Origin of the sequence: Streptomyces diacarni (assembly GCF_003323715.1) — a bacterium.
GTDB classification, from domain to species: domain Bacteria; phylum Actinomycetota; class Actinomycetes; order Streptomycetales; family Streptomycetaceae; genus Streptomyces; species Streptomyces diacarni.
On the sequence record NZ_QOIN01000048.1, the window covers coordinates 284,749 to 340,548 of the forward strand.

General features: G+C 70.0%; 55 protein-coding genes, 1 tRNA gene and 1 pseudogene (1 of these 57 only partly in view). 33 read left to right on the forward strand and 24 right to left on the reverse strand.

Going from position 1 to position 55,800, the window contains the following annotated elements; all coding sequences use genetic code 11:
* Nucleotides 1-90: 90 nt before the first annotated feature.
* A complete protein-coding gene (locus DTL70_RS23110; protein ID WP_114023889.1) occupies nt 91-885 on the reverse strand; it encodes a response regulator transcription factor in 795 nt (264 codons plus the stop codon).
* Nucleotides 886-953: 68 nt separating this feature from the next.
* A complete protein-coding gene (locus tag DTL70_RS23115) occupies nt 954-1,667 on the reverse strand; it encodes a spermidine synthase family protein (protein WP_114023890.1) in 714 nt (237 codons plus the stop codon).
* 143 nt (nt 1,668-1,810) lie between these two features.
* On the opposite strand from DTL70_RS23115, the gene lon reads away from it, so the two are divergent.
* Nucleotides 1,811-4,294 (forward strand): endopeptidase La, encoded by a 2,484-nt coding sequence (gene lon, locus DTL70_RS23120; protein ID WP_114023891.1) that lies wholly within the window; start codon nt 1,811-1,813, stop codon nt 4,292-4,294.
* Nucleotides 4,295-4,505: 211 nt separating this feature from the next.
* On the opposite strand, the gene DTL70_RS23125 is transcribed toward lon, so the two are convergent.
* Nucleotides 4,506-5,441, reverse strand: coding sequence for a lysozyme (locus DTL70_RS23125; RefSeq protein ID WP_181861043.1), 936 nt, complete (start codon nt 5,439-5,441; stop codon nt 4,506-4,508).
* A gap of 238 nt (nt 5,442-5,679) precedes the next feature.
* Here DTL70_RS23125 and DTL70_RS23130 point away from each other — a divergent pair, with 238 nt between their 5' ends.
* A complete protein-coding gene (locus DTL70_RS23130; protein WP_245979569.1) occupies nt 5,680-6,216 on the forward strand; it encodes a MarR family winged helix-turn-helix transcriptional regulator in 537 nt (178 codons plus the stop codon).
* 49 nt (nt 6,217-6,265) lie between these two features.
* Here DTL70_RS23130 and DTL70_RS35165 read toward each other — a convergent pair whose 3' ends face one another.
* Both DTL70_RS35165 and DTL70_RS23145 read right to left on the reverse strand, forming a co-directional pair.
* A complete protein-coding gene (locus DTL70_RS35165) occupies nt 6,266-6,919 on the reverse strand; it encodes a roadblock/LC7 domain-containing protein (protein WP_245979570.1) in 654 nt (217 codons plus the stop codon).
* The gene (locus tag DTL70_RS23145) at nt 6,916-9,783 is read right to left on the reverse strand and encodes a sensor histidine kinase (protein WP_147266806.1); all 2,868 of its coding nucleotides are present in this window, start codon (nt 9,781-9,783) and stop codon (nt 6,916-6,918) included. The genes DTL70_RS35165 and DTL70_RS23145 overlap by 4 nt, the downstream gene beginning before the upstream one ends.
* Before the next feature lie 486 nt (nt 9,784-10,269).
* On the opposite strand from DTL70_RS23145, the gene DTL70_RS23150 reads away from it, so the two are divergent.
* Nucleotides 10,270-11,097, forward strand: a complete 828-nt coding sequence (locus tag DTL70_RS23150) for a protein phosphatase 2C domain-containing protein (RefSeq protein WP_114023894.1) — start codon at nt 10,270-10,272, stop codon at nt 11,095-11,097.
* Nucleotides 11,098-11,144: 47 nt separating this feature from the next.
* On the opposite strand, the gene DTL70_RS23155 is transcribed toward DTL70_RS23150, so the two are convergent.
* From DTL70_RS23155 to DTL70_RS23180, 6 genes are all read right to left on the reverse strand, one after another.
* The gene (locus tag DTL70_RS23155; RefSeq protein ID WP_245979571.1) at nt 11,145-12,269 is read right to left on the reverse strand and encodes a C40 family peptidase; all 1,125 of its coding nucleotides are present in this window, start codon (nt 12,267-12,269) and stop codon (nt 11,145-11,147) included.
* A gap of 540 nt (nt 12,270-12,809) precedes the next feature.
* Entirely contained in the window at nt 12,810-13,712 is a 903-nt protein-coding gene (locus DTL70_RS23160; RefSeq protein WP_181861044.1) for a protein kinase domain-containing protein, read from the reverse strand.
* Between the two features lie 187 nt (nt 13,713-13,899).
* On the reverse strand, nt 13,900-14,175 hold the full coding sequence (locus tag DTL70_RS23165) for a hypothetical protein (protein ID WP_114023896.1): 276 nt from the start codon (nt 14,173-14,175) through the stop codon (nt 13,900-13,902).
* A gap of 3 nt (nt 14,176-14,178) precedes the next feature.
* Nucleotides 14,179-14,724 (reverse strand): redox-sensitive transcriptional activator SoxR, encoded by a 546-nt coding sequence (soxR, locus tag DTL70_RS23170; protein WP_114023897.1) that lies wholly within the window; start codon nt 14,722-14,724, stop codon nt 14,179-14,181.
* A 143-nt stretch (nt 14,725-14,867) separates the two neighbouring features.
* Complete coding sequence (locus DTL70_RS23175; RefSeq protein ID WP_114023898.1) at nt 14,868-15,605, reverse strand: TetR/AcrR family transcriptional regulator; 738 nt, start codon at nt 15,603-15,605, stop codon at nt 14,868-14,870.
* 94 nt (nt 15,606-15,699) lie between these two features.
* Nucleotides 15,700-16,647, reverse strand: a complete 948-nt coding sequence (locus tag DTL70_RS23180; protein ID WP_114023899.1) for an AurF N-oxygenase family protein — start codon at nt 16,645-16,647, stop codon at nt 15,700-15,702.
* A gap of 209 nt (nt 16,648-16,856) precedes the next feature.
* Here DTL70_RS23180 and DTL70_RS23185 point away from each other — a divergent pair, with 209 nt between their 5' ends.
* Together DTL70_RS23185 and DTL70_RS33665 are read left to right on the forward strand one after the other, a co-directional pair.
* Complete coding sequence (locus DTL70_RS23185) at nt 16,857-17,972, forward strand: ferritin-like domain-containing protein (protein WP_114023900.1); 1,116 nt, start codon at nt 16,857-16,859, stop codon at nt 17,970-17,972.
* 62 nt (nt 17,973-18,034) lie between these two features.
* Nucleotides 18,035-18,181 carry a hypothetical protein gene (locus DTL70_RS33665; RefSeq protein ID WP_181861045.1) on the forward strand — a complete coding sequence of 49 codons (147 nt, stop codon included), beginning with the start codon at nt 18,035-18,037 and terminating at the stop codon, nt 18,179-18,181.
* A gap of 286 nt (nt 18,182-18,467) precedes the next feature.
* On the opposite strand, the gene DTL70_RS23190 is transcribed toward DTL70_RS33665, so the two are convergent.
* A complete protein-coding gene (locus tag DTL70_RS23190; protein WP_220183646.1) occupies nt 18,468-18,983 on the reverse strand; it encodes a MarR family winged helix-turn-helix transcriptional regulator in 516 nt (171 codons plus the stop codon).
* 27 nt (nt 18,984-19,010) lie between these two features.
* Between DTL70_RS23190 and DTL70_RS23195 the strand changes: the two genes are divergently transcribed.
* Nucleotides 19,011-19,583, forward strand: coding sequence for a carboxymuconolactone decarboxylase family protein (locus DTL70_RS23195; RefSeq protein ID WP_425470397.1), 573 nt, complete (start codon nt 19,011-19,013; stop codon nt 19,581-19,583).
* 303 nt (nt 19,584-19,886) lie between these two features.
* Here DTL70_RS23195 and DTL70_RS23200 read toward each other — a convergent pair whose 3' ends face one another.
* Entirely contained in the window at nt 19,887-20,387 is a 501-nt protein-coding gene (locus DTL70_RS23200) for a DUF5949 family protein (RefSeq protein WP_114023903.1), read from the reverse strand.
* A 279-nt stretch (nt 20,388-20,666) separates the two neighbouring features.
* On the opposite strand from DTL70_RS23200, the gene DTL70_RS23205 reads away from it, so the two are divergent.
* Nucleotides 20,667-21,119 carry a hypothetical protein gene (locus DTL70_RS23205; RefSeq protein ID WP_114023904.1) on the forward strand — a complete coding sequence of 151 codons (453 nt, stop codon included), beginning with the start codon at nt 20,667-20,669 and terminating at the stop codon, nt 21,117-21,119.
* Nucleotides 21,120-21,208: 89 nt separating this feature from the next.
* Here DTL70_RS23205 and DTL70_RS23210 read toward each other — a convergent pair whose 3' ends face one another.
* From DTL70_RS23210 to DTL70_RS23230, 5 genes are all read right to left on the reverse strand, one after another.
* On the reverse strand, nt 21,209-21,619 hold the full coding sequence (locus DTL70_RS23210; protein ID WP_114023905.1) for a rodlin: 411 nt from the start codon (nt 21,617-21,619) through the stop codon (nt 21,209-21,211).
* 137 nt (nt 21,620-21,756) lie between these two features.
* Nucleotides 21,757-22,035 (reverse strand): hypothetical protein, encoded by a 279-nt coding sequence (locus DTL70_RS23215; RefSeq protein WP_114023906.1) that lies wholly within the window; start codon nt 22,033-22,035, stop codon nt 21,757-21,759.
* Between the two features lie 521 nt (nt 22,036-22,556).
* Nucleotides 22,557-23,147 (reverse strand): chaplin, encoded by a 591-nt coding sequence (locus DTL70_RS23220; RefSeq protein WP_114023907.1) that lies wholly within the window; start codon nt 23,145-23,147, stop codon nt 22,557-22,559.
* A 172-nt stretch (nt 23,148-23,319) separates the two neighbouring features.
* Nucleotides 23,320-23,556, reverse strand: a complete 237-nt coding sequence (locus DTL70_RS23225) for a chaplin (RefSeq protein WP_027735637.1) — start codon at nt 23,554-23,556, stop codon at nt 23,320-23,322.
* 336 nt (nt 23,557-23,892) lie between these two features.
* Nucleotides 23,893-24,294: a rodlin gene (locus tag DTL70_RS23230; protein ID WP_114023908.1), complete on the reverse strand. Its 402-nt coding sequence runs from the start codon at nt 24,292-24,294 to the stop codon at nt 23,893-23,895.
* Between the two features lie 263 nt (nt 24,295-24,557).
* Here DTL70_RS23230 and DTL70_RS23235 point away from each other — a divergent pair, with 263 nt between their 5' ends.
* The 4 genes and pseudogenes from DTL70_RS23235 (at nt 24,558) to DTL70_RS34815 (ending at nt 26,810) form a co-directional block, all read left to right on the forward strand.
* A complete protein-coding gene (locus DTL70_RS23235; protein WP_114023909.1) occupies nt 24,558-24,797 on the forward strand; it encodes a chaplin in 240 nt (79 codons plus the stop codon).
* Between the two features lie 263 nt (nt 24,798-25,060).
* Nucleotides 25,061-25,927 (forward strand): annotated as a pseudogene (locus DTL70_RS23240) (universal stress protein); the annotation flags it as partial.
* A 352-nt stretch (nt 25,928-26,279) separates the two neighbouring features.
* Nucleotides 26,280-26,507, forward strand: a complete 228-nt coding sequence (locus DTL70_RS23245) for a hypothetical protein (RefSeq protein WP_114023911.1) — start codon at nt 26,280-26,282, stop codon at nt 26,505-26,507.
* 168 nt (nt 26,508-26,675) lie between these two features.
* Nucleotides 26,676-26,810 carry a hypothetical protein gene (locus tag DTL70_RS34815; RefSeq protein WP_281278719.1) on the forward strand — a complete coding sequence of 45 codons (135 nt, stop codon included), beginning with the start codon at nt 26,676-26,678 and terminating at the stop codon, nt 26,808-26,810.
* A gap of 1,492 nt (nt 26,811-28,302) precedes the next feature.
* Here DTL70_RS34815 and DTL70_RS33670 read toward each other — a convergent pair.
* The gene (locus tag DTL70_RS33670; RefSeq protein ID WP_181861046.1) at nt 28,303-28,548 is read right to left on the reverse strand and encodes a hypothetical protein; all 246 of its coding nucleotides are present in this window, start codon (nt 28,546-28,548) and stop codon (nt 28,303-28,305) included.
* A 357-nt stretch (nt 28,549-28,905) separates the two neighbouring features.
* Between DTL70_RS33670 and DTL70_RS23260 the strand changes: the two genes are divergently transcribed.
* Nucleotides 28,906-29,841, forward strand: a complete 936-nt coding sequence (locus tag DTL70_RS23260) for a phosphotransferase (RefSeq protein ID WP_114024263.1) — start codon at nt 28,906-28,908, stop codon at nt 29,839-29,841.
* Here the strand turns inward: DTL70_RS23260 and DTL70_RS23265 are convergent, their stop codons facing one another.
* Nucleotides 29,842-31,239, reverse strand: a complete 1,398-nt coding sequence (locus DTL70_RS23265) for a helix-turn-helix domain-containing protein (RefSeq protein WP_114023913.1) — start codon at nt 31,237-31,239, stop codon at nt 29,842-29,844.
* A 257-nt stretch (nt 31,240-31,496) separates the two neighbouring features.
* Between DTL70_RS23265 and DTL70_RS23270 the strand changes: the two genes are divergently transcribed.
* From DTL70_RS23270 to DTL70_RS23280, 3 genes are read left to right on the forward strand one after another with little or no spacing between them, the layout of a single operon-like run.
* On the forward strand, nt 31,497-32,036 hold the full coding sequence (locus DTL70_RS23270; RefSeq protein WP_245979652.1) for a bifunctional DNA primase/polymerase: 540 nt from the start codon (nt 31,497-31,499) through the stop codon (nt 32,034-32,036).
* Complete coding sequence (locus DTL70_RS23275; RefSeq protein ID WP_099884226.1) at nt 32,026-32,328, forward strand: hypothetical protein; 303 nt, start codon at nt 32,026-32,028, stop codon at nt 32,326-32,328. Before DTL70_RS23270 ends, DTL70_RS23275 begins: the two co-directional genes overlap by 11 nt.
* A 23-nt stretch (nt 32,329-32,351) precedes the next feature.
* Nucleotides 32,352-32,675, forward strand: a complete 324-nt coding sequence (locus DTL70_RS23280) for a hypothetical protein (protein ID WP_245979573.1) — start codon at nt 32,352-32,354, stop codon at nt 32,673-32,675.
* A gap of 535 nt (nt 32,676-33,210) precedes the next feature.
* Here the strand turns inward: DTL70_RS23280 and DTL70_RS33280 are convergent.
* The 3 genes from DTL70_RS33280 to DTL70_RS23290 all read right to left on the reverse strand — a co-directional run bounded on the left by DTL70_RS33280 (nt 33,211) and on the right by DTL70_RS23290 (nt 36,400).
* On the reverse strand, nt 33,211-33,936 hold the full coding sequence (locus DTL70_RS33280; RefSeq protein WP_181861048.1) for a hypothetical protein: 726 nt from the start codon (nt 33,934-33,936) through the stop codon (nt 33,211-33,213).
* Between the two features lie 235 nt (nt 33,937-34,171).
* Nucleotides 34,172-34,795, reverse strand: a complete 624-nt coding sequence (locus DTL70_RS33675) for a Shedu immune nuclease family protein (RefSeq protein WP_181861049.1) — start codon at nt 34,793-34,795, stop codon at nt 34,172-34,174.
* 849 nt (nt 34,796-35,644) lie between these two features.
* Complete coding sequence (locus tag DTL70_RS23290; protein WP_114023917.1) at nt 35,645-36,400, reverse strand: GntR family transcriptional regulator; 756 nt, start codon at nt 36,398-36,400, stop codon at nt 35,645-35,647.
* 171 nt (nt 36,401-36,571) lie between these two features.
* Between DTL70_RS23290 and DTL70_RS23295 the strand changes: the two genes are divergently transcribed.
* From DTL70_RS23295 to DTL70_RS23325, 7 genes are read left to right on the forward strand one after another with little or no spacing between them, the layout of a single operon-like run.
* Nucleotides 36,572-36,949 (forward strand): SCO3933 family regulatory protein, encoded by a 378-nt coding sequence (locus DTL70_RS23295; RefSeq protein WP_114023918.1) that lies wholly within the window; start codon nt 36,572-36,574, stop codon nt 36,947-36,949.
* On the forward strand, nt 36,946-38,331 hold the full coding sequence (locus DTL70_RS23300) for an FtsK/SpoIIIE domain-containing protein (RefSeq protein WP_114023919.1): 1,386 nt from the start codon (nt 36,946-36,948) through the stop codon (nt 38,329-38,331). Before DTL70_RS23295 ends, DTL70_RS23300 begins: the two co-directional genes overlap by 4 nt.
* 18 nt (nt 38,332-38,349) lie before the next feature.
* A complete protein-coding gene (locus DTL70_RS23305; RefSeq protein ID WP_114023920.1) occupies nt 38,350-38,541 on the forward strand; it encodes a hypothetical protein in 192 nt (63 codons plus the stop codon).
* Between the two features lie 17 nt (nt 38,542-38,558).
* Nucleotides 38,559-38,915, forward strand: coding sequence for a hypothetical protein (locus tag DTL70_RS23310; protein WP_245979574.1), 357 nt, complete (start codon nt 38,559-38,561; stop codon nt 38,913-38,915).
* Nucleotides 38,912-40,270 (forward strand): replication initiator, encoded by a 1,359-nt coding sequence (locus tag DTL70_RS23315; RefSeq protein ID WP_114023922.1) that lies wholly within the window; start codon nt 38,912-38,914, stop codon nt 40,268-40,270. The genes DTL70_RS23310 and DTL70_RS23315 overlap by 4 nt, the downstream gene beginning before the upstream one ends.
* Nucleotides 40,260-40,457 (forward strand): helix-turn-helix transcriptional regulator, encoded by a 198-nt coding sequence (locus DTL70_RS23320; RefSeq protein ID WP_114024264.1) that lies wholly within the window; start codon nt 40,260-40,262, stop codon nt 40,455-40,457. Before DTL70_RS23315 ends, DTL70_RS23320 begins: the two co-directional genes overlap by 11 nt.
* A complete protein-coding gene (locus tag DTL70_RS23325) occupies nt 40,454-41,845 on the forward strand; it encodes a tyrosine-type recombinase/integrase (RefSeq protein WP_114023923.1) in 1,392 nt (463 codons plus the stop codon). The genes DTL70_RS23320 and DTL70_RS23325 overlap by 4 nt, the downstream gene beginning before the upstream one ends.
* 255 nt (nt 41,846-42,100) lie before the next feature.
* Here DTL70_RS23325 and DTL70_RS23330 read toward each other — a convergent pair.
* A tRNA-Arg gene (locus DTL70_RS23330) sits at nt 42,101-42,172 on the reverse strand.
* Between the two features lie 141 nt (nt 42,173-42,313).
* Between DTL70_RS23330 and DTL70_RS23335 the strand changes: the two genes are divergently transcribed.
* From DTL70_RS23335 to prmC, 11 genes are all read left to right on the forward strand, one after another.
* Complete coding sequence (locus tag DTL70_RS23335) at nt 42,314-42,760, forward strand: response regulator (protein ID WP_425470398.1); 447 nt, start codon at nt 42,314-42,316, stop codon at nt 42,758-42,760.
* 176 nt (nt 42,761-42,936) lie between these two features.
* Complete coding sequence (locus tag DTL70_RS23340) at nt 42,937-43,824, forward strand: DALR anticodon-binding domain-containing protein (RefSeq protein ID WP_114023925.1); 888 nt, start codon at nt 42,937-42,939, stop codon at nt 43,822-43,824.
* 30 nt (nt 43,825-43,854) lie between these two features.
* Complete coding sequence (lysA, locus tag DTL70_RS23345; RefSeq protein ID WP_114023926.1) at nt 43,855-45,246, forward strand: diaminopimelate decarboxylase; 1,392 nt, start codon at nt 43,855-43,857, stop codon at nt 45,244-45,246.
* A gap of 142 nt (nt 45,247-45,388) precedes the next feature.
* Nucleotides 45,389-46,687, forward strand: coding sequence for a homoserine dehydrogenase (locus tag DTL70_RS23350; RefSeq protein WP_114024265.1), 1,299 nt, complete (start codon nt 45,389-45,391; stop codon nt 46,685-46,687).
* Between the two features lie 176 nt (nt 46,688-46,863).
* Complete coding sequence (gene thrC, locus DTL70_RS23355; RefSeq protein ID WP_114024266.1) at nt 46,864-47,970, forward strand: threonine synthase; 1,107 nt, start codon at nt 46,864-46,866, stop codon at nt 47,968-47,970.
* A gap of 649 nt (nt 47,971-48,619) precedes the next feature.
* Complete coding sequence (gene thrB / locus DTL70_RS23360) at nt 48,620-49,660, forward strand: homoserine kinase (RefSeq protein ID WP_114023927.1); 1,041 nt, start codon at nt 48,620-48,622, stop codon at nt 49,658-49,660.
* A gap of 403 nt (nt 49,661-50,063) precedes the next feature.
* Nucleotides 50,064-52,154, forward strand: coding sequence for a transcription termination factor Rho (rho, locus tag DTL70_RS23365; protein ID WP_114023928.1), 2,091 nt, complete (start codon nt 50,064-50,066; stop codon nt 52,152-52,154).
* A 379-nt stretch (nt 52,155-52,533) separates the two neighbouring features.
* Nucleotides 52,534-53,709, forward strand: a complete 1,176-nt coding sequence (locus tag DTL70_RS23370) for an LCP family protein (protein WP_114023929.1) — start codon at nt 52,534-52,536, stop codon at nt 53,707-53,709.
* Between the two features lie 157 nt (nt 53,710-53,866).
* The gene (rpmE, locus tag DTL70_RS23375) at nt 53,867-54,091 is read left to right on the forward strand and encodes a 50S ribosomal protein L31 (protein ID WP_114024267.1); all 225 of its coding nucleotides are present in this window, start codon (nt 53,867-53,869) and stop codon (nt 54,089-54,091) included.
* A 190-nt stretch (nt 54,092-54,281) separates the two neighbouring features.
* Complete coding sequence (prfA, locus tag DTL70_RS23380) at nt 54,282-55,352, forward strand: peptide chain release factor 1 (RefSeq protein ID WP_114024268.1); 1,071 nt, start codon at nt 54,282-54,284, stop codon at nt 55,350-55,352.
* 75 nt (nt 55,353-55,427) lie between these two features.
* Nucleotides 55,428-55,800: the 5' portion of a peptide chain release factor N(5)-glutamine methyltransferase gene (gene prmC, locus DTL70_RS23385; protein WP_114023930.1), read on the forward strand. It continues 473 nt past the right edge of the window; 373 of the gene's 846 nt are visible here — the first part of the coding sequence; its start codon is at nt 55,428-55,430; its stop codon lies off the right edge, out of view.

Consider the following 55,800-nt stretch of genomic DNA (forward strand, 5'->3'; position numbering starts at 1 on the left):
GTGAGCCGGATGAGCCGTGCGAGCTGTGGGGGTCGGAGGGGTCGGAGGGGCTGGACACCGAAGCGAACACGCGCGCCGTCCCGCCGCCCGTCAGGAGCTCTCCGTCGCGGCGCCCGTCACCGGCGCGGGCGCGCCGTCGGGTCCCGGGGTCTCCAGTGCGTACCCCACCCCGTGCACCGTGCGGATGCGCTCGGCACCGATCTTGCGCCGCAGGGCCTTGATGTGGCTGTCCACGGTGCGGGTACCGGACGCGTCGGCCCAGTCCCACACCTCGGCCAGCAGCTGCTCGCGGGAGAGCACGGCGCGCGGGGAGTGCGCCAGGCACACCAGCAGGTCGAACTCCGTCGGCGTCAGGTGCACGTCCTCGCCGCCGACGCGGACGCGCCGCTGGGCGTGGTCGATCTCCAGTTCGCCGAGCCTGAGTATGCCGTTGCGCGGCGTGCTCGCCGCCTGCGTCGCCCGCTCGACCCGGCGCAGCAGCACGTGCACCCGCGCCGCGACCTCGCGCATCGAGAACGGCTTGGTCATGTAGTCGTCGGCGCCCACGCCGAGCCCCACCAGCATGTCCGTCTCGTCGTCCCGCGCGGTCAGCATCAGCACCGGAACCGGACGCTGCGCCTGCACGCGTCGGCAGACCTCCAGGCCGTCGAAGCCGGGCAGCATCACGTCCAGCACCAGCAGATCGGGCTGCCAGGCCTCGGCGGTGTCGACCGCGGCGGGCCCGTCACCGGCCGTCTGCACCTGGAAGCCCTCCGCGCGCAGCCGCCGCGCTATCGCGTCGACGATGGTCGGATCGTCCTCCACGACGAGAATGCGTCGCTGAGCACCGGGGGTGGTCGCGGCGACGGCTCCGCCAGCTGTCTGAGTGGTGTTCTTCTGGTCCATACGACCCCGCCCTGTGGCTCTTCCGGCTTTCTTGGAACAGCAGCGTAAGGGCCTGCTACACCGCTCGGCTACGCCGGTCGGGCTGCGAAGTGGACCACGTCGGGGACGCCTCGGACGACCGGGATCTCATCCGTCCGAACACGGCAGAACCCCGCATTCGCGAGTGATCGTTCGAATGCGGACGAGGGCTGGGCCGACCAGACGGCCAGGACGCCGCCCGGAGTGAGCGCCTCCCGGCAGGCCGCCAGGCCGGTCGGCGAGTAGAGGGAGGAGTTGTCGTCGGTGACGGTCCACTCCGGGCCGTTGTCGATGTCCAGGCACAGCGCGTCGAACCGCCCGCCGTCGGCCGCCGCCTCGCGCACGTACGCCACCAGGTCGGCCTCCACCAGCGCGGTCCGCGGATCGGCCAGGGCGTCGGCGGAGAGCCCGAAGAGCGGCCCTGTGCGGTGCCAGTCGAGGATCGCCGGCTCGCGCTCCACCACGGTGACACCGCCCCAGCGCGGCTCCGCCGCCGCCTCCGCGAGCGAGAAACCGACCCCCAGGCCGCCGATCAGGAGCCGCGGGTTCTCGCGGGCGTCGAGCTCCTCCAGCGCCGCGCGCACCAGCAGCCGCTCGGAGCGCCCGTCCGAGGTGTCCATCAGGAAGCAGCCGTTGGCGATGATCTCGTAGTGCGCGCCGCGCTGCCGCAGGACGACCTCGCCCCACGGGCCCTCGCGCCGTTCGAGGGCGACGGGGGTATCGGTGGCCGGGGAGCCCGGGAGAGGGGCGGCGGAATGCGACATGAGGGCAGCGTAGGCCGGAACCCCTCAGCTGGTGTCCGCGGTGATCGCTGAGAGCGAACGGTCGCTGGGGGCGCTGGGGGAACATCTGGGGCATCAAAAGCATTGAGTGGGTACTACTCAACTTGCCTGCCTAGGGAGAGATCATGGCTGCTGAGTCTGTTGAATCCACGGAGTCCCAGTCCGCACCGCTCGCCCTGCCCGTGCTGCCGATCGATGCCGAGGACGGCGTCGTGCTGCCCGGAATGGTGGTGCCGCTGGAGCTCTCGGACAACGATGTGCGGGCGGCGGTCGACGCCGCGAAGTCGGCCGCGTCCACGGCGTCCGCTTCCGAGAGCGCGTCGGCCGGGTCCGAGGGGGCGGCCCCGGCGGACAAGCCGCGCGTGCTGCTCGTCCCGCGGGTCGAGGGCACGTACACCGGCATCGGTGTCGAAGGGCGCGTGGAGCAGACCGGACGTCTCGCCGACGGCGACCCCGGCGCCCTCATCCGCGCCCTGCGCCGCGTCCGCGTGGGGACGGGCACGAGCGGTCCCGGCGCCGCCCTGTGGGTGCTGGGCACGCCCGTCGCCGAACCAGTGCCGGAACCCCTGCCGGGACAGGTCGTCGAACAGATGAAGGAATACAAGGCCCTCATCACCGACTGGCTGCGCAAGCGCGGCGCCTGGCAGGTCGTGGACCGGGTACAGCAGATCGACGACGTCGGCCAGCTCGCCGACAACGCCGGCTACTCCCCGTTCCTGACCACCGAGCAGAAGCTGAAGCTGCTCGAGACCACCGACCCCGTCGAACGGCTGCGGCTCGCCACCGCCGCACTCCGCGACCACCTGGCCGAACAGGACGTGGCCGAGTCCATCGCCAAGGACGTCCAGGAGGGCGTCGAGGCGCAGCAGCGCGAGTTCCTGCTCCGCCGCCAGCTGGAAGCCGTCCGCAAGGAACTGGCCGAGCTCAACGGCGACCCGGAGGGCGAGGGCGAGGACTACCGCGCCCGCGTCGAGGCCGCCGACCTGCCCGAAGAGGTCAGGAAGGCCGCCCTCAAGGAGGTCGACAAGCTGGAGCGCTCCAGCGACCAGTCGCCCGAGGGAAGCTGGATCCGCACCTGGCTGGACACGGTCCTGGAGATGCCGTGGAACGTCCGCACCGAGGACGCCTACGACATCACCGGTGCCCAGGCCGTCCTCGACGCCGATCACGCCGGGCTGCAGGACGTCAAGGAACGCATCACCGAGTACCTCGCCGTACGCAAGCGGCGCACCGAGCGCGGCCTCGGTGTCGTCGGCGGGCGGCGCGGGGGAGCGGTGCTGGCGCTGACGGGTCCCCCCGGCGTCGGCAAGACCTCGCTGGGCGAGTCCGTGGCCCGCGCGATGGGACGGAAGTTCGTCCGCGTGGCGCTCGGCGGCGTCCGCGACGAGGCCGAGGTCCGCGGTCACCGGCGCACGTACGTCGGTGCCCAGCCGGGACGCGTCGTCCGCGCCATCAAGGAGGCGGGGTCGATGAACCCGGTCGTCCTGCTGGACGAGGTCGACAAGGTCGGCTCCGACTTCCGCGGCGACCCGGCGGCGGCGCTGCTGGAGGTGCTGGACCCGGCGCAGAACCACACCTTCCGCGACCACTACCTGGAGGTCGAGCTCGACCTCTCGGACGTCGTCTTCCTGGCCACGGCCAACGTGCTGGAAGCCATCCCGCAGCCCCTGCTCGACCGCATGGAGGTCGTCGAACTCGACGGCTACACCGAGGACGAGAAGGTCACCATCGCCCGCGACCACCTGCTGCCCCGGCAACTGGAACGCGCCGGACTCGCCGAGGGCGAGGTCACCCTGGAGGAGCCGGCGCTGCGCAAGCTCGCCGCCGAGTACACCCGCGAGGCGGGCGTGCGCTCCCTGGAGCGGGCCGTGCAGCGGGTGCTGCGCAAGGTCGCGGCCCGGCAGCAGCTGGGCCAGGCCGAGCTGCCGTACACCGTCGGCGTGGACGAGCTGCGCACCCTCATCGGCCGCCCCCGGCACACGCCCGAGGCCGCCCAGGACCCGGCCGAGCGGCGCACCGCCGTCCCCGGCGTCGCGACCGGTCTGGCCGTCACCGGCTCAGGTGGTGACGTCCTCTTCGTCGAGGCGTCCCTGGCCGACCCCGAGACGGGTGCCTCCGGGCTGACCCTGACCGGACAGCTGGGCGAGGTGATGAAGGAGTCCGCGCACATCGCACTCTCCTACCTGCGCTCGCGCGGCGCGGAGCTGGAACTGCCCGTCGGCGACCTCAAGGAACGCGGCATCCACCTGCACGTGCCCGCGGGCGCCGTCCCCAAGGACGGACCCAGCGCGGGCGTCACCATGACGACGGCCCTCGCCTCGCTGCTGAGCGGACGCCAGGTGCGGCCCGAGGTCGCCATGACGGGAGAGGTCTCCTTGACGGGCCGGGTGCTGCCCATCGGCGGCGTCAAGCAGAAGCTCCTGGCGGCTCACCGCGCCGGTGTGACCACCGTGATCATCCCCAAACGGAACGAGCCCGACCTGGACGACGTGCCCGAAGAGGTGCTCGACGGCCTCGACGTCCACCCCGTCTCCGACGTCCGACAGGTCCTGGAGTTGGCCCTGACCCCCGCCCAGAGCCCCGCCCGGCAGACCCCGGTCGCGGCGTGACGGACGCGACCGGCACAAGAGTGGCCCCCGCCTCCGGGCGGGGGCCACTCACTGCCAGTCCCAGGTACGCGAACGGCTCAGCTGTTGTCGGCCAACACCTTCAACCGGTCTTCAGTCGTTGTCGGCCAATACCTTCAACCGGTCCATCGACCCGTTGCTGTGTCGTGTGGGGGATGACCCCCTACGCCCCCAGCCGGGGGAGGCGCGGTCTTCAGTCGTTGTTGGCCAACACCTTCAACCGGTCCATCGACCCGTTGAAGTAGTTGTGGTCGCCAACGGTCGGGCCGCTGGAGGTGTACTGCCAGAAGGTGTAGAAGCCCCAGCCGGCCGGGAGCGTGCCGGGGGAGGAGGCGTAGCGGGCGACCCAGAGGGGGTTGGAGTTGCCGAAGGCGCTGCTGTTGCCGGTGCACTGCGTCCACCAGTTGGTGGTGGTGTAGATGACCGCGTCCCGCCCGGTGCGCGCCTTGTACGTGCTGGTGAAGTCCTTGATCCAGTTCACCATCGCGCTCTTGCTCAGGCCGTAGCAGGTTGCGCCGTACGGGTTGTACTCGATGTCGAGCACGCCGGGCAGCGTCTTGCCGTCCTTGCTCCAGCCCCCGCCGTTGCCGGCGAAGTAGTTGGCCTGGGTGGCGCCGCTGGAGGTGTTGGGCGTCGCGAAGTGGTAGGCCCCGCGGATCATGCCCACGTTGTAGGAACCGTTGTACTGCTGCGTGAAGTACGGGTTCTTGTAGCTGGTCGACTCGGTGGCCTTGACGTAGGCGAAGCGCACACCGCTGTTCCATAGCGTCGACCACGCGACGTTGCCCTGATGGCTGCTGACGTCGACGCCGTGCACCGTCGCGGCCAGACCCGCACGCGCCCTGTCCGGTGCGGTGCCGTCGGTGTTGTCCGACTCGTGCATCCGCACACCGGCGCCCATCCAGGCGTCACCGCGCTCGGCGGGTGCCTTGGGGTTGCCGCGCAGTCCTTCCACGTCCGTGGCGGCCTGGTCCGACCTGGCCGCCTTCGTGTCTGCTTCCCCGTCGCCGGGAGCCGCCGACGCCGCGCCCGGAAGAGCCAAGACGAGCGCGAGCAGGGAGACGAACATCCCGATGACAGCCGCGAGTCCGCGTCTGTGACGGGTCGTACCGGATCTGAAGCTGGGCATCTCTGCCTCCGGAGCCTCGGTGGTGGGGGTCTGGTACGTGCGTAGTATTTACCGATGTGGGGGGTTTTACGCTGCGACGCGCGGAGTGACAGTCGCTCCACTGGAGTGGGCATGTCATATGTGAAGGTACGCGCGTAGACCGACCGGGCGGAAGATGCCCCACCGTCCGCCGTTGGTCTAATCCTGCGAAATACTGGCGGAGCTGGGACTATCGCGCTCGCTGGAGATAAGTTTCTTCATGGAAAACGCCGGAGACACCGCCCCCGCCGCTGGCACGCCCGGAAACACCCCTGCGGAGGCCTCGCCCGCCGCGGCCCACGCGGACCCCGCCGAGCTGTTCGGACCCGAATGCCTCGATGTGGAACGCGAGTTGGCGGTCTTCCTGCGGCGCGCCCGCTCCTCCTCAGGGGAGATGGCACGCCAGGTCCACCCCGACCTGGAGCCCGCCGCCTACGGTCTCCTCGTCCGCCTCGAGGACGCCGGCGAACAGCGGGCGACGGAACTGGCCGGCTACTTCGGAGTCGGCAAGGCGACGATAAGCCGTCAGCTGCACGCACTGGAGGCCCTCGGCCTCGTCGAGCGCCGGCCCGACCCGAAGGACCGCCGGGCCTCGCTGGTACTCCTCACCGACGAGGGGCGCAGGCGGTTCACCCGGGTGCGGGACGCGCGCCGGCTCTCCTACGCCCGCAAGCTCGCCGCCTGGGACCGCGGGGAGATCGCCGAGCTGGCCCGCCTCCTCCACCGCCTGAACTCCCTGGCCGACCAGGAGGAGTGAACAGCCCTCCACCCGTCCCCCGAAGGGGCCGCCCGCTCGCACGCAGGAGCTACCAGCTCGCGCTCATCGCCCCGCGCAACTCACTGCGCAGCTCCGGCGTCAGCACGTGCCCCGCACGGCCCACGAAGAGCCCCATCTGGTAGCCGACCGTCCCCATGTCGCAGTCCGCCGCAGCGTGCACCCCGAGCAGCGACCCGTCCCCGATCGCCATCACCATCAGGGCGCCCTCTTCCATGGCCACCATGGTCTGCCGCACGGCGCCGCCTTCCGTCAGCCTCGACGCCGCCGTCGTCAGCGAGGCGACCCCGGACACGATGGTCGCCAGGTCCCCGCTGGAGCCCCGGGGCCCGCGGCGCCGGCCTGCCGCACCACGCCGCCGCATCGGCGGAACACGGGGCTCGTCGGACGAGCCGCCGCCCTGCCGCGCCACCCCTCCTTCGTCCGCCCCCTCCGCGCTCTCCTCCGCCGTGCTTCCCTCCGCCGCGCCACTGACCGCGTCTTCCTTCGTGGAGGGGCCCGCGCCCTGACCCAACCGTCCGTGCTCGGGGCCCAGCGCGGGGTCCGAGGCGAGCAGCAGCAGTCCGTCGGACGAGACGACCGCCACGGACCGGATGCCCGGTACCTCGGCGACCAGGCCGTCCAGCAGCCAGCGCAGACTCTGTGCCTCCGCGCTGCCGGACGTACGCGTGGTGGGCACACTCACTTGCGGGCCTCCTCGGCGCTACCTCCGTCAGCCTGCGGACGCGCCGGCTCTGTCACCGCGCTGCCCTCGGGGCGCCCGTTCCCGTCCCCCGCGCGCTCCCGGCCACCCTCCGCCCCTTCGGAGCTCGCCGTGTCGCCTGCGCTCTCCTCGGCGACACGGGCGGCCGCTTCGCGCAGACCCTGGCGAGCACCCTGCTGGAAGCCGTCGAGCCTGCGCCGCAGCTGCTCGGGGTCGGCACCGCCCGAGCGCTGTCGCGGCGCCGCCGCCTCCTCTGCCGTCGCACCACGGACCCGCTTGGGCAGCCCGGTGTGTGTGACGGACCCGTCAGGTTCCGCCGCGCCGGCGGGGGTGCCGGCAGCCGCGCCCGTCGGCAGGCTCTGCCCAGGCTCACCCGCGGGCGACACCTGAGCAGGAGCCACAGCGGGACCTTCGGGCAGACCTGCGCTCCGGCCCCCGTCCTTGCCCTCGCTCTGCGGCACCTGGGTGGCTCGGGTGCCTTCGTCCTCCTGAGCGGACGGGCTCGTATCCACGGCTCGCGTCGGCGCCTGGTCGGCAGCCCTGGAGTGCTGCCCCTCCCCGGTGTCGTTCCCCTCGGGCGAGCCGGCGCCCCCGTCGCCGCCGTCGTCACCGGCGGCGTTGTGGCCTGCCGCTGCTGCGCCGGTCCGCCCGCTGCCGCCGGCCACACCGGCGCCGTCGGGCGTCCCGTTGAGCAGGAGCCTGCTCGCCACCGTCACCTGCGCCGCCGTGCCGCCGTCTTCGAGGGCGCTCAGCCGCACGCGTACCCCGTGCCTGGCTGCCAGCTTGGCGACGACGTGCAGCCCCAGCCCCCAGGGGGCGGAGGTTTCCCACGCGTCCGAGGACCGTGGCGCCGGCGTCGGCGCCGTCTGCGGCTCGGCCAGCCGCGCGTTCACCTGGGCGAGTACGGACTCCTCCATCCCGGCGCCCTCGTCCTCCACGGACACCAGCGCGTCACCGCCCTCGGTCGTCAGCGCGGTGAGCCGCACCTCGGACCCGGCGGGGGAGAAGGCGGCCGCGTTGTCCAGGAGTTCGGCGATCAGGTGACTCAGGTCGTCCGCCGCGACGCCCTCCACGTGTACGTCCTGCGGCACGTCACCGAGCGCCACGCGCTCGTACTGCGCTATCTCGCTGACGGCGGCCCGCGCCACGTCCAGCAGCGGTGCCGGCACCTGCTCCGCGGCGTCCTGACGCTCCGCGCGCGGGGAGTCCGCGAGAAGCAGCAGGTTCTCGCTGTGCCGCCGCATACGGGTGGCCAGGTGATCGAGCTTGAAGAGCGTGTCGAGCCGGTCCGGGTCGGCTTCCTTCTCCTCCAGCCCCTCGATGATGCCCAGCTGCCGCTCGACCAGGGTGAGACTGCGCGTCGCCAGGTCCGCGACCGCCTCCTGTTCAGTGGCCGACGAGGCCGTCACCGAGGGGGCCGTTTCCGACGTGACCGCCGCGGCCGCGGAAACCATGCCCTCGTCCCCGGCGCCACTCGCCCCGTTCAGGCCCCCGCTGTGCGCCACCGCGCCGCCCGACCGTTCTCTGGACTCCTCCAGCTCGGCCCTGAGGGCGGCGAAGTCCTCGGCCAGCAGCTGGTACTTCTCGGTCAGCTGGGCCTTCTCCACCGCCAGTTGATCCTGTTCACGTTCGGCGCACGTCGAGCGGCGCCGCAGCTGGGCGGTGGTGGCCCGCAGCGCGTTGAGCGCGCCGACGACATCGGCGAACTCGTCGTTGCGCCCGCGGAAGGTGATCGGCTCCTCGCCGACCGGATCCTTCGCCAGGCGTGTGGAGCCGCGCCTGAGCACGGAGAGCGGCCGCGTGAGCGAGCGTGCGGTCGCCACGCTGAGAGCGACGGCGAGCAGCAGGCAGAAGCCCACGAGCCCGGCCCGCAGCTGAAGCGCCGTCACGTCGTCGTCACGGAGGCCCTCCAGCCGCTTGACCTCGGCCGCGGCGAACGCGGACTGCACACCGCGCATGTGCGCGAGCCGGGCCGAGACGGAGGTGTCGAACCGTTCCTCGTCCACGGAGCGGGCCCCGGGGGTGAGGTACGGGCGCGCCGTGAGGCTGTTCAGGTACCGCTCCGCCGTGGAGACGTCGGGACCGTTGACGGTCGTGCTGTACCGCTCCCAGGCCTTCGTGCCGGCTGTCTCCTCGAAGTCGGCGAGCGCAGCCTTCTCCCGCAGCCGCGCCTGCCCGGCCTCCGCCATCACTTTGCGTTGGGTGCCCTGGCCCGCCAGCGCGGCCTCCAGCAGCCCCCGGGTGGCCGAGGCCTGGTCGGCGGCGCGCGCGAGGTCGGGCAGCGCGACGGCCGTGCGGTCCCGTGCTCGCGCCGGCAGGCCGCCGGCCACGTCGCGGGCGAGGTGACGGAGGGTCTGGATGACGCGGGAGTAGTCCTCGTACGACTCCAGCGCCCCCTTTTTGCCCGTCATGGCCTGCTGCCGGACGGCCGGCAGCTTCTTGAGGGCCTCGGCGACCGTGGTGGGGGAGCCGGACGGCACCGCGCTGCCGGAGGGCGCTGAGGAGGCGGCTGAGCGGACCTCTCGTGCCTGCCGGTCGACCCGGTCGCGCTGGGTGTCGCTGGCCCCTGTGCCCTGCCGGCTGCCACGCCCTGCGGCGAGCTGTTCGACTATGCCGTCCCGTTCGTCCTCGAGGGAGTGGGAGAGGGCGATGGCCTGCTGGTTGAGCCGGGCGAGGTCCACGAGTTCCTGCGCGGCCGCGGTGTCGCTGGAGCCTGCGACCAGACTCGGCGCACCGGCCGCGACGACAGCGAGGGCGCACACCGTGACCGACACCAGTAGCCGGTTGCGCACTCGGGCCCGTCGACGGGGGGCGGCCGCCACGTCCTGGGCCTGTGCGGGTGGCACTGGCGTCGCGTCACCGCTGCCGGTCGGTGTGGCCTGGGGAACGCCCGCTGTCCGACGCTGCTTCTTCCGCACCCGCACTCGCAATCTCGTCCCGCCTCTCCCGGAGGGCCCGGGATGCCCCGACTCGACGACCGACCATTGCAGTGCGCTCTTGAGGCGGGTGAGGATCCCCTGGTGGGCCACCCGAAGGAGTGAACAACACTCCTCGGCGGCGGAACAACTCGGCCCGAGCCGGGCGTGGTCGGCGATTCGGACCCTGGTTGGAAATCCTCCCGGCCTCCTGGCAGGATGCCGGACCCAGCTTTTCGGAAGGTCTCATTCCGGTCATTCCCGCGCGGGATGCCATCGCGCAGCCGGGCCGCAGGCCGGTACCTCCGCAGGGTCGCAACCGCCGCTGTCGCCCCCACCCGCGGCTCGGCGGGAGAGGGGGTGCCGCCACGGTCGCCGCCCACCGCTCCAAGATCCCCGGTCCTGCACACTGCTGCCATGCGTATCGACATGGTCACCGAGCCGGGAGATCCCCAACGCCCCAACGAGGACTACGCGTCGGCCGCGGTGCCGGCGACCGGTGCGGGTGGTGTACTCGTGGTCCTCGACGGGGTCACCCCGCCCGAGGGGGACGACGGCTGCCGCCACGGTGTGCCATGGTTCGTGGCCCGGCTGGGCGGCGCTCTCGCCGAACTGGCGGGCGCTCACCGGAACATGACACTGTCCGAATGTCTTGCGGCCGCGTTGACCCGCACAGCGGACACACACCGCGAAACGTGTGATCTTTCTCACCCCCGTACACCTCAGGCAACCGTGGTCGCGGCCCGGTGGGACCAGGAGCAGGTCGAATACCTGGTGCTCTCCGACTCCGCGCTGCTCGTGGAAGCCGCCGACGGCACAGTCGAACCCCTGCTCGACCGTCGGCTGACCGAACTGCCCGAGAGCGTGCGAACGCTGCGTGACCGGGTCCGCCGGACCGGCACGGAAGAAGACCGCGCGGCCTACGTGCGCGCTGTCGAGGGCCTGCGCAACGCGCCCGACGGCAGCGGGTTCTACACGGCCGCAGCAGACCCCGAGGTCGCTGCCCGCGCGGTGACCGGAACCCGGCCCCGCGCTGACATCCGCACTCTTCTTGCCCTCACGGACGGCGCCACACGCTGGACCGAGACCTTCCACCTCGGTGACTGGGCGGGTCTCTTCTCCCTCGTGCGCAAGGAAGGATCCCGCGCCCTTGTCAGCCGGGTCCGCACCGCGGAGGCGGAGTCGGTCCCTGCGCGGGGCAAGCAGCACGACGACGCGACGGTGCTCCTGGCGGAACTGAACTGAGGACTCAGACCTGGACGACGGATGCCTCCCGTGGGCCGGCAACCTGCTCATGTCCGGCGCTTGCCCGGTCGTACGGCGCCCAGCGGCGGGTCCGTGGCCAGGGGGGTCACCTGCACGTCGGCACCGGGCCGAGGCGCCTGCACCACACGTCCGGCACCCGCGTACATGCCCACGTGGGTCGCCCCGCTGCGGTAGATGACCAGATCGCCAGGGCGCAGCTCGTCCAGTGGCACCCGGGGCAGCCGCCGCCACTGTTCCTGACTGGTGCGGGGAATCGTCCGGCCGGCATGCCGCCACGCCTGCGAGGTGAGCCCCGAACAGTCGAAGGAGTCCGGGCCCTCGGCGCCCCACACGTACGGCTTGCCGACCTGGTCCATCGCCCAGTCGAGTGCCTTGCGCCCCTGGCCCGAGGAGCGTGGCACCGCGCCGCTCGGGTCGAGTGCGCCCGATGACACCAGCTTCTGCTGTGCCGCGTCCGTACGGTCATGCTCCAGCGTGTCCAGCTGGGCGAGCTGATCCCCGGTCAGCGAGGAGAGCAGCCTCTCGACGTTCCGCAGCCGCTTGCGCACCTTGTCGCGCTGCTTCTTCTTGCGCTCCGCCAGCCCCTCCTGTCGTTTCACCGCGGTGCGAGCGCGCTGCGCCGCGGTGGCGTGCCGCTGTCGGCCGTCGGTCACCCTGCGTACCGTCTCCGCCTGCGTTCCCGCGGCTCGCCGCAGGAAGTGGCCGTGCTCCAGCAGCCGCTCCGGGTTCGGGCTCAACAACATCTCGACGGCGGGCGGCAGCCCGACGCTCTCACCCCGGTACTGCTGACGGGCCAGCTCGCCCGCCCGGATCCTTTCCCGCTCCAGCGCCGTACGGGCCCGGGCCAGCCGTGACTGCGCCTTCCGGGAGGACGCGCGCTGCTTCTTGAGCTTCTCGGCCGTTTGGTTGTAGGCCTCCGAGGCCTCCTCCGTCCGCTGATACAGCACACTCAGCTCGCCCAGCAGCTCGCCCACCGATTCCCGCCCCATCCCCGGCGGTCCTGGTTCGGGGCCGGGCGCCGGCGTGCCGGGCGCCGGCGTGCCGGGCGCCCGTACGCCTGCCTCCGGTACCGCTCCGAAGACCGGCGGAGCCACCAGCCCCAGGGCCACCAGCATCGGCACCACCACCGCCGCCGACGCCAGCGCCGACACCTGCGTCGTACCGCCGCGAGCCGTACCGTTGCGCCTCGCACCGCCGTGCGTCGTACCGTCACGCCTGGCGGCCCGGCTCCGCCCATGCTCGCGGACCGCCCGCGTCCTCCGTGCCCTCAACAACACCGCGCACCTCGCTTCCGAGCGGCATTCCCCGTTTCCAGGCCGCTCCGCCGCGATCGTGGCACGAGTGGGGGCACCGGCTCAGGACGAGCTGAGCGGGAGAGCGGACGTCCCTCACTCGATCGAGATGACACCGGGGTTCGGCGCCGACACGGCAGCCCGTGCCGAGGCACCACCAGAGCGGCGCCACGTGACAGTGGCCTGGCGCCGCCCCCGGGCCCTTCGTGACGACTTCACGCTGGTCCGGCTTGCCGAGGGGTGGGGGTGGGGCCGCTGACGGGAGGCCACACACGCCTGGAGCAGACGAAAAAGCGCCTCCCTACCCCCGGCGCCCCGTTCCGTCCAGCACTTGAACCACGGCCGTCTTCACTCGCACGGGTGACGGCAGGGGCTGAGCCGGAGCTGAGGGCCCCGGGCTCAGCGCCGCCAGGCTCCTCTGCCCACGAGCTTCCGTGCCTCCTCGGCGCGGCCGTCGATCTCGTGGAGGTAGGCGTCGGGAAGCCATTCCCTCGCCGGGCGGACCGCAGCACCGGAGAGGTCCAGCGCACGGGCCAGGGCTTCCGGATGAGGGCGGGACTCGGGAGTCTTGTGCAGGCAGGCGAGCAGCGGTGCACGGAGGGCGTCGGGCACTCCCGTCAGGTCCGGGCTCTCCCGAGTGGTGGGCAGCGCGCTCCCAGCGAACGGGTGCCGTGCGCTCGCGGCCAGGACCAGCACCGTGGCCAGCGAGAAGACGTCCTCGGCCCGCCGCGTCAGCGGTCCGCGGACGGCTTCCTCGCCGTGGCCTGTGCCGTCAGCGAACGCGGCGGGACGCCCGAGAGCCGCGCCCTGGTCCACCACGCGGGGCCCGTCGCGGGTGAGCACCACGTTGCCGGCGTGGAGGTCGCCGTGACCTGTGCCCGCCGCGTGCAGCGCCGTCAGGGCACGGGCGAGACCGCCGCCGAGGGCACGGATGGACATCTCGGGCAGCGGCCCGTACGACGTCACCAGCGCCGACAGCGGCAGCCCGGGGGCGAACGCGCCGGCGAGCCACGGCTGCTCACTGTCCAGTTCGCAGCCGAGCGCTTCGGCGACGAACGGACTGCCGACCGCGTCGGCCCCCCGATGCGTCTCCTGCCGTACCAGAGCCCGCAACTGCCGGTCACGCAGCAGCTCTGGCCGTACCGCGCGCACTGCCGCGATCCGCTTGCGGGTTCCGCGCCGCGCGGTGTCTCTGCCGAGGTACACGGTGCCCGTCCGGCCGCTGCCAAGGACGCCGAACAGGCGGAAGGGGCCGAGCCGCTGCGGGCCGGCTTCGGGCAGCCGTGCGATTCCCTCGATCACGTCCAGCAGAAAACCCCGCCGTTCCCCGTCTGTCCAGGTCCCCGTCTGTCCAGGTCCGAGTCTGTCCAGGTCCGGCGGTGACACGGCGATGGCGGCAGCAGGAGGCCCGTCGAGGTTCCACGGGCGGGAGTGGTGTGCCTTCCCAAACCGGCACGTCTCCTCCAGCCGGCGCCCCGGTGCGCCTCCTTCAGTCGGTGCGCCGCCGTCGCCATGGAAGCCGCGCCCATGGGCCCTTCTCGGGCGTGCCCTCCGGTTCGTAGACGTACGCCCAGCCGCGCGGCAGCCCGAGGCGGTTCACGGCGGCGGGTTCCAGCCGGTAGACGTGGACCGTCGTGGGGCCGCCGTCGGCAGCGGGGACGGGCACCTCGTAGCTGCGCGGCGGTCTGCCGGTGGGGCCGAGGGGGACGGCGAGTGTGCGGCCGTCCAGCGGTCCGCCACGGAAGGCGGTCTGTTCACTGCGCACGGATCAGACCGCCTCACCGGCGGCAACGGGGGGCTGACAGCCGGAATCGCCTGCGCACGCGGAACCGTCCGCCCGGGCCGGGTCGGGTCCGCACGGCTGGGCGAGTTGGCGGGCTCCCGGCCCCTCGTCCCCGAGACGGTCGCGCGGGTTGACCAGCGCGCAGGTGGTCATGGACAGGCAACCGCAGCCGATGCAGTCGGTGAGGTGGTCGCGGAGCTGTTCCATGAGCGCGATCCGCTGGTTGAGGTCCTCGCGCCAGCACTCGGAGACGGCTGCCCAGTCGTCACGGGTCGGTGTGCGTCCCTCCGGGAGCAGTGCGAGGGCGTCGCGGATGGCGGCGAGGGGGATGCCGAGCCGTTGGGACGCCCGGATGAAGGCGACTCGGCGGAGGGTGTCGCGGCTGTAGCGCCGCTGGTTACCGGTGGTGCGGCGGCTGCGGATCAGCCCTTCGCGTTCGTAGAAGCGCAGCGCGGAGGTGGCTACGCCGGCCCGCTCCGCCAGCTCTCCGACGGTGGCTTCCTTGGCCTTCCATGACAGGTGAGTCGCCATGGGGCCAGCGTAGCCCGACCCTCAAGTCCTCTTTAAGTCTGTGGCCGGAAGAGCCCCGTGACGCTGTGGGCGCACGCGACTCCGCGCTCACCTGACTCCGCGCTGGCGCCATTCCGCGCTGATAGCTCCCCGCGGGCACAAGGTCACGGGCCGAGCAGGTGTCCCGCGTCGGCGACCACGGGAAGCGCTCTGGTCACCAGATGGGCGACCGGCCCGTCGCTCTCCTCCATGGCCAGCGCCCTCCGGGTCACGGCGGCGGCTGCCTCATCGGAGGCGGCGGTGACCGTCAGTACGGCGATGAAGTGGTCGACCAGCCAATCGCGCAGCTCGGACAGAGGTGGCCGTTTGCCCTCGTCCAGCCAGATCAAGGAGGCGGCCTCGACGGCGGCTATCCAGGTGCGGACGGCCAGCCGCAGCCGGGCCGAACCGGGGCCCGCTTCCGCTTCGAGGTGCGTGAGGATCTGTTCGGCCGCGTCCCTGCGTACCTCGTCGACGATCGCGGTGGTACGGGAGGTCTCCACCACGCTGCCGCCCTGCAGCAGTGCCATGAAACCCGCGTCGTGCTCGTCGACGAACGCCAGGTACCGGTCGAGCGCCCGGGCGAGCCGGGCGGTGAGCGGTCCTGCGGGCGGCTCGGCGAAGCACTGTTCCAGCCGGTTGGCCGCGCTGCGCAACGCGGCCTCGTAGAGCTGTTGTTTGCCGCCGGGGAAGTAGCGGTAGACGAGTGGCCGCGAGACGCCGGCGGAGACCGCGACGTCGTCCAGCGAGACGTCCTCCGGTGACCTGTGCGCGAACAGGCCGAGTGCGTGACTGAGCAGTTGGCTGCGCCGCTCGTCGACACTGAGCCTGCGATACGCCGGGGCGGTGCCACTGCTGCTCATGCAATGCAGCGTAACGGCCCCGGCGTGCTCGGAGGTCGTCAGGTTCCGCAGTTCTCTTCCACGAGGGCTTCACGCGACCCTCACGCGAAGGGCGTCACTTGGCCAGCAGTCCCGAGCTCACCCACAGCCTGCGGCCGGCGCCGCGCAGGACGCCGATCTCGTCCAGGAAGTCGGTCAGGCGCTTGGCGCCGGTCTGCATGATCTCCCTGCGGTGGCCGCTGGCCTTCACTTGGGCGACCGCCTCCCGCTTGTCGAGTCCGACATTCTCGTAGACCTGCGGGTTGACGAAGGAGATGGAGAAGACGCGCGCGGCCTCGCCGGAGCTGATCCGCGTCAGTTCGGCCTCCCAGCGCGGGCACGTGACCATCTGACGGCGCAGTTCCTCGCGCGCGTAGCGCACGTGACGGGCCTCTTCGATGACGTGGATACGGGTCACGCCGCGCACGAGCTGCTGCACGCGCTCGTCCGGGAACGTCAGCCGCTGCATCCAGTCCAGGATCTCCTCGCCCAGCAGCGTCGCGGTGAACGACCCCGGTGTGGTGGAGACCGTCTTGAGGACGCGTGCCAGGTTGTGGTGCAGTCGGGAGACGGGGTAGGCGGGTGCTCCGCCCTGCTTGATCATGCGCGCGAACATCATCGAGTGCCGGCACTCGTCCGCGATCTCCGTCAGGGCGTAGCGCACGTGGTTGCTGGTGAGCGGCTTGTCGTAGATGTGCCGCACCAGCAGCTGCATCAGTATGACCTCGAACCAGATGCCCAGTGAGGCGAGTGAGGCGGCCTCGTGCCTGGCCAGGTCCTTGCGCTGCTCCTGCGACATGCGCCGCCACAGGGGCGTGTCGTAGAGGGAGACGAGCTCCGGCGGCCAGAACCACTTGTCGTCCTCGAACGGCGCGTCCCAGTCCAGTTCGGTGTCCGGGTCGAAGGAGTGCTTCCTGGAGGACTCGAGGAGGCGCTCGGCGACCTGCTCGCGGTCTTTGAGCAGTCCGAGGGCGTCCCTGAGCGCCTCGCGTTCCGTCGCGGCGATGTCAGGCGCTGTCGTCATGCTGGGGCACCTCTTCGTCGGGTGTCACCGGCTCGCGAGGGGCTGCCGACTCACGAGGGTTACCGGTGGTCACGTCTGCTGTCGTCTCTTATGAGACTGCTTGTCAGTAAGGACGTCAATCCCCCGCGCACCACTTGTTGACCGCGCAGTAACACGCGTGTGACTCTGCCAACAACCCATGCATACCGGGCAGTCCGTGACCGAAGGAGATGTCCGTGTCCACACACGCTCTCTATGTGCACGCAACCGACGCCCCCCTCTGGCAGGTCCCCGCCTCCGGCTCCGCCCGCTTCTCCTGGGAGTACGACGACGGACGGGACCGCCTTCTCGCCCTCTACCAGAAGGGCAAGGACAAGCAGTGGGACGGACAGCGCCGCATCGACTGGGAGCTGGAGGTCGACCCGTACGACCCGCTGGGCACCCCCGACGAGGCGATGACCCTCTACGGCACCCCCTACTGGGACAAGATGAACGAGGCGGAGCGCAGCGAGCTGCGCCGGCACTACGCCTCCTGGCAGTTCAGCCAGTTCCTGCACGGGGAGCAGGGCGCCATGGTGTGCGCGGCGCGGATCGTGGAGTCGGCGCCCGACATGGACGCGAAGTTCTACTCCGCGACGCAGACCATGGACGAGGCCCGGCACGCGGAGATCTACGGCCGGTTCCTCCACGAGAAGGTCGGGATGCTCTACCCGATCAACGACGACCTCCAGTCCCTCCTCGGCGACACCCTGCGCGACTCTCGCTGGGACATGCCCTACCTGGGCATGCAGGTGCTGATCGAGGGCCTGGCGCTGGCCGCCTTCGGCATGATCCGCGACACCACCGACAAGCCGCTGCCCCAACAGATCCTCGCCTACGTCATGCAGGACGAGGCCCGGCACGTCGCCTTCGGCAGGATGGCGCTGCGCGACTACTACAAGCAGCTCACCGACGCCGAACTGCGCGAGCGCGAGGAGTTCGTCATCGAGGGCTGCTACCTGATGCGTGACCGCCTCAAGGGCGCGGAGGTGCTGGAGAACTTCGGCATACCGCGCGCCGAAGCGGACGTCTTCAGCGAGCAGTCCGAACACCTCCAACTCTTCCGCAAACTCCTCTTCAGCCGCATCGTGCCCTGCGTGCGCGATATCGGCCTGTGGGGGGAGCGTCTGCAGCGCGCCTATCTCGACATGGGCGTCTTCGAGATGGGAAACCAGAATCTCGACCTGCTGATGGTCCAGGACGAGCAGATCGCCGAGAAGCTGGACGCCGAACGGTTCGCAGCGGAGGAGGCCGAACGAACCGCGGAGGTGGCCGAAGCCATCGAGGAGGGCAAGACTCTTCCGTAGCCGGCCGGTGCTTCGTGCGTGCGGGCCGGCAAGGGTCCGCACGGCAGCCGGCGAAGGAGGTCATGGCAGGCGCTGCCGGGATCGATCTCGGTGCGAGGAACTCGGTCGTCAGCGTCCTGGAGGGCGGAGTGCCCGGCGTGAATCCGGACGAGATGGTGGCCCTGGGGGCACCACGCACGTCTCGGCGACCTGGGGCGGGCAAGGAGTAGAAGATACGGGTCTCCCGCGGGTCCAGTCGGCCGAAGGGCGACGTCGAGCGCAGGACGCGCGAGGCCGAGCAGTACGCGGGGGAGGACCAGGCAAGCGCCGCGAGGCCGCCGAGGCCCGCAACCAGGCCGAGCAGCGGGTCACCCAGACCGAACGGCTGCTGGCCGACACGGACGACGGCGAGGTCTCCGACGAGACCCGTTTCGAGAGCGCGGGTGACGAGCCCGGCAGCGACGAGCCGAAGGGCGCCCCCATCGCGGGCGGATGAGGCGCTCGGGGAGCCGTGAGTCAGTCGCCGAACCACCCGGCGGCATCCAGCCGGAACCCCGCAGGGCCGACCACGCTCTCCAGCGCGTCCTCCAGTTCGGTCAGCCGCCCGTTGCCCAGGCGCTCGGCCCACTGGCCGCGCAGCTCCTGGAAGACGGCAGCCGAGAGCGTCAGCGCGTCCAGCCCGCGCGGGGTGAGCCGGACGAGCTTGCGCCGCGCGTCTCGTGGGTCCGCGACCCGCTGCGCGTAGCCCATGGCCGCGAGCCGGTCGACGGTCTTGCCCGCCGCCTGCTTGGAGATCCCCAGCCGCCGTCCCAGCTCGCTCGCGGTCACTCCGTCCGGCCCGATGGCCTGCATCGCGAAGCCGTGCGCAGGGCGCAGGTCGGGGTAGCCGTGGTCGGCGAGCTCCTCGTGCAACTGGTCGATGAGGGAGCGGAACCCGGTGAACAGCAGCAACGGCAGCTCGAACCCCCACCGCTGCGGGGGATCTCCCTCGACAGAATCGACAACCTGGTTTACCTTCTTTTCGACAACCACATTGACCACCCTAAGGGGGCATTCCGCATGCCTGAAGCGAGGTCCGCCATGCGCGCCGAGCCCAGCGAATTCAGCGATCTCACCCCACGAAGCGCCCCGCCCGCCTCCCGCCCACTCATGGAGGCCACGAGCCGACGGCTCGGCTTTCTGCCCTCCGCGGTGGCGCGCCTGGCCACCTCCCCGCGGACTCTTGAGGCGTTCACGAGGATGAGCGCCGCGTTCGAGGCCACCACCCTCGATCCGCTCGCCCGCGAGACCGTCATCATGACCGTCGCGACCCGCAACGACTGCCGGGTGTGCGTCCTGATGCACACCCGCAAGCTGTCCGCCCTGGGAGCGGACGAGGAACTGGTGGAGGCACTGCGCGACGGGCGGCGCCTCCCCGACGAACGCCTGGAAGCCGTCCGGGCCTTCGCGCTCGACGTGCTCGACCGTGCGGGGGATGTCGACCGCGAGGTGCTCGACACCTTCCTCGGTCACGGCCACACCCTCGAGCAGGCCCTCGAAGTCGTCCTCGGAATCGGCGCCTACACGCTTTCCACGCTGGCCAACCGGCTCACCGGTGCCCCTGTCGACCCGCAACTGGAGCCTCGTGCGTAACCCGCGGCCCTGCGTCCCGCCGAACCGTCGGGGGCGCGGGGGCCGGGCAGGTCGTCCGGCGCCTCTGTGCGCCGCACCAGACAGGCCCATTTGAGGCTCATCCTGCGAGCCCCTCCGGCAACCCACTCTCCGGCACACCGGGCGGACCCGTTCACGGCTCACCGTGCGGCCCCCCCCTTGCGGCCGATTCTGCGGCTCACCGTGCGGCCGTCTGCGGCTCACTGGGCCGGGGCCCCTGGGCCCCCTGCGGCCTTCCCAGGGTCCGATCTGTGACCCACCGGACGGGGCGCCGCGCACGTGTGGTCAGCCCGCGAGGGTCCGTACGGGCAGCAGGCAGTGTGCGGCGGAGGACATCATTTCCTCACTCACGTACTCCCTCAGCGACTGCTCGCCCACCGCGGCGCCCGACGGGGCCTGCGGCCACGGGGTGGTCGCCAGCATGAAGTAGACCTGCCCCCGTCCCCGTGCGGCGGCGACCCACTCCGGTGGGGCCGGATACTGGGCCGTCAGCTTCGGCATGGTCAGCGCCGCCTGGCCGCCCTCGACGATCAGCGTCACCGGGAACCGCCGTCCCGCCGCGGCCGCGTCCACCGCCTCGGTCCCCACCGGAAGTCCCGCCTCTTGTGCGAGCTTGTGCATCGCGGCGACCGTCGCCTCCCGGCCCCCGACGCCGTCACCGAGCGAGTAGACGAGCAGAAAAGCCATGTCCCGACCGTCCCCGTACTCGCCGGCCCAGCCGAGGACGGTGAGGGTTCCGAAGTCGCGCTGCTGGGTGCCGCCCTGGGCGGCCTGGGGGGAAGTCATGGATCGGCACCCTAGCGGCGCAAGAGGCTGTTCATCGTCCCGGAATCACCCTGAATGACCACCGTGGAGACGCGAACACGCCCCCGAGGGCACGCTCGGTCACGCGTGCGTCGCCACCGTGTTGACCCCCGTCGTTCCGGCGGCGGGGGCGCCACTCGCGGTCGGTGCGCGGTTGGAGCGTCACACCAGGGCTCGACTACCGTGTGCACTTACACGGTCACAACACGTCTTCGGGTGCTGTGTTCCGTGCTCCGTGCGACTCCTACTCGGTGGTGACACATGCTCAACTCTGCACACGCCCGCCACAAGGCACCCGCTCGCCGTACCCGTGTCCTGATGCGGACCGGACTGCTCACCACGGCCCTCGGTGTGGCTCTCGGGACGGGCGGACCGATCGCGATGGCCGCGGAGGGGAGCAAGGCGCCACGCAGCGGCGGCGACACTGCGGCCAACGCTGTCAGCAAGGGCCTGGCGGCTCCCGTCAGGGAGACGACACGGGGCACCGGCGTCGCGCTGGGGAGGACGCTGGAGACGGTCAACGACCTCCAGCTCAACCCGCTGGCCAACACCGGGACGGACCCTCTGGACAACTCCGTGGGCACTCAGATCGCCGACTTCAAGCCGGTGAGCACCGCGGCTCTGACCGGACCCCTCGCGCGCGGGGCCTCGCTCGGGGAACTGCCGCTCGTCGGGCCGGTGACCAGCACCCTGACAGAGGCGCTGCCCGGCTGACCTACTGCCGTGCCGACACGGAAGAAGCCACCGGCCGGCTGCCGGTGGCTTCTTCCGTGTGGTGCGCGACGGGCGCGTGGCCCGCCGGCTCAGTTGTTGTTCTCGCCGTTCGCGGACAGGGCCGAGATGTCGTCCAGGATGTGCGACAGGGAGTCGTCACCCTTGGCCTGCGAGGAGTTGTCCGAGCACTGCTGGTTCTGCGGGTTGTGCAGAACGTTGATGTCCTGGACGGCCACGTTGACCAGGCCGACGACGGAGCCGACGTTGACGTCGGCCGGCAGGCCGACGCAGGGCTTGTTCAGGGTGCCCTGAATCGCCTGGAACTGCGGGCTGCCGTTGCCGTAGGTGGCGGCGTTGCCCATGCTCTGGTCGGCACCGTTCCCGTTCACCGTGGTGGTGCCGGTGTCGTTACCGGTCGCGAACGCCTGCGGGGCGGCCAGCGCGGACATACCGACGAGCGAGACGGCCACCGTGGCGGTGGACAGAGCCTTCTTCATCATTGGTTTTACCGTTCCTCTTCGAAGAGTGCGGAAGTCTGGGACGCCGGGTTCAACTGTCGACCGCCCTCTGAGTTGTTCTTTTTCACCTGAATGGTGAATATTCCGTGACCGGGGAAAACCGGGACGGCCGATCCGGCTCACTTCGTCAGTGGCAGTCCGCCGAGCAGATTCCGGTCGCTGGTCAGCTCGCCGTCCCGCAGGGTGTTGCCCACGGCGTCCTTGAGGGCGTCCACCTGCGGCCCCGCGACACCCACCGGGGGCTGCGCGAGCAGCTCACCGCTGGCGAGAGCCTGGTCGAGGGAACCGTTGAGGCTGAAGTTCGGCCCTGCGGCGGGCTGGGCTGCGAAGGCGGGCGCACCGGCGCCCAGAGCCATCACGGAACCGGCGAGGGCGGCGGCTGTCTTCATGTACTTCATGGGGTGCTTCTTCTCCCGGAAGATGTCGGAGGTTCCAGGGCGCCCTGCTAACGACCCACTCGGCGGCCGGAAACGAGGGACGCGTGCATGCGCGAAGACGCGAAGAGGGGTGAAGAGGCGCGCAGACGCGAAACGCGGAGTGCGGATCGCCTCTGGACATACGAACTCACGAACTGATGAACCCACGAACACGGGGTGCGCAGGAACGCGTGAACGTGCGCACGCGAAAACAAGAGAACGCGAGAACACGAGAACGCGAGAACACGAGAAGGCGGGAACGAGGCGGGGGAGCGCGAAAGTGCCTGAACGCGGCGCGCCCGGCTTTCGCGGGCTGTGGCTACAGCCCGGCATGAGGTCCTTGGAATCACAGAATCGCGGAACGGCCCGGGAGCCGTTCCGCGATCCAGGGGTGTCGGCGTCTTCCCGCGAGGGACGTCTCTGTCCGAGGGACGTCTCCCGGCGCGAAGCGCCTTCTCGTAAGGCGGCACGCCTTTTCGTCAGGGATGCCTTCCCGCGAGGGATCAGACCCGGTTCCGCGCCGCGCGGCGGTAGAGCACCGTGCCGCCCAGCAGGGCGCCGAGGCCGAGGGCCGCGGCGCCCCAGGGGCCTTCCGCGCCGGTCTCGGCCAGCATCTCGGGGGCCTTCTCCTCCTGCTCAGGTGCCGCCACGGGAGCGGCCTCCTCGACCGGAGCGTCGGCCTGCACGGCGGGCTTCTCGGCCTCCGGTGCGCGCGGCTCCTGCGCCGGTTCGGCGGGCTTCTCAGGAGTGCTCTCCTCCTGCTTGGGCGGCTCCTCCTCCGTCCGCTGCGGGGGGTTCTTCGGCTCTTCCTCGGGCTCGTGGTGCTGCGGAGGGGTGTGGTGGTGGCCGGAAGGCTCGTTGACGCACGAGTTGCCGAACGCCGGGTTCAGCGCACCGACGACGTTGACGGTGTTGCCGCACACGTTGGCCGGCACGTGCACCGGAGCCTGTACGGCGTTGCCCGACAGCACGCCGGGGGAGCCGGCGGCGCCACCACCGGCTCCCGCGTCGGCTTGTGCGTACCCGGCCGCACTGGCGAGCACTCCTGTGGTGGCGGCCGCGGTCAGGAGGCTCTTGCTCAAGACCTTTCGCATGGTCTCTTCCTGCTCTCAGTCTGTTGCTGAAGGTGCGGACGGGGCGGACACGCTGAACTTCACGTCCCCCTGGTCCGCGCCGTGGGAAACCGGACGGCTCCGGTGCGCGGGCTCGACGCCCAACGCACCGGAGCCGGTCCGAACTGGTTCCCGCACACGAGGGCGGGGGGCGTCAGTCGCTGACGCAGGTGTTGCCGAACGCCGGGTTGAGCAGGCCGATGACGTCGATCGTGTTGCCACAGACCTGGACCGGCACGTGCACCGGAACCTGGATCACGTTGCCCGAGATGACACCGGGGGAGTTCGCGGCGCCGCCCTGGGCGCCCGAGTCGGCGAGAGCCGGAGCGGCGGCGGTGCCCAGGGCCATCAGGGTGCCGGCGGCAACAGTCGCGACCTTCGTGTACTTCACGTGGGAGTCCTTTCTCAAGCGGGTTTCCCTGGACCACGGATTTCGTATGTCCACGAGTGCTGGCTGATCGCCCGCAACTCCGCTGTCGTCCTTCGTAACGAGGCCGCGATCCGTACGACACGAGTTATGCCGAATTCCCCGGTCTCTCCCTCGGATGGCCTAATGTCCGAGTCGGTTCCGTCACTCGCAGGGGGTGGTGAAACGATGGTGCGTACCGCCGTCGGAACCACCCGCACATGGGCGTAGGGCCCGGGGCATGTGCGCCCCGGGCCCTGTTGCCCGCGTTCCGCTCAGATCGCGGTGGGAATCCGCCTCAGATCGCGGCGGAAGTCCGCCTCAGCGGTTGTCCTCGCCGTTCCCGGAGATGATGGGAAGGTCATTGAGGACGTGCGAGAGCGGCTCGTCACCCTTGGCCTGGGTGGAGTTCTCGACACACTGCTGGTTCTGCGGGTTGGACAGCACGTTGACGTCCTGGACGGCAACGTTGACCAGGCCGACCAGCGAGCCGGCGTTGCCCTTCAGCGGCAGACCGATGCAGGGCTTGTTCAACGAACCCTGGATCAGGGCGAACTGAGGGCTCCAGTTCCCGTAGGTCGCGGAGTTGCCGTACACCTGGTCCGCGCCGTTCCCGTTCACCGTCGTGGTGCCGTGGTCGTTGCCGATGGCCGAGGCCTGCGGGGCCGCCACGCCGACGATGGCGGTCGCGGCGGCGGCCGTGGCCAGCGCGTTCTTGATCATTGATAGTCCTCCTGAAGTGGAGCTCGACGCGGAGCGCACTGGACAACTGAGCCGCACGGTGTTGGTTGCGCACGTTCACCCGGACGACGAGTGACGCGCGCCAAACGTCGGTTCATCGTTCCGGGTGACAACTCCACCCGCGCGGGTGGCCCCTCGGCCGATCGGCGGAAGCGCCACCGAAGCCGTGCCCGCTCCCGCACCCACGCGTTCACCAGGCCACGGCACCGGACCGGTGCCGCCAACGACCGTGCGGAGGAGCACACATGAAGACCACGAAGAAGGCCGCCTGGACCCTCGCCGCCGCGGGAGCGGCCGTCGGAGCCGCCTCGGCGCCCGCCTTCGCCGACGCGGGAGCCGCCGGGAGCGCGACCGGCTCACCCGGCGTGGTCACCGGCAACGACGTCTCGGTGCCGCTCACCATCCCGGTGAACGTCGTGGGCAACACCCTCGACGTCGTCGGGGTACTGAACCCGGCGTTCGGGAACCGCGGCATCACCGCCTGACCACCGAGGCCGCCACCGCTGCCCGGGGCGGTGCCCACTTGCCCCCTCTCGCCCCGAGGAGGGGCGCCCGGCAGAGCGGGGCGACACGGCGGTGCCCGCCCTCCTCCCCGCTCCTCCCGGACGTCTGTCCGTGGCCGTCCGGTCGTCCGGCCGCCCGTTCGGGCCATCCCTCACTGCCGTACGGCACGGCGGGCGGTATCCCTGGAGATGGGACGTGCGCAGGCGGAGCGCCGCGGCGCGCGGTCCCGGAAGGGAGCGCGGCCGTGACCGGGACCGTTGTGGTGGGCGTCGACGGCTCTGCCTCGAGCCTGGAAGCCGTGGACGTCGCGGCGCGGGAAGCCGAGCTCCGTGGCGGTTCGCTGCACGTCGTCCACGCGTTCGTCTGGCCGACGATGAAGGTCCCCCTCGGCCCCTCCGTGATGGGCCCACCGGAAGGCGGCTTGCGCAACCTCGCCCACAAGACCGCCGAACAGGCCGCCGCCCGGGCGAAGAGCTCCCAACCCGCCCTGGAGGTCACGCACGAGGTCGTCAGCGGCGACCCGCTCTCCGTCCTGACGACCGAGTCCCGCGGCGCCGCACTCGTCGTCGTCGGGACCCGGGGCCTCGGCGGTTTCACCGGGCTGCTCGTCGGCTCCGTCGCCGTCTACCTGGCCGCGCACGCGGAGTGCCCCGTTCTCGTCACGCGAGGCAGGAAACGCCCCACTGGCCCCGTACTGCTCGGAGTGGACGGCTCCGACGTGGGCGACCCCGCCGTCGGCTGGGCCTTCGAGGAGGCGTCGCTGCGCGGCGCGGAACTCGTCGCGATGCACAACTGGAACAACTGGAGCGGCCCCGTCGCAGCAGGCCCTGGCATCCAGGTGCCCACCTACTACGACGCCGACCTCTTCCGCGCGGAGGAGGAACGTGTTCTGTCCGCGGCCCTCGTCGGCTGGCAGGAGCGGTACCCCGATGTGACGGTGACGCCGCGCCTCGTACAGGAATACACGAGGCAAGCGCTGCTCTCGGCGAGTGAGGACGCCCAACTCCTCGTCGTGGGAGCCCGCGGCCGCGGCGGTTTCACCGGGCTGCTTCTCGGCTCCGTCAGCCAGGCCGTCCTCCACCACGCCGAGTGTCCGGTGGCGGTCGTACGGGCGCATCGCGAGCACGGTCGGGAGCATGGCCACGCCCATGGGCGTGGCCATGGCCATGGGCGTGGGCGTGGACACGAGGAGCACGGTGAGGACCAGGCGGGCCGGTGGCACCGTCACGACGGCGGTGGCCATGGCGGTGGTGGTCATGGCGGTAGCGGTGGGGGCCCGGCGGACTGAAATGAACACCACAGACGGGGACCGCTGTTGCCGGTGTCCTCTCCAGGGCTCGGGCTGGCGGGTCGGAGAGAGACCGACGGCGCGTCGATGTCATCGTCGACGCGCCGTCGATGCCGACCCGCGCCGCGACGTGGGCACGTTGGTTCCCTGACGTCCCGTAGGCGACCATTCCTCCATGGACACCGCGAAGCTGGAACTGGCCGCGAAGCGTTACCGCGAGGCGGAGGAGGCCTTCAACGCGGCGGGCCTCGACCTCCAGGCAGAGGCCGTTGCCCTCCTCCGAGACCCTGACGACCCCACCGGCGTCCACTCCACCGTCGCCGACGTCACCGGCTGGACCCCCGGATACGTCCAGCAGCTCCAGGCGGTGGCCGATGCCGAGGAGGAGGAACCCGCGCCCTGACCGTCGTGACGGCGAGAGTATCAGCGACGTTCACTCGGCCCCTGGCCCCGATTCTGCCTCCGCGCCCGGCCCCGGCCCCGGCCGCGGAACGCGCGGAGGACGTCGGCGAGCGCTTGGAGGATCGCCGGCCGGTCGGCGGGCTGGGTGCCTGCCAAGGAAAGAACGGTCATGACGATGAAGGCCACCAGGGCGGTGACCAGAGTGACGGTGATGGGCCAGACAGCAAGGGCGGGGTACATCAGTCAGCGCTCCCATGCCTCGGCGGCTGAGGACGACCCCCGCCCGACCGTCCCGGTCGGCTGAAACCGAGCTTCCATGCGTGTGATCAGGGGTCTTTCCACGACTATGACGCATACCCCGGCCCCGTTCCGGCACCTGGCACCCGGCTGTTTCCGTGCCGTCGAGCGCTTCCCGACCCCCGCCTCACCGAAACCATGCTGAGCGGCCGCTGACGTGTGTTCCGCCAGCCGAACTGTCGTCGGCCTACTGTGCCCGGACGCGTCCCTCAACTCGCGTCGCCCGTCGAAGAGATATCGTCATCTTTTGCGCCTCTGTCCGACCGCGGCCGCACACTCGAAGTACTCGGACGAACGCGCTCGCCCCCTCACCGGGTGCCTGAGCGTCCAACCCGCCGCTGTGCCCGCGGACCTCCGCTGTGTACTCCGAGAAGGTGAGCCGGGACCTCCGTACGGCACGCATCCGCGTGCGCAGCACGCACCGATGCCGACCGGCCTCCCCCGGTGTCACCAAAACGACCAAGAGGGAGGCCGGAGCGCAGAAGCTCGGGCAGTGCGGGCGAGGGCGAGTACGGGTCGGTGGGTCGGGTGGGGACAGGTGTCGAGTGAACCCGAGCTCACTCGGGGCCGGGGGCCGAGCGCAAATGCGGGTCGAGGGCTGGTTCTGCGTCGACATGGTCAAGACGCTCGACGAGAACGAGGAGCGGGAGGAGGCGATCCGGTGCATCCCGCCCTCACGCAAGACTGGGGTTGCGCACCGGAAGCGACGGAGGACTGGTGCAGCTGTCCGCGACATCCGCTCCTTCGACCTGTACCACTTCCCGGACATCGAACTCGGCGAGTACGCCCCGCGTCAGGCTGTTGGCCAGGCCTTCGAGAAGGACAACACGGGCGGTCATCCTGACCGTCTTCCCATTGCTGACGGCGACGTACACCGCCGACGAGTTCTGCGGCATCACTGGCACGCGTGCGGTGCCGTCCCGCCTGGTAGGCGCACGAGTACGCCACCCTGCGAGAGGTCTTCAACACCGACTTCCCCCGACCCGGTTCGACCTCGACTTCCCCGACGTCGTCGACTGGATCCGCAGATCGACGCACGAGCTTCGAACGGTTACACAGGCTCCATACGCGGCGAGCCGCCTGCTGCCCCTGCGAACCTGACAGAGCGTCGCGTACAAGGGCATTCCGCCGGCAACTCCCCGTCAACAAGGCGCCGCTGACAGCACGCACCAACCAGATCATCAGCGGCCACGCACCGTCCGCATATCTGCAGCAACTGGCCAGGGCTGCCGAGACCAGCCCGGAGGGCGTCGAGCAGCGCATCCGGACACATCTCGCGGCCCCCACGCTGGTGCGGGCCGACGACTTCGAGGCCTTCTCTGGAAGCCGGTGTCTCAGTCACTCTGGAGTCGTGACGTGTCGGTCTGTGCCGGTCCATGGCCGGATGCCAAGCATGGGCTGCCTGACAACGGGCTGGCGGGCTAACGGGCTTCATAAGGGGACAGTCAGCCACTTGTCGCTGCCGCGAATCACCGGTGCGAGGTGGGCCTCTCCAGCGATCAGATCGACGCCGCGTCGGTCAGCGAAGGTATGACGCACGGACGCGGCCCGTCCTTGAGCGCCACCCGATCCGGATGCGCAGCCTTGGACGCCAGGCCTTCGTCCAGCGACTCAGCGAGAACGCTTTCCGCCCCTTGGGGAGGGCCTGGGGTGACAGGGGAAGGCGTGACGTCGACCACGACCGCCACAGACGGGACGTCGACCACCTCGGCGGTGCCAACGAAACGGGAGTCCACGCTGATCACGAGCGCGCCACGTGCTCCACCGGCTCAACCCCCTGGTGCCAGCGCCGGTTGTCGCCAGGCAAGCAGGACGCAGGGGCTACTGCCGGCAGCGGTCAGCCGTTTCTGCCTGCTCACACGACAAACGCCCCGCAACCAGCATCCAACCTGGTCACAGGGCGTTTCGGTACTTCGTTCAAAGTACCCCCGGCAGGATTCGAACCTGCGCACACGGCTCCGGAGGCCACGGAAGCGGCGGACGGTGGATGGCCGCTGACCTGCGGGGAAGGGGCTTCGTTCGGGCGAGGTGACCAAGATCATTACGCCATTACTACGTGAACGGCCTGCCGGGCTCCTGGCGGGGCCGGTAGCGTCGTGGCCATGGTCTCGGATGCTTCGGACGGTGGCGGGTCGAGCGAGCGGGCAGCGGAGTTCACGGAGGAGAGTGCGGGCACGGTCCTGCGGGAGGCGTGCGCCTCGGTCGGCCTGGACCCCGCAGGTGCGGAGCTGCTGCGGCTGGGCTCCAACGCGGTGTACCGGCTGTCGACAGCGCCTGTGGTCGTCCGGATCGCGCGGGACACCGATGCCCTGGACGAGATGCAGCGGGCTGTAGGGGTCGCACGCTGGCTGGAGGGGGAGGATTTCCCCGCTACGCGAGTGCTGGGCGACGTGGAACAGCCGGCCGTCATCGGTGGCCGCGTCGTCACGTACTGGGTGAACCTTCAGGACGAAGTCGAGTACGCCCACCTGGACGAGCTGGCCGACCTGCTCAAGCGGCTGCACTGGCTGGAAGAGCCGAAGTCGCTGGGGCTGCCGCATTACGACCCGTTCGGCAAGGTGTGGGACTCGCTGCGCACACTGGATGGCGCTTCGGAGGCGGACCGGGCGTTCCTGGAGGAGCGGACCGGAGAGCTGAACAAGGCGTACGACCGCCTAGACTTTGTGCTGCCCTTCGGCATGATCCACGGAGACGCCAACGTCGGGAACTGCCTCCGCGACCGGACCGGGCGCGCTGTCCTCATCGACCTCGACGGCTTCGCGCTGGCACCTCGTGAGTGGGACCTGGTCCTCACGTCGCTCTACTACGAGCGCTTCGGCTGGCACACGCGGACCGAGTACGAGTCCTTCGTGCATCACTACGGATTCGACCTCATGAACTGGCCGGGCTACCCGGTGCTGGCTGACGTGCGCGAGCTGATGATGACGCTGTGGCTCGGGCATCAGGTGACGACGAACAGCAGGGCGGCGGAAGAGTTCCCCCGTCGGGTCGACAGCATCCGGACCGGAGGCAGCCGGAAGGACTGGCAGCCTTACTGATCAGCGGCTCCCGTCGCGCTGTCCCTCCGTAGCGGCCCACAGCCGGTGCCCGTTCGCCTGCTCGCGGAAGGAACGGACAGCGGCTGTCTCTCCCACTGCTGACAGGCCGTCCCGGAACTCCTTGAGGTAGCTGACACAGCGCGCTGACTTGAGCTGTTCGCCGAGGTCAAGAGCATCAAGGGCTACGCGGCATGCCTCCTCGGGATCTCCGGCTCGAAGGTGGGCGTCGGCAAGCACCATGGTTGCGAAGAAGTCGCTCCGCACGTGACTGCCGCTCATGGCGTTCTCAGCGTGGGCCACGGCTCGGCGGGCGCTGTTCACGTCGCGGAAGCAGTGGGCGGCTTCGGCTGCCAACTCGGCCTCGTCGAAGTAGGTGATCCACTCCGGCTCGTCGCTGCTGTTGCGGCTCTCCAGTGCCTTGGTGGCCTCGCTGAGTGCTTGTTCGCACGCGCGGATGTCACCCGTACGGGCAAGGGCACGGGCCTCCATCGCGTGGAACTGTGCCATCAGGGTCGGTGTCGCCACGCCAGAGATGCCCATGCGTGCGGCGCGGGCGAGCGTCGCGGCCTCGGTGTAGTTGCCCAGGAACGTGGCCTGGTGGCTCATCGCGGACAGTATGCTCCCCGCCAACCGGCGGTCGTCGCCGTCCTGGGCGAGACGGAGCGCCTGGAGGAAGTACCGCTGAGCAAGGCCGTGGTGACACGCGTCGTACGACATCCAACCGGCCAGCAGAGTGGACTCCGCGACCGTGGAGAACAGGGCTCGGCCCACAGCTTCCGTGTACTGGCCCGTGAGGAGCGGCGCCACATCCTGACTGAGGTACTGGACGACGGACTGTCGCGCATGCTCGCCGCCGAACCGGTCGTCCATCTCGGCGAACATGTCACTGGTCGTCTTGATCATCGCTACGTCGGCCAGTCCCACCCGTGCGCCATCCGTGCGGGCGGTTGACGGGAACGAGGGGTTTGGTGCAACCAGCCACCGCAAGGACGCTTCGCTCCACGCGTGCTGTGACGCCTCGGAGAGCAACAGCGGCTCGTAGCCGTGCAAGTCAGCGCGCCACAACTGGCTGACGGTCTGAAACGCTTCCTCCGGGGTCGGGGGATACCGCGTCTCGAGCAAGCGGGAGTCCTGGCCGGCGGCGGCACTCAGCCCCAACTCGGCCGGAGCGATGTCGAGCGCCTCGCAGATGAGTGCCCCGTAGAACTCGTCGGGCGTGCTGTGCCCGTTCTCCCAGGTTGCGATGCGGCGCTTCACGCTGTCGTCGGACGGGAGTGCCTTCCCGTGGCGCTTCGCGCACCGTCGCATCTCGCTGACGAGCCTGAGCTGTCCCCAGCCGCGGGCCTTGCGAGCCGCGCGGAGGAGTTCCCCAAAGGACCGGTTCGCTTCCGTTCTGATCGCCTCCCCGCGCTTCCGACCAGATGTGCTGCTCTGCTGGCCTCTCCGAATCTACGGAATGTGATGCCGCGCTGTCTGCTCGTAATGCGGACCTCTTGCCTCCTTCGGCAGATGATCCAGGGTGACGCGGGGTTGGAGGGCACGTCATCCCCCGTCACCTCTCGTCATCTGCCCAGCTCAGGGCGGTGCGGCCGAAGGTGGTTCCAACGCGGCCAAACGGCTGGGGCTTGGACCAACTGAGGTGATTCGACGTGCAGATGATGACAAGAAGGGGAGTTCAGTGGATCTCCTGCGCAGCCGATGACCCGGACGAGTGCCGGGAAGCCTGGCTGGTTGACCCTCGACGCCCCTACGCGTTTCCGGCTGGACGCTTCTTCGACGTCGTGGTGGTCGGACAGCGGGTCGGGCTGGAGACGTTCGACCAACTCCAGCGCCACGGTATGCCGCTCGGGCCCGTGATGGCGGACCGCGCCTCCGGCCAGGTCGGCTTCTTCGTCCCCACCTGGGCGCGTGAGCCGTTCCGCCGCATGGTCCGGCAGGAGTCGGCGCAGGAAGCACCTGAGTACCGCTATCTGGGTGAGGGCTCGGTAGTGGTCGTTCCCGGGCCGATGCCTCTGACGGGGGATCGCTACATCTGGCTCCGGGCTCCGATGCGTCGACCGGAAGCGTCCCCCTCGCGCATTGCTGCGCTGGCCGCGATGTTCGTCGCCGCGTCGTCTGTCGTGGCTCGGGCGGACCGATACGGCCGTGAGCAGACGGCCGCCTCCGCGGAAGGGGAAGCCACCCATGCCGGCTGACCACGAACACAGCAGCGACAGCGCGAGCTGGTCCCCGCTCGACAGCGAGGAGTGGTACGCGGCGCGGGACGCGGTCGCCGGGCTCCGGGACGTACTGATCGCTGCTGGGATGGAACGCGACTTCCCGTACCTGCGCGCCGACCTGAACGCCTTCGGACACGGGCTGATCGAACTCGGCCGCATCTCGCCTGAGACGGCCGAACGGCTCACGGAGCTGCTGCGGCGGGCACTGGAGAGCACGTACGAGGTGCCGGGCACGGGCACGAACGGCCGTCAGCAGCGGAACGACTGAGCAGAGCGGATGAGGTGGACGACGTGACGGACCCCAAGGGCGTATGCGCTCGACCTGCGGACTGCCTCACCCCAGGTGTGGCCTACGTACGCGGCTGGGCGGAAGGCAAGCGCGCTGCTGACGGCCTCGCGGAGATGCTGCGCGCGGTCGGCCTGGATGTGGAACTGCCGGGGCTCAAGGCCGACGTGAACGTCTTCGGGGACGGCGTCGTCACTCTCGGCACGGTACGTCCGGACGCGGCGCGGCTGCTGGCCGACTTGCTGACGACTGGACTCACGGCAGAGATGGCATGCCAGGAAGACGGCCGTCCTGGGCTCGGAGGTGCTGCTGACAGTTCAGCGGCATAGCACCGTCCGGGCAACAAGCCTGCCAAGCAGCAAAGGTGGCTCGTCGTCGGCCGGGACCGGCGCCCCAGCGCCGCAGCCCGAGCCGACGACGAGCCACCTGCATGTCTGCTGAGCCATGAACTTGGGAACCACCGGAGCCCAGTGGTTGCTGGGCTCCTGATCAGGCAATGCGTCTGCTCCGTAGGGTCGGTGGACACTCCTGGCGAACCTTGTTGACCCTCGTTTGCCGCCGGTACGGGCACGCGACGGGCACGGAGCAAACAGGGTCGGCTCCCCTGTGGGCTCCAGAGAAGTGGCTGAGCACCGGTCATCCATCAAGCCAGCGGCTATCGGGCGCCTGGCATCTGCGCGTGGTCGTGTGATAAAGTGCTCTCCGCGCTCAGGTGCAGGAGCTGGACATAGGTCCTAGTGGCTCGCAGCCAGAAGCTTCACAGAAGGATGGAGATCCAGGTATCGAATCCTGGCGGCTTCTGCCGTAGCTCAAGAGAGAGCCCGCCTTTTCAAAGAGGGGCCGCTTTCGCGGCCCCTCTTTTATTTAGATGCCCATGCGCGCGAGCCCCTCCTCTAGATCTTCTTGCTTGATGCAGATCGCGGCGTAATAGTGTCTGGCGTACCCCTGTATCTTGCGCAGGCGTTCATCCTTATTCCTAGGGATACCTGGACCGAATTCTTCGATGTCTTCGAGAGCCACGTCGACCCATGTCGATACGGAAAGGGCATCAGCGATTATCCGATTGGCGCAACGGGCCAGGTTCTTGACGACAGCTAGCGTCATGACGACCTCTCCCGTGCCAACGGTAAGGGGATCGCCTTCTTTGAAGCGTCGTGGAGCGTAAGTGGTTTGCTTCTTCCAGCCTGCCTCAGCTCCTCGGCTGAGAGAATTAGCCGCCTCTGTTAGGCGCTCATCAACTATCCCACCCCTGTGAGTCAGGCAGTTTCGCATTTCTCTCAGGACATGGAATTGTGAGAGGCTGTCCACGGGGAAGTCCTGTGTTGCTGCTCTTTCCATGGTCGCGTGCATCTTGCTTGCGGGTGTGGAGTTCGCTTTCTTGGTCGTCAGCTTCCCCTCGCGCGCCAGCAGTCCCAGACATGATCGTACGTAGTCCTCGTGCATTGCCAGTAGATAGGGCAACGCCATCCCCGCTACGTGGCTGCCAGAGTTTTCGAGGATTTCACTCGCCTGGCTGATAGAAAGGTTGAATCGCTCAATTTCGACGATGTGCGGGAAGATTTTTGACAGTGGTACATCGGCCTTGACCATGGGCTGCAGTAGGTGAGAAGCCAACCCGGCCCCTGCCAATAGGCCCATGACGCTATCATTAACATCTTTTCTCATTTTTTCGTGCATTCGAAAGGCAGGGAAATGCACTAATGGTGATGACCGATTATTCATTCGCATTCTTTCAATGGCTTCCCGTAGTCTAGAATCCATGCTCTGTCTCCTCGTGTGAATGAAAAGGCGTCGGGGTAACAGTGGCGGATGGGGTCAGTGCAAGTCACGATAGGGCGTTCTGAAGCCCTTCGATTCCCTCGAACAGTTCGTCGTATGTGAGTATGCGAACGTCCTTCAGGGCAGATCTGAAAACTTCAAATGAGTGACGAGCGCTTTGGCTCATTTTTTCGATGCTCAAATCCCCGATGATTAGGGTGCATGAAGGGCTGATCGCCCGTAGGGTGGGAGTGGAAAAGGTTAGGTTTGTGAGTTCGCGCATCAGACTCTCTTTGTACGTCAGGACCTGAACGCACGATCCCGCAAGTTCGCGAGAAGGGGCGAATGTGTTATTTCTGTAAGGGGAAGGCTGTAGCAGTCGAGTCGACGGCGTCTTGATCTCAAGTAGGGCGCAGTTGCCTGAGTTTTGGGCCAGGAAGTCGAGAACGTTTCCTCCGGAGTTGGACACGCTCTTTCCGCCTACGTAACATTTACTCAGGAGGGTGTATGCTTTTCCTCCCATGGTGATAGACAATACTTCTGGTCGTTCTGTGAAGAAAGTCTGCCAGAATTCTTCGCTGTCGTTGCTGCGCTCCCGCTCCCAGATTGACAAGGATTCTGTCAAGCGGTTTACCGCGGGTGTCGACTCCATAGATTGGCTATCGATGCGCTGCAAATGTTGCTCGCGCATGCGGAGCAGTGCATCGACTGTGTAGGTATAGGGCTCTTTGTCTATTGTGTCGTGATGCGTAGGGCAGAGAACGATAATGTTGTCCCCTAGGGCTTTTTCACGGATAGCGGAGCTATCCAGATGTCTGAGACCTCCGGGCGAGAGGGACGAAATATGAGCGAGTTCCAGCAATGGAAGCCCGTTGTCAAGGGTCCTGGGGGAGGAGCAATTGGGGTAGGCGCACTGCCATCCTGCTAGGCGCGCTGCCCGCCGCGCTGTTGCCCGCGAGACGCGTTGCCGCCCTGCAACATGTCGTGCGGGCCTGCCATCTGTGGTCATCCTCTGATACTGCCCGAAGAGCCGGGTATGTGGGCTGGAACTTGAGACATGGAGCAACTCGACCTGCTCGCGCTTGCGCCTGACAGACGCTCCGCAAGATGGAACTGGGTTGGTGAGAGTCATGAGATACGCGACAGGCGTACAGGAAGATCGAGAGGTGCCCCTGAGACTCCAAGCGGAGAAAGTGAGCCACGATGATGGGAGACATGTCGAGCGCCTGCAGGTGGCCCCCTCAGCCACCCACCGACACCAGCCACGCTTCAACGCTTCTGATCATTGACCCGCAGATGCCTCCGCGTAGCCCCAGCTGGCCGCTAGGCGTTGGCGGGACCGGCCTTGTCGACTCCGACGAAGCCGGGCGCCGCGCCAAGGGTCTTCTCAGCTTTCCGCACTGGGGGGAGGGCCGGTAGCGTTGCCCGCTTGGTCGTGCTGCGCGCTGTGCGGGCTGGGGGCGGCGCGAGCGGCGCGGAGATAGAACGGGCGGCCACGGGCCGCCTTGAAGACGTAGGGAAAGTCTGAGCCAACTCCCACTCAGAGGGGGTACGTCAGCTCCAAGTCGTTGCCTGGCAGGTGCAGCTCTTCCAGAGTGAGCGGTCGGTCGTCAGAGTTCCGCGTGACTCGCAGGAGTTGGAGGACCGGTACACCATCCGGAAGGCGCAGGGCTTCCGCTTGGTCTGGCAGGGGCATGCGGGTGCGGACGTGCTCGGTGAAGTGGAGTTCGTGGCCTAGGGCCGACAGAGCTTCGTAGAGTTCTGGCGCGGGAGGCGGGGGCTCTTCCTCGAACCTCGTGCCGACCAGTACGGAGAAGGGCACGTACGTGCGGTGGAGCTGGCGGAGCGGGCTGCCCTCGGCCGTCTGGAGCACGTCATACGTGAACAGCGGCTCGCCCGGTGGTACGCGGAGTAGGTCCGCCAGGGCGACCGGGGCGTCCGTGCGGGTGGCTGTGGGTCCTTCCGCGTTGGCCCAGCGGATGCCGTCCGCCTCGACGTAGCGGCCGTCCGGCTCGCGGCGCACGCCGCGTGGGCGGGTGAGGCTCGGGCGACTGTGGGGGGAGCGGACGAAGCCGCCGCGGCCGGCCATGACTTCGACCAGCCCAGAAGCTCGTAGCTCTGCAATGCCCTGGCGCACGGTCGGACGCGTGACGCTGAACTGCTTCGCCAGAGTCTCCTCCGACGGCAGCGGCTGGCCCGACGGGTAGGTGCCGTCCATGATGCCGGCACGCAAGTAATCCGCGATCTGGCGGTACTTGGGCTGTTTCTGCTGCTCGTGCGGCTTCTGCTTCGGCATCGGGTCTCCGGTTCTCGGGCTCGTCGTCAGCGCGTACAGCGTCTCTCATCCCAACACGGTTGACAACCCGTACTACGGGTGGTCACTCTGGACTCTCCGCAACCCGTAGTACGGGTTGTCAAGCAAGTTGGAGGAAGGGCCTTCGGCTGCGACAGACAAGGAGTTCAGACAGTGGTAGCTCTACCGATTGATACGGCGAAGTTCACGGGGATCATCTGCGCCGTGGCCCCAACGCCGCGCATCGCCAACCGGGAGACCGGACAGCTTCGCGTCGACCGGGACACCGGCCAGACCGTGTATCAGGTGGGCCTCTGCCTGATGTCCGGGAGGTCGGCCGATGTCGTCACGGTGAACGTGCCGGGGGAGCCGTCGGGCGTGCAGAACGGGGTGCCCGTCCAGGTCCGGGACCTGGTGGCCACGCCGTGGGAGAACGAGGGGCGGCACGGCGTCTCGTTCCGCGCCACCGAGATCAAGCCCCTCACGGCTCCGGCGGCCTCGTCCGCGTCCGGTTCGTGGGCGACGGCGTCCGGGAAGGGGGCCGGACAGTGATCGCCCTGGCCTCCGCGAATTCTGCGGGCTCCGCCTCGTCGAGCTGGGTTCTCGTCGTGGCCGCAGCGCTGGTGTCGGGTCTGCTTCTGGCAGGCCCGGCCCTGCGCCGGCGCTATCCGGTGGCCTGGTGGGTGTGCCTCGGGTTTCCGGTGGTGTGCATACGGGTCGTGCGGACCTGGCGGCCGTTGATGGCCGGCTGCGGGCTGGCGGTGAGCCGTAAGGCGGCGCTGATGGTCGTCTCCGGGCTCGTCGGCAACGGTTCCGCTCCGCCACAACCTCGGGTGCCTCACCGAGGACTCATACGGCCGACTCGGGGCGGCTTCTGGTTCCTCATCCGGCTGCTGCCGGGGCAGGTGCCGGAGGACTTCGTCAAGGCAGCTCCTGCCATGGCGCATGACTGGGAAGTGCACGCGGTCCGCGTGACGACGTGGAAGCCCGGTCTCGTTCGGGTGGTGGCCTCGGCCAGTGATCCGCTCAAGGCGCCACAGACGCCGAAGCAGCGGGGCGCGGGGCGACTGCTGCGCGTCGCCGTCGGGGCGCTGGAGACCAGTGCTCAGTGGGTCATCGACCTTCGAGCGGTGCCGCACTGGCTCATCGTGGGCGCCACCCGATCGGGCAAGTCGACGCTGATCAATGCCCTCGTCGCGGGCCTCGCTCGACAACCGGTCGCGCTGGTCGGCATCGACTGCAAGGGCGGCATGGAACTCTCGCTCTACGGCCCTCGGCTGTCCGCGCTGGCGACCAACCGGGCGCAGGCGGTCAAGCTCCTCGGCGCGTTGGTCGACCTGACCTTGGACCGGATGACGGTCTGCCGCGCTGCGCGGGTCCGGAACGTCTGGGGGCTGCCGGAGGACGAACGGCCCGTGCCGATTGTCGTGATCGTGGACGAGCTGGCGGAGCTGTTCCTGGTCGCCAGCCGCAACGAGAAGGAAGAAGCACAGGCGGCGAGTACGGCTCTCATCCGACTGGCGCAACTCGGAGCGGCACTCGGCGTGTTCCTCGTCGTCGCCGGGCAACGGGTCGGCTCGGATCTCGGGCCGGGCGTCACGGCCCTCCGCGCTCAGCTCGCCGGCCGTGTCTGCCACCGGGTGGCCGACCCCGGTACGGCGGAAATGGCGCTCGGTGACCTCAACCCCGATGCATTGCACGCGGCGCAGTCGATCACACCCGAACAGGCCGGTACGGCGGTGCTCGCCTCGGCCGACGGCTGGGACCGTGCCCGGTCCCACCTGGTCTCGGAGACGGAAGCGGAGCGCGTTGCCGCCGAGTATGCGCACCTCACGCCCCACGTGCCGGAGCTGGTCACAGCAGGGGGCGGAACCTCGGCGGACGACGTTCCCAGGGCACGGCTCGAACGACTCGACGGCGAAGAGAACGAGTGAGAGAGGGGGTGGATTCCCGTGATCTTTTCCGTATCCGCCGTGGTGCTGCTCGGCCTCCTGATCTGGTTCCTGCTGCGCATCCGGTACTTCCGGTGGGCCGAGGTGCTGATCTGTTCGACCTTCGGTTTTCTCCTGGGCGAGACCGGGGCCGGGCCTGTCGTTCAGGGAGTCCTGGACGGCCTCGGCGGACTCCTCAGCCAACTGAGCTGAAGGGAGGAGTCGCCCAAATGATCTCCATGAAAAACGGCTCCCGACGGGGCGCGAAGTCGCCAAACCCGACCCCGTCAGGAACCCACTCCATCCGCTACGTCAGCAGTGAAAGGAGCAGTCTCACTTTGTCCACTGCGCATCGATCGCGCAAACCGTCGCGCCGCCCCTGGTGCGACCTGAAGGACGACGCTCACCTGAAGTGCCAAGGTTCCGAACAGGTGGTCCTGGCCGACCGCGAGGGCGCTGAGCGGCGCGTCTGCCCTGCGCACGCAGCCTCGCTCTGGCTGACGGACCCGAGTCTGCGCTTCTCCGCGAAGACTCCACCGGAAGCCATCGCCGCAGTGATGCGGCAGGCGTTCGGGGGTGGCCGATGACGGAGGCCAGTGAAGTAGTCGCGGCGCTCATCGAGCGCGCAGGGCGGTCGGACTTCGACGGCTGGCGGCGGAGCGTCCTCCGCCTCGGCGGCTGCACCAACCCCATTCACCTCGTCGGCTCCGCCGCGTACGTGGACGCTGCAACGGGGGCGGCGCTCCACTCGTACACCTCGGAAGCGCTCGGCGGTCGGCTCCTGGTCGCGTGCGGCAACCGCCGGGCGACGGTCTGTCCGACCTGCGCTCAGCTCTACCGCGCGGACACGTACCAGCTCATCCGGGCCGGGCTGGTCGGCGGTAAGGCGGTCGCGGAGACGGTGAGCGGGCACCCTCGGGTGTTCGCCACCCTCACCGCTCCGAGCTTCGGTCCCGTCCACTCGCGGCGTGAGCGGGGCGGCCGAGTGCTGGCCTGCCGTCCGCGGAAGGCGGGGGAGTGCTGCCCGCATGGCGATCCCGTCGGGTGCCATACCCGTCATGCGGCGGACGATCCGCGACTCGGTGAGCCGCTGTGTCCACGCTGCTACGACTATGCCGGCGCCGTGCTCTGGCAAGCGCAATCCGGTGAGCTGTGGCACCGCTTCACGCTGGAGCTTCGGCGCGTGCTGGCTCGGCGTGCGGGGCTGTCCCGTTCGACGCTGGCGGATGCGGTACGGCTCTCGTACGCGAAGGTGGCGGAGTACCAGCGGCGGGGCCTCGTGCACTTCCATGCCGTTGTCCGTCTCGACGGGCCTGGCGGGCCGGGGGAGTCACCTCCTCGCTGGGCAACGTCGGGTCTCCTGTCGGACGCCGTACGGGAAGCGGTCGGCCGGGCGCGGGTGGTCGCGTATGGGGCCGACGTGGTCGGCTCGCGCGTGCTGCGGTTTGGCCGGCAGTTGGACATCCGTGCGGTTCCGGCGGCCGACTCGGCGGACGGGCTGTCCTCGTCGGCAGTCGCGGGCTACATCGCCAAGTACGCCACCAAGGGTGCCGAGTCGGCCGGGGCCGTCGACGGGCGTATCCGGCACGGCAAGGACCTGGCCACGCTGCCCGTGCGGAATCACGTGCTCCGCATGGTTGGCACCTGCTGGTGGCTCGGCGGGCTGCCTTCCTTCGAAGAGCTGAGGTTGCGGCGCTGGGCACACATGCTCGGCTACCGGGGCCACTTCTCGACCAAGTCCCGCCACTACTCCACCACCCTCGGCGTGCTGCGCTCGGCCCGTGCTGAGCACCGTGAGCGCGAACAGCGGTCCGCGCTCGGCTTGGACGACCGGGACGCGGTCCTCGTCGGCCAGTGGCGCTACGCGGGGCGGGGCTACAGCCCGGAGGCGGCCCTTCTCGCCGCCTCTGTCCGGAGGGGCGGTGACGGACATGGCGCGTAACCGCACAGAACTCCTCACCGTCCGCGAGGTCCTGAACGAGTTGGGAGGCGTTTCCCGGCGCACCTTCTACCGCTGGCGCGAACTGCGCACGGCTCCTCGCTGCATTCGGTTGCCCAACGGCGAACTACGGGTCCGCCGTGACGCGCTGGAGGACTGGCTGGACGACCGGGCGGAGGGGGCGACATGAAGTCGTACAAGGTCTCCGTCTGGAAGCTCACCACGAACCGGACGACAAAGAAACCGACCTACCTGGTCCGCTGGACTGTGGACGGACAAGCGTTCAGCGAGTCGCACAAGACGAAGGCGCTCGCCGACCGTTTCCGGGCCAAGCTGCTTCGGGCGGTCGACAAGGGTGAGCCCTTCGACACGGTGACTGGGCTGCCGGACTCCCTGCGGGGCGGCAGGGCGGCACTGAGCCTGTTGGAGTTGGCGATCAAGTACGTCGACCACCGGTGGCCGACTGCTTCGGCAAAGCAGCGGGACAGCATGACGGACGCTCTGGCGGTCGCTGTTCCGGCCCTGACGAAAGCGATGCGCGGTCGGCCCGAACCCCGAGTCCTCCGCCGGGCGCTGCGCTCGTACGTGCTGCCGACTCATCGGCGCGAGCAGGAGCGGCCGGACGAGATCGCGGCGGCTGTTCGCTGGTTGGAGCGGGCTTCGCTGCCCGTTGCGGAGCTGACGGACATCGACCGGGTTCACACGTTGGTGGATGCGCTGGGCCGGAAGCTGGATGGCAAGCCTGCTGCCAACCAGACGTACCGGCGCCGCAGGGCAGTCACGTACAACGCGCTGGAGTACGGCGTCGAGCTGGAGCTGCTGAGCGCCAACCCGCTCGACAAGGCGCGACGGAAGCGTGGGCAGCAGCCGGTACAGGAGGTCGACAGCCGCGTGGTGGTCAACCCGCGGCAGGCGCGGGAGTTGCTCACGGCCGCTACCTACGTCGGCGGATGGAAGCGGGCATCCGGGCGACGGTTGCGGGCTTTCTTCGGCTGCATGTACTACGCGGCCACCCGACCTGGGGAAGCGCTCGGCCTCCGCCGTTCTGACTGCCATCTGCCTGCCAAGGGATGGGGCCGGATCACCGTGGAGGTGACTCGTCCATCGGCCGGGAAGTCCTGGACGGACAGCGGGGAGGCGCACGATCGGCGTGGTCTCAAGCAGCGGGGTGCGGGTGAGGTGCGCATCGTCCCGATTCCGCCTCCGCTGGTGCGGATGCTGCGGGAGCACCTGGACGAGTTCGGTACGGCTGAAGACGGTCGGATCTTCAGCAGCGAGCGGGGCAACGTGGTTGCTTCCTCGTCCTACTACCGGGTGTGGACTCGGGCCCGAGAGTTCGGCCTGCTGCCCGAACAGGTCTCCACGGTGCTGGCAGCCAAGCCGTACGACCTGCGCCATGCCTGCGTGTCCCAGTGGCTCAACTCCGGGGTACCGGCGCCGGAAGTCGCCAGGCGGGCCGGCCACTCGGTGGAGGTCCTGCTGAAGATCTACGCCAAGTGCATCGACGGTCAAGAGGACGAGATGAACGCGAGGATCATGAAGGGCCTCGAAGAGGAGGAAGCGACAGGGCACGAGTGAGTGGCGAGTGAGTGACTGAGTGAAGCCCCGGAGCGATCCGGGGCTTTCGTCGTGCTCGGAACCACTACGCAAGACTGCTGAAAGAGCAGCGCTGACCTGCGGGAACGGGCCCCAAGATCATGACGCCATTACAACGTGATCACTGTCATCGGGCTGCTGCCGACGGCGTTCAGCCGCACCTGATCGCCCACACGACAAACGCCCCGCAACCAGCATCCAACCTGGTCACAGGGCGTTTCGGCACTTCGTTCAAAGTACCCCCGGCAGGATTCGAACCTGCGCACACGGCTCCGGAGGCCGTTGCTCTATCCCCTGAGCTACGGGGGCGTGCCGTTTGGGCGGCGACAGGTAGAACAGTACCAGGTCACCGGTGGTGGGGTGGAAATCGGTGAGGGCGGGGTGCGGGAGGGGCGGTGGAAATGGGCAAAAGCCGGACGCGGGGGGAGGGGCGCGCCTAGGCTTCTGGGTGTGCCAGGTATGTCCGGCCGGGTGCTGGTTGTCGACGACAGCAGCGTCATCCGGCAGTTGATCAGGGTCAACCTCGAGATCGAGGGCTTCGAGGTGGTGACCGCCGCCGACGGTGCCGAGTGCCTGGATGTGGTGCACCGTGTCCAGCCCCACGTGGTGACGCTCGATGCGGTGATGCCGCGTCTGGACGGTGTGCGGACGGCGGAGCGGCTGCGGGCCGATCCGCGGACGCGGCACCTGCCGCTCGCGCTCGTGAGTGCGTGCACCGAGTTGGAGGGTGAGGGTGTGGTCGGTGGGGAGAGAGGCGTGGACGTCTTTTTGTCGAAGCCGTTCGAGCCTGCCGAGCTGGTGCGGATGGTGCGTCGGCTGATGCACGGGAGGCCGGGTCCCGCCGTGGAGGGCGAGGGCGGCGGTCGGGGGGCTGTGACCGAGGTCCTTGAGCCGTAGCCCGTCATAGGTCTCCCCGAGGCGGCCCGCTCCCGAGGGGAGCCCGCCCTGTGGGCCGCGCGCGGTGATCGGTGGGCAGCTGTGTGTGGTCGGTGGTGCCGTGTGCGGCTCCGGTGGCGTCCCAGGGGGCGAAACCGGCTCGCGCGTACCCACCCCACCTCCCATACGCTTGCTCTGTGACACCCGCCCAGCTCTCGCGCATCATCCGGCACGTGCTGTGCCGTGCGCTCTGCGACGATCTCGGGAGCGTGCGGGATGTGCCCGTCGTCGTCGAGTCGCCGCCGCGCCGGGGAGGCGGGGACTACGCGACCGGGGTCGCCTTCCGGGCCGCCGCGCTCACCGGACGCTCTCCGCGCGAGATCGCGGAACTGGTCTGCGCGCGCCTGATCGGGCCCGCGACAAATCGGCACGACGCGACGAGTCGGGTCGGGGCATTCGAAGAGGTGTCTTTCGAGGTGGCGGCCCCCGAGCACCTCGTCGCCGATGCCCGCGTCGTCGGTGGCGGGTTCGTCAACGTCACCCTGACCCCGCAGGCCCGCGCCGCGCTCGTGCGCGGTCTGGCCGCGGGGCGGCCGGCCGGGGCGCCGGATCCCGTGGCGGAGCCCGGGGTCGTGCCGAGTGACGCGCCCGCTCGTGACATCTCCCGGTGGGCGGAGTGCACCGGGGAGAGTCCCGCGGCGCTCGCTGTCCGTACGGAGCGTGGCAGTTCGCTTTTCCGGGTGCAGTACGCCCACGCGCGCAGCTGCTCGCTGCTGCGGAACGGGAGGCGGCTCGGTGTGGAGCCGGTCGCCGAGGACGCGGAACCGCTGGTGCCCGCAGGCGCCAGGTTGCTGGCGTTGCTGGCGGATCGGGCGCGGGTCACGGCGCCTGCCCGGCTGGCGCGCCACCTCGACGCGGTGGCGGGCGCCTTCGCGGTGTTCCGGGAGACGGCTGAGCCGTTGCCGCGCGGTGAGGAGAAACCCGCGGCCGCGCACCGCGGCCGGCTGGCCCTCGCCGAGGCCACCGGAGCGGTGCTGGCAGGCGGCCTGTCCCAGCTCGGCGTCACCGCACCCGCACACATCTGAGACGTACAAGGGACACAGGGACTCCAGATCATGAGCCGTTCCGCACACCCCGCAGGACCCCGCCACGGCGACGTCCTCCCCGAGGGGCATTTCACCGCGCCGCCCGCCGACCTCAACGCGCTGGACCCGCGCGTGTGGGCGCAGACCGTCGCACGTACCGGCGAGGGCGCCGTCGCGGTGGGCGGGCTGGACGTCCGCGCGCTCGCGGAGGAGTTCGGCACGCCGGCGTACGTGCTGGACGAGGCGGACTTCCGGGCCCGTTGCCGTGCGTGGCGGGACGCCTTCGGGCAGGACGCCGACGTCTTCTACGCGGGCAAGGCCTTCCTCTCGCGCGCGGTCGTGCGCTGGCTGCACGAGGAGGGGCTGAACCTCGACGTGTGTTCGGGGGGCGAGCTGGCGACCGCGCTGGCTGCCGGGATGCCGCCGGAGCGCATCGCGCTGCACGGCAACAACAAGTCGACCGAGGAGATCGCTCGGGCCGTCGAGGTCGGGGTGGGCCGGATCGTGCTGGACTCCTTCCAGGAGATCGCCCGCGTCGCGCACGTGGCCAGGGCGCTGGGGCGGCGGCAGCCGGTGCAGATCCGGGTGACGGTGGGTGTGGAGGCGCACACGCACGAGTTCATCGCGACCGCGCACGAGGACCAGAAGTTCGGTCTGGCGCTCGCGGGGGGCCAGGCGGCCGAGGCGGTGCGCCGGGTGCTGGGGCTGGAGAGCCTGGAGCTGACGGGTATCCACTCGCACATCGGCTCGCAGATCTTCGACATGGCGGGCTTCGAGGTGTCGGCCCGCCGCGTGGTGGGGCTGCTGACCGAGGTGCGGGACGAGCACGGGGTGGAGCTGCCGGAGATCGACCTGGGCGGCGGTCTGGGGATCGCGTACACGCCCGAGGACGATCCGCGTGAGCCGCACGAGATCGCCAAGGCGCTCGGGGACATCGTGACCCGCGAGTGCGAGGCGGCGGGGCTTGCGGTGCCGCGGCTGTCGGTGGAGCCGGGGCGGGCGATCGTGGGGCCGACGGCGTTCACGCTGTACGAGGTCGGCACGCTCAAGGAGCTGGAGGGGCTGCGGACGTACGTGAGTGTGGACGGCGGCATGTCGGACAACATCCGTACGGCGCTCTACGACGCCGAGTACACGGTGGCGCTGGTCTCCCGTTCGTCCGAGGCGGAGCCGATGCTCAGCCGGGTGGTCGGCAAGCACTGCGAGAGCGGTGACATCGTGGTGCGGGACGCGTTCCTGCCGGCCGACCTGGCGCCCGGTGACCTGCTGGCCGTGCCGGCCACGGGCGCGTACTGCCGGTCGATGGCCAGCAACTACAACCACGCGCTGCGTCCGCCGGTGGTCGCCGTGCGGGACGGGCGGGCGCGGGAGATCGTGCGGCGTGAGACGGAGGAGGATCTCCTGCGGCTCGATGTCGGCTAGCGAGATATACGTCCCACATACTGGACTCGGCGTGGAATCTCCGGTCCGGTAAGTGAGACTTGAGCACCGACAGCTGTGCTCGGGTACAGACGGACGTCAGACGGAAACCAGACGGAAAACAGACGGAAAAAGAGGTCGAATGATGCGTACGCGTCCGCTGAAGGTGGCGCTGCTGGGCTGTGGGGTCGTCGGCTCAGAGGTGGCACGCATCATGACGACGCACGCGGACGACCTCGCCCAGCGGATCGGCGCCCCCCTCGAACTGGCGGGGGTCGCCGTCCGCCGCCCCGACCGCGTCCGTGCGGGCATCGACCCCGGCCTGGTCACCACCGACGCGGCGGCGCTGGCCGCCCGCGAGGACGTCGACGTCGCGGTCGAGGTCATCGGCGGCATCGAGCCGGCGCGCTCCCTGATCACCTCGGCGTTCGAGCACGGCGCCAGCGTCGTGACGGCGAACAAGGCGCTGCTGGCCGAGGACGGCGCGACGCTCCACGAGTCCGCCGAGAAGCACGGCGTCGACCTCTACTACGAGGCGGCCGTGGCGGCCGCCATCCCGCTGGTGCGGCCGCTGCGCGAGTCGCTGGCCGGTGACGAGGTGGGCCGTGTCCTGGGCATCGTCAACGGCACCACCAACTTCATCCTCGACCGCATGGAGTCCACCGGCGCGGGCTACAGCGAGGCGCTGGACGAGGCGACCGCGCTCGGTTACGCGGAGGCCGACCCCACCGCCGACGTGGAGGGCTTCGACGCGGCCGCCAAGGCGGCCATCCTCGCCGGTATCGCCTTCCACACCCGGGTGCGCCTGGACGACGTGCACCGCGAGGGCCTGGCCGACGTGACGGCCGCCGACATCGCCTCCGCGAAACGCATGGGCTGCACCGTCAAGCTGCTGGCCATCTGCGAGCGCGCGGCGGACGGCCGCTCGGTGACGGCGCGGGTGCACCCCGCGATGATCCCGCTCAGCCATCCGCTCGCCTCGGTGCGCGAGGCGTACAACGCGGTCTTCGTCGAGTCGGAGGCGGCCGGGCAGCTGATGTTCTACGGCCCCGGCGCGGGCGGCTCGCCCACCGCCTCGGCCGTGCTCGGCGACCTGGTGGCCGCCTGCCGCAACAAGCTCAGCGGCGGCAGGGGGCCCGGCGAGTCGGCGTACGCGCAGCTGCCGGTTTCCCCCATGGGCGAGGTGGTCACCCGTTACCACATCAGCCTGGACGTCGCCGACAAACCCGGCGTCCTCGCGCAGGTCGCAACCGTCTTCGCCGAGCACGGCGTCTCCATCGACACCGTGCGCCAGAAGGGGAAGGAAGGACCGCACGACGGGGCCTGGCTCGTCGTCGTCACCCACCGGGCCCCGGACGCGGCGCTCAGCGCCACCGTCGAGGCACTGCGCGGTCTCGACACGGTGCGCGGGGTGGCCAGCATCATGCGGGTCGAGGGTGAGTGAGCATGCAGCGACACTCCGTCCTTGCACGTGAGGGGGCGACGCCCGCACGGCACCGGCGGTGTCCGCGGTGCGCACAGCCCGGTGCCGTGTGCAGCGCGAACAGCCCGGCGCGGTGGGCAGCGCCGGACAAGGGTCAGTAAGGGAGCCAAGGAACAGTGACCGTCATGGAGCCTGAGATGTCTCAGATCCCCGAAGAGGCGTCCGCGCCCGCCGCCCGTGGTGCGGGGCGTCCGCAGTGGCGCGGCATCATCGAGGAGTACCGGGACCGTCTCCCGGTCGCTCCCGACACCACCCCCGTCACGCTCCGCGAGGGCGGCACGCCGCTGGTGCCCGCCCGGGTGCTGTCCGACCTGACCGGCTGCGACGTGCACCTGAAGGTGGAGGGCGCCAACCCCACCGGGTCCTTCAAGGACCGCGGGATGACGATGGCGATCACCCGCGCCAAGGAGGAGGGCGCCCAGGCCGTCATCTGCGCCTCCACGGGCAACACCTCCGCGTCGGCCGCCGCGTACGCGGTACGGGCCGGCATGGTCTGCGCGGTCCTGGTGCCGCAGGGCAAGATCGCGCTGGGCAAGATGGGCCAGGCGCTGGTGCACGGAGCCAAGATCCTCCAGGTCGACGGCAACTTCGATGACTGCCTGGAGCTGGCCCGCGGGCTGTCGGACAAGTACCCGGTCTCGCTGGTCAATTCGGTCAACCCGGTCCGGATCGAGGGGCAGAAGACCGCGGCGTTCGAGATCGTCGACATGCTCGGCGACGCGCCCGACATCCACGTCCTGCCGGTCGGCAACGCGGGCAACATCACGGCCTACTGGAAGGGCTACCGCGAGTACCACGAAACCGGGCCCGCCACCCGTGCGCCGCGCATGTGGGGCTACCAGGCGTCCGGCGCGGCGCCGATCGTGCGCGGCGAGGCCGTCACGGAGCCGAGCACCATCGCCACGGCCATCCGGATCGGCAATCCGGCCTCCTGGACGCTGGCGGAGCAGGCCCGCGACGAGTCGGCCGGCTTCATCGACATGGTGACCGACCGTCAGATCCTCCGCGCCTACCGCCTGTTGGCGGCCCAGGAGGGCGTGTTCGTGGAGCCCGCCTCGGCCGCGTCGGTCGCCGGACTGATCCAGGCGAGTGAGGAGGGCAAGGTCGAGCCGGGGCAGCGCATCGTGTGCACCGTCACCGGCAACGGCCTCAAGGATCCGGACTGGGCGGTGGCCGGTGCGCCGCAGCCCATCGTCGTCCCCGTCGACGCCGACGCGGCGGCCGAGCGGCTCGGCCTGGCCTGAGCCGCGCCGGGGCCCGTCCGCGGGTCCCGGCCCCGGCCGGTCCGCGTGCGGGGCGGACCGCCCACGGGCGTCCGGCCACACGCGGGCGGCGGGCCGCCGGGGAGCCCCCGGCACCGCAGACGGAAGAAACGTATCCCCTCGGGTCGCAGTCGCAGTCGCAGTCGCAGTCGCAGACGCAGCCGCAGCCGCGTCCCGGCCGCAGAGTCCGCGGTCCCCTCGTCGCCGGGACGCAGGCCCAGCGCCGAAGGGGCGGGGCCCCGCTCCGAGCGGGCACGGCCCCGTCCCGAGGGAAGGCGGCCCCGTCCCGAGGGGAAGCGGCCCCGTCCCGGAGGGCGCGGCCCCGTCCCGCACGGAGGCGGGCTCCCGTAGCGGGACTCCGCCGGACGGGGCGCGACCCCTTCCGACACGCTCCGCACGGACAAACCGTGCGGAAGCACGGAGAGGCTCACGACACGCATCGTGCGCCTCCCGTGCGCCCTATGTCGTCAGTGAACCCACCTTCGATAGGCTGAGTTTCACCCCGACCCCCGTAACGTCCCCGCAGCGGGACCTGTGCGGTGCGGTGGCCTGTCCGGCACAGCCACGGTCATCCGGCGCAGCCACGGTCTGGGGAGCTCCGCACAACCGAACCAAGGAGTGTCATCGGAAGATGGCCGGTCCCGCGTTCCGCGCCGCCGCCGTCCGGGTGCGCGTCCCCGCCACCAGTGCCAATCTCGGCCCCGGCTTCGACACCCTGGGCCTCGCCCTGGGGCTTTACGACGACGTGGTCGTCCGTGTCGCCGACGCCGGCGTGCACATCGATATCGCAGGAGAGGGCGCCGAGACGCTTCCCCGCGACGAGAACCACCTGCTCGTCCGTTCGCTGCGCACCGCCTTCGACCTGCTGGGCGGGCAGCCGCGCGGCTTGGAGATCGTGTGTGCCAACCGCATTCCGCACGGCCGCGGCCTCGGTTCCTCCTCCGCGGCGATCTGCGCGGGCGTGATGGCGGCCCGCGCCGTGACCACCGGCGGTGAGGCCCGTCTGGACGACACCGCGCTGCTGGAGCTGGCCACCGAGATCGAGGGCCACCCCGACAATGTGGCCGCCTGTCTGCTCGGTGGTTTCACGCTGGCGTGGACCGACGGCGGTGCGGCGCGTGCGGTGAGGATGGAGCCCGCCGCGTCGCTCGTCCCGGTGGTCTTCGTCCCCGCGAAACCCCTGCTCACGCAGACCGCGCGGGGGCTGCTTCCGCGCACCGTTCCGCACGTGGACGCGGCCTTCAACGCGGGGCGTGCCGCGCTGCTCGTCGAGGCGATGACGCGCCGCCCCGAGCTGCTGCTGGCCGCCACCGAGGACCGGCTGCACCAGGAGTACCGCGCCCCGGCCATGACCGAGAGCGCCGACCTGGTCGGCCGGCTGCGGGCCGAGGGCGTCCCGGCCGTCATCTCGGGCGCGGGCCCCACGGTGCTCGCGCTGGCCGCCGACGAGGGCGAGGCCGACAAGGTCTCCCGGCTGGCGGGCGAGGGCTGGACGGCCAATCGGCTGGCTCTCGACGCTGCGGGGGCCAGCGTGCTGCCGCTCTCGGCGGGCCCCGCAGGCGGTTCCCCCGGCTCCGAGTCCGGCAGCGGGAGCGGCGCCGCCGTGGGTGGCGGCTCCCTCACCCCGGGTGCGGGACGAGCGCCGGGTAGATCGGGCGACGGGCCCCGGTGACACCGGGTTGCGGATCTTCGAGAGGGGGAATGTTTGTTGGATCCGGTAGTGTTAACCTCAAGTCTGCACTCGCAGTCTCGTGGACCTCGCACAGAAAGGTGCGATGGTTCGAGGAGTGCGGTGCTTGCGTGTTCCCCTGGCAGCCCCAGCAGGGGCCACCTCTTCTTCCAGGAGCCCCCCGTATTGCTCGGATCACTGTCGGGCAGGGGCGAACACGCTCCGGAGCCGACGTGAAGGACATCCATGTCGAGGCTTCACGCCGAACCCACGTACTGATCTCCCCGCCGTACATCGAGGCGGGACCACCGCCCCGGCGAAGTTCCCCAGCACAGGACCACAGCCGGACAGCACAACCGGTCGCCGAGCCAGACTGGCCGACGTCCGCTCCAGGGAAGGACCCTTCGTGAGCGACACCACCGATCTGATGGGCGTGAACGCCGATACCGCAGCCGACGGTGCCGCGGCGCCCGCCGCTACGGACGCTTCCGCCGCGCCTGCGGCCTCCGGTGCCGCACCCAGGCGTCGGCGCTCCGGCACGGGGCTCGAGGGCATGGTGCTGGCCGAGCTCCAGCAGGTCGCCTCCAGCCTCGGCATCAGGGGCACCGCCCGGATGCGCAAGAGCCAGCTGATCGAGGTCATCAAGGAGCGCCAGGCGGGCGGCAGTTCGCAAGGCGCCTCCGAGCCGGACGGCAAGAGCGCCAAGCCCGCCGACAGCAAGGACAGCAAGTCCGCCAAGCCCGCCGGGGACCAAGCGGCCAAGGACGCCAAGTCCCCCGAGGGCGGCGAGCCCGCCGCCGAGCAGAAGCCGAAGCGCCGCGCAACCTCGCGGACCCGTACGGGCGATGCCGAGGCCGCGCAGCAGCCGCAGGGCGGCCAGCAGCAGATCGACATCCCCGGGCAGACCGAGGGCGACGCCAAGGCGGCCCAGGAGGGCGGCAGGGCGCGCCGCCCCAAGGCCGACTCCGCGGACGCCGCCGAGGGCCGCGGCGACGCCAAGTCCGGCGGTGACGGCGGCAGGCAGGACGGCAAGGACGCCAGGGCGGAGAAGGACGCCAGGGCCGAGCGGTCCGACAAGGAAGGCGGCAAGGGCGGCCCCTCCGGCGACGGCAAGCAGCAGCAGGACCGCCCCTCCAAGCGGGACCGCCAGCGTGACCGCGACCGCGACCGCAACCGCGGCAAGAACGACGGCGGCAACCAGCAGAACCAGTCGGGTGGCGGCGGCGGTGGCGGCCGCCGGGACGAGGCCTTCGACGACGACGGCGGCGGTGGCCGCCGCGGGCGCCGGGGCCGTTACCGCGACCGCAGGGGCCGTCGCGGCGGCCGTGAGGACTTCGAGCCGCAGATCGCCGAGGACGACGTCCTGATCCCGGTCGCCGGCATCCTCGACATCCTCGACAACTACGCGTTCGTGCGCACCTCCGGCTACCTGCCGGGCCCGAACGACGTGTACGTCTCGCTCGCCCAGGTCCGCAAGAACGGCCTGCGCAAGGGCGACCACGTCACCGGTGCGGTGCGGCAGCCGCGTGAGGGGGAGCGGCGCGAGAAGTTCAACGCGCTGGTCCGTCTCGACTCGGTCAACGGGATGTCGCCCGAGGACGGCAAGGGCCGCTCGGAGTTCAACAAGCTGACGCCGCTCTACCCGCAGGAGCGGCTGCGTCTGGAGACGGAGCCGAACCAGCTCACCTCGCGGATCATCGACCTGGTCTCGCCGGTCGGCAAGGGCCAGCGCGGTCTGATCGTGGCCCCGCCGAAGGCGGGCAAGACGACGGTGCTGCAGTCGATCGCGAACTCGATCACGCAGAACAACCCGGAGTGCCACCTGATGGTCGTCCTGGTGGACGAGCGTCCCGAAGAGGTCACCGACATGCAGCGGTCGGTCAAGGGCGAGGTCATCTCCTCGACCTTCGACCGCCCGGCCGAGGACCACACCACCATCGCCGAGCTGGCCATCGAGCGTGCCAAGCGGCTGGTGGAGCTGGGCCACGACGTGGTGATCCTGCTGGACAACATCACCCGCCTCGCCCGCGCCTACAACCTGGCGGCGCCGGCCTCGGGCCGCATCCTGTCCGGTGGTGTGGACTCCACGGCGCTGTACCCGCCGAAGAAGTTCTTCGGCGCGGCGCGCAACATCGAGGACGGCGGCTCTCTGACGATCCTCGCGGCGGCGCTGGTGGAGACCGGCTCCCGCATGGAGGAGGTCATCTTCGAGGAGTTCAAGGGCACCGGCAACATGGAGCTCAAGCTCGACCGGAAGCTCGCCGAGAAGCGGATCTTCCCCGCGGTGGACGTGGACCAGTCCGGTACCCGCAAGGAGGAGATCCTCATGGCGAACGAGGAGCTCCAGATCGTCTGGAAGCTGCGGCGCGTGCTGCACGCGCTGGACCAGCAGCAGGCCATCGAGCTGCTGCTGGACAAGATGAAGCAGACGAAGTCCAACGCGGAGTTCCTGCTCCAGATCCAGAAGACGACTCCGACGCCCAACGGCCAGGACTGAAGGTCCAAGGCCGCTCGCGCGGGGCCCGCGCGGGGACGTCGCCCGGACGGATCACGGCGAGGGCCGTTCCACCACGTACGGTGGAACGGCCCTCGCCGTCTGTTCTGGCTGCTCGGAGCGGGGTCGCCCGGCGCTGAGAGCTTGCCCACAGGCCCGCTCCGCCGCGCGGCGGTGTCGGCTCGCCGGGCGCGGGCACGTCGTCGCAGGTAAAACGGGACCAAGGGCGAGGTGTGAGCCCGTTGCCGCGCCGCTGTCCCGCCGCGCGCGGCCGACGCGCGTGGTGACGCGTTGTGCAACCCTTCCGGCGAGACCCAGCGTCCAGACAGGACAAAGCGTCCACACAGGACACACGCCACGAGCAGGACTGAGGGAAGTGACAATGGCGGGCGACAGCTACGAGGGCGACACGGCGGCAGGAGGCCGCTCCCGGGGCATACGTGCCTCGGGTCGTCGCCGCAGGCCGCGCAGCGGGCGTCGGCGCGCCATGCGAGCCGCCGCCTGGACCGTGGCGGGCGCGGTCGTGCTCGGCGGTACCAGTCTCGGTTTCGTCTATTTCAAGCTGGACGGCAACATCTCCGGCGTCGACATCAACGCGGCCCTGGGGACGGACCGGCCCGAGGACGTGCCCAACGGCTCGATGGACATACTCGTCCTCGGCTCCGACACCCGTGCGGGTGACAACGCGAAGTACGGCCAGGACCAGGGCGGGGCCCGCTCGGACACGGCGATGGTGCTGCACATCAACGAGCAGCACGACAAGGCGTCGGTCGTCTCGATACCCCGGGACACGCTGGTGCAGCGCCCGGCGTGCAAGGGCGACGCCTCGGAGGGCCACAAGAACGTTCCGGCGCAGCGGGCCATGTTCAACAGCGCCTACGAGGTCGGCGGCCCCGCGTGCGCGGTCAAGACGGTCGAGTCCCTCTCCGGCGTACGGATGGACCACTACCTCGAGGTGGACTTCGCGGGCTTCAAGAAGCTCATCAACACCCTCGGCGGGGTCGAGATGACCACCTCCAAGCCGATCCACGACAAGAACAGCCACCTCAACCTCCAGGCCGGCACCCACCAGCTCAGCGGCGAGCAGTCGCTCGGCCTGGTGCGTACCCGGCACGGCGTCGGCGACGGCAGCGACCTGGGGCGCATCCAGCTCCAGCAGGCGTTCGTGAAGGCCCTCATCGACCAGGTCAACAGCGTCGGGCTCTTCAGCAGCCCGAAGAAGCTCTACGACCTGGCCGACACCGCGACCTCGGCGATCACCACCGACTCGGAGCTGGACTCGGTCGGCGATCTGACCGGCATGGCCAAGATGCTCAAGGGCATCAAGTCCGACGACATCCAGATGACGACGCTGCCGGTCCAGTACGACCCGGCCAACCCCAACCGGGTGGTCCAGATCGACTCCAAGACCGACAAGGTGTGGCGGGCGCTCCGGCACGACAACCCGGTGCCGAAGTCGGCGACCAAGGGCTCGGCGGGCGACCAGACCGACATAGGCGGTGTGGTCGGCGGCAAGAAGGCCGCCAGGGCGGCGGCCGAGGAGCGGACCGGGCGCTGAGGGGCCGCCTCGCGACGGACCCGGCCCCCGGGAATATCGGGCGCGGGCCCCCGGTTTTGGGGGGTGCGGCAACCAGTGGCAAACTGGACCGTCGGCCCCGGTTCACGGGAAACAACCCGTCTCCCGACCCGGTGCCCTCCCGAACCTAGGAGTGACCTTGAAGCGCGACATCCACCCCGAGTACCGCGAGACCCAGGTGAGCTGCACCTGCGGTAACTCGTTCACCACGCGCAGCACCATGCCGGAAGGCGTCGTCCGCGCCGACATCTGCTCGGCCTGCCACCCCTTCTACACCGGCAAGCAGAAGATTCTCGACACCGGTGGCCGCGTGGCCCGTTTCGAGGCGCGCTTCGGCAAGAACGCCGGCACCGCCAAGAAGTAGCGACACCGCAGCGCCGGTCCGCGGCTGCCCCGTGCCGGGCAGCCCGGCCCGGCGCTCTTTTGGTGCTCGGCGCCCGGAGTGCGCCGCCTGCCCGGCTGCGGCGCACGGCCCTTCCGGGTGCCGCACGTCTTCCGTAAGCGTCGTTGCGTGAGCGGTCCGCCAGTAATCCGTCAGTAAAGGGATGACCACGATGTTCGAGGCGGTCGAGGAACTCGTCGGCGAGCACGCCGATCTGGAGCGGCGGCTCGCCGACCCGGCGATCCACGCCGACCAGGCGGGCGCCCGCCGGCTCAACAAGCGCTACGCCGAGCTCACCCCGATCGTCACCGCCTACGGCGAGTGGAAGCGGACCGGGGACGACATCGGCACGGCGCGGGAACTGGCCGCCGAGGACGCGGAGTTCGCCGCCGAGGTCAAGGAGCTGGAGCGCCGCCGCGAAGAGCTCACCGAGCGGCTGCGGCTGCTGCTCGTCCCGCGCGACCCCAGCGACGACAAGGACGTCATCCTGGAGATCAAGGCCGGCGAGGGCGGTGACGAGTCCGCGCTGTTCGCCGGGGACCTGCTGCGGATGTATCTGCGCTACGCCGAGCGGCACGGCTGGAAGACCGAGCTGATCGACTCCACCGAGTCCGACCTGGGCGGCTACAAGGACGTGCGCGTCGCCGTGAAGACCAAGGGCGCCTCGGAGCCGGGCCAGGGCGTCTGGGCGCGGCTGAAGTACGAGGGCGGGGTGCACCGCGTGCAGCGGGTGCCGGCCACCGAGTCGCAGGGCCGCATCCACACCTCCGCCGCCGGCGTTCTCGTGCTGCCGGAGGCCGAGGAGGTCGATGTGGAGATCAGCCCGAACGACCTGCGGATCGACGTCTACCGCTCCTCCGGGCCCGGCGGGCAGTCGGTCAACACCACCGACTCGGCCGTCCGCATCACGCACGAGCCCACCGGCATCGTCGTCTCCTGCCAGAACGAGAAGAGCCAGCTCCAGAACAAGGAGCAGGCCCTGCGCATCCTGCGCGCCAGGCTGCTGGCCGCGGCGCAGGAGGAGGCGGAGAAGGAAGCCTCCGACGCCCGCCGCAGCCAGGTCCGTACCGTGGACCGCTCCGAGCGGGTGCGCACCTACAACTTCCCGGAGAACCGCATCTCCGACCACCGCGTCGGCTTCAAGGCCTACAACCTCGACCAGGTGCTGGACGGCGAGCTCGACGCGGTCGTGCAGGCCTGTGTGGACGCCGACTCCGCGGCCAAACTGGCCGCGGCACAGTGACGCGCAGGGGTACGCCGTGACGCCGAGGACGCCGAAGACGCCGACAACAGCGCTGGCCCCGGGGAGGGGAACGGAGTGAACGTGCTGCTCGCCGAGGTGGCGCAGGCCACCCAGCGGCTGGCCGACGCGGGCGTGGACTCGCCGCGTTTCGACGCCGAGGAACTCGCGGCGTTCGTGCACGGCGTGGGACGCGGTGAGCTGCACCGCGTCGCCGACGCCGACTTCGACGCGCGCTACTGGGAGGCCGTCGCCCGCAGGGAGGCCCGCGAACCGCTCCAGCACATCACGGGGCGGGCCTTCTTCCGCTACCTGGAGCTGCACGTGGGCGCCGGCGTCTTCGTGCCACGCCCCGAGACGGAGTCCGTGGTCGGCTGGGCGATAGACGCCGTGCGCGCCATGGACGTCGCCGAGCCGCTGATCGTGGACCTGTGCACCGGATCGGGGGCGA

What these genes read in the sequence shown, in the direction of transcription:
- DTL70_RS23110 (WP_114023889.1), bottom strand. Translation starts at nt 885, where the DNA reads ATGGACCAGAAGAACACCACTCAGACAGCTGGCGGAGCCGTCGCCGCG.
- DTL70_RS23115 (WP_114023890.1), bottom strand. Translation starts at nt 1,667, where the DNA reads ATGTCGCATTCCGCCGCCCCTCTCCCGGGCTCCCCGGCCACCGATACC.
- lon (WP_114023891.1), top strand. Translation starts at nt 1,811, where the DNA reads ATGGCTGCTGAGTCTGTTGAATCCACGGAGTCCCAGTCCGCACCGCTC.
- DTL70_RS23125 (WP_181861043.1), bottom strand. Translation starts at nt 5,441, where the DNA reads ATGCCCAGCTTCAGATCCGGTACGACCCGTCACAGACGCGGACTCGCG.
- DTL70_RS23130 (WP_245979569.1), top strand. Translation starts at nt 5,680, where the DNA reads ATGGAAAACGCCGGAGACACCGCCCCCGCCGCTGGCACGCCCGGAAAC.
- DTL70_RS23150 (WP_114023894.1), top strand. Translation starts at nt 10,270, where the DNA reads ATGCGTATCGACATGGTCACCGAGCCGGGAGATCCCCAACGCCCCAAC.
- soxR (WP_114023897.1), bottom strand. Translation starts at nt 14,724, where the DNA reads ATGGCGACTCACCTGTCATGGAAGGCCAAGGAAGCCACCGTCGGAGAG.
- DTL70_RS23175 (WP_114023898.1), bottom strand. Translation starts at nt 15,605, where the DNA reads ATGAGCAGCAGTGGCACCGCCCCGGCGTATCGCAGGCTCAGTGTCGAC.
- DTL70_RS23180 (WP_114023899.1), bottom strand. Translation starts at nt 16,647, where the DNA reads ATGACGACAGCGCCTGACATCGCCGCGACGGAACGCGAGGCGCTCAGG.
- DTL70_RS23185 (WP_114023900.1), top strand. Translation starts at nt 16,857, where the DNA reads ATGTCCGTGTCCACACACGCTCTCTATGTGCACGCAACCGACGCCCCC.
- DTL70_RS33665 (WP_181861045.1), top strand. Translation starts at nt 18,035, where the DNA reads ATGGCAGGCGCTGCCGGGATCGATCTCGGTGCGAGGAACTCGGTCGTC.
- DTL70_RS23195 (WP_425470397.1), top strand. Translation starts at nt 19,011, where the DNA reads ATGCCTGAAGCGAGGTCCGCCATGCGCGCCGAGCCCAGCGAATTCAGC.
- DTL70_RS23200 (WP_114023903.1), bottom strand. Translation starts at nt 20,387, where the DNA reads ATGACTTCCCCCCAGGCCGCCCAGGGCGGCACCCAGCAGCGCGACTTC.
- DTL70_RS23205 (WP_114023904.1), top strand. Translation starts at nt 20,667, where the DNA reads ATGCTCAACTCTGCACACGCCCGCCACAAGGCACCCGCTCGCCGTACC.
- DTL70_RS23210 (WP_114023905.1), bottom strand. Translation starts at nt 21,619, where the DNA reads ATGATGAAGAAGGCTCTGTCCACCGCCACGGTGGCCGTCTCGCTCGTC.
- DTL70_RS23215 (WP_114023906.1), bottom strand. Translation starts at nt 22,035, where the DNA reads ATGAAGTACATGAAGACAGCCGCCGCCCTCGCCGGTTCCGTGATGGCT.
- DTL70_RS23220 (WP_114023907.1), bottom strand. Translation starts at nt 23,147, where the DNA reads ATGCGAAAGGTCTTGAGCAAGAGCCTCCTGACCGCGGCCGCCACCACA.
- DTL70_RS23230 (WP_114023908.1), bottom strand. Translation starts at nt 24,294, where the DNA reads ATGATCAAGAACGCGCTGGCCACGGCCGCCGCCGCGACCGCCATCGTC.
- DTL70_RS23235 (WP_114023909.1), top strand. Translation starts at nt 24,558, where the DNA reads ATGAAGACCACGAAGAAGGCCGCCTGGACCCTCGCCGCCGCGGGAGCG.
- DTL70_RS23245 (WP_114023911.1), top strand. Translation starts at nt 26,280, where the DNA reads ATGGACACCGCGAAGCTGGAACTGGCCGCGAAGCGTTACCGCGAGGCG.
- DTL70_RS34815 (WP_281278719.1), top strand. Translation starts at nt 26,676, where the DNA reads ATGACGATGAAGGCCACCAGGGCGGTGACCAGAGTGACGGTGATGGGC.
- DTL70_RS23260 (WP_114024263.1), top strand. Translation starts at nt 28,906, where the DNA reads ATGGTCTCGGATGCTTCGGACGGTGGCGGGTCGAGCGAGCGGGCAGCG.
- DTL70_RS23270 (WP_245979652.1), top strand. Translation starts at nt 31,497, where the DNA reads ATGATGACAAGAAGGGGAGTTCAGTGGATCTCCTGCGCAGCCGATGAC.
- DTL70_RS23275 (WP_099884226.1), top strand. Translation starts at nt 32,026, where the DNA reads ATGCCGGCTGACCACGAACACAGCAGCGACAGCGCGAGCTGGTCCCCG.
- DTL70_RS33280 (WP_181861048.1), bottom strand. Translation starts at nt 33,936, where the DNA reads ATGGTCAAGGCCGATGTACCACTGTCAAAAATCTTCCCGCACATCGTC.
- DTL70_RS33675 (WP_181861049.1), bottom strand. Translation starts at nt 34,795, where the DNA reads ATGCGCGAGCAACATTTGCAGCGCATCGATAGCCAATCTATGGAGTCG.
- DTL70_RS23290 (WP_114023917.1), bottom strand. Translation starts at nt 36,400, where the DNA reads ATGCCGAAGCAGAAGCCGCACGAGCAGCAGAAACAGCCCAAGTACCGC.
- DTL70_RS23310 (WP_245979574.1), top strand. Translation starts at nt 38,559, where the DNA reads ATGATCTCCATGAAAAACGGCTCCCGACGGGGCGCGAAGTCGCCAAAC.
- DTL70_RS23315 (WP_114023922.1), top strand. Translation starts at nt 38,912, where the DNA reads ATGACGGAGGCCAGTGAAGTAGTCGCGGCGCTCATCGAGCGCGCAGGG.
- DTL70_RS23320 (WP_114024264.1), top strand. Translation starts at nt 40,260, where the DNA reads ATGGCGCGTAACCGCACAGAACTCCTCACCGTCCGCGAGGTCCTGAAC.
- DTL70_RS23325 (WP_114023923.1), top strand. Translation starts at nt 40,454, where the DNA reads ATGAAGTCGTACAAGGTCTCCGTCTGGAAGCTCACCACGAACCGGACG.
- lysA (WP_114023926.1), top strand. Translation starts at nt 43,855, where the DNA reads ATGAGCCGTTCCGCACACCCCGCAGGACCCCGCCACGGCGACGTCCTC.
- DTL70_RS23350 (WP_114024265.1), top strand. Translation starts at nt 45,389, where the DNA reads ATGCGTACGCGTCCGCTGAAGGTGGCGCTGCTGGGCTGTGGGGTCGTC.
- thrC (WP_114024266.1), top strand. Translation starts at nt 46,864, where the DNA reads ATGTCTCAGATCCCCGAAGAGGCGTCCGCGCCCGCCGCCCGTGGTGCG.
- thrB (WP_114023927.1), top strand. Translation starts at nt 48,620, where the DNA reads ATGGCCGGTCCCGCGTTCCGCGCCGCCGCCGTCCGGGTGCGCGTCCCC.
- DTL70_RS23370 (WP_114023929.1), top strand. Translation starts at nt 52,534, where the DNA reads ATGGCGGGCGACAGCTACGAGGGCGACACGGCGGCAGGAGGCCGCTCC.
- prfA (WP_114024268.1), top strand. Translation starts at nt 54,282, where the DNA reads ATGTTCGAGGCGGTCGAGGAACTCGTCGGCGAGCACGCCGATCTGGAG.